Annotated in this window: 44 protein-coding genes and 1 tRNA gene; 21 read left to right on the top strand and 24 right to left on the bottom strand. The window is 68.7% G+C overall.

The annotated features are described in order from the left end of the window. Positions 1-37 precede the first annotated feature (37 nt). From JCR33_RS23315 to JCR33_RS23295, 5 genes are all read right to left on the bottom strand, one after another. A complete protein-coding gene (locus JCR33_RS23315; RefSeq protein WP_198884552.1) occupies positions 38-1,651 on the bottom strand; it encodes an acyl-CoA synthetase in 1,614 nt (537 codons plus the stop codon). A gap of 10 nt (positions 1,652-1,661) precedes the next feature. Beyond that, positions 1,662-2,459 carry an SDR family NAD(P)-dependent oxidoreductase gene (locus JCR33_RS23310; RefSeq protein ID WP_198884551.1) on the bottom strand — a complete coding sequence of 266 codons (798 nt, stop codon included), beginning with the start codon at positions 2,457-2,459 and terminating at the stop codon, positions 1,662-1,664. 83 nt (positions 2,460-2,542) lie between these two features. After that, a complete protein-coding gene (locus tag JCR33_RS23305) occupies positions 2,543-3,346 on the bottom strand; it encodes a phytanoyl-CoA dioxygenase family protein (RefSeq protein WP_198884550.1) in 804 nt (267 codons plus the stop codon). Positions 3,347-3,412: 66 nt separating this feature from the next. Beyond that, complete coding sequence (locus tag JCR33_RS23300; protein ID WP_198884549.1) at positions 3,413-4,090, bottom strand: GntR family transcriptional regulator; 678 nt, start codon at positions 4,088-4,090, stop codon at positions 3,413-3,415. Positions 4,091-4,256: 166 nt separating this feature from the next. Then, positions 4,257-5,069 (bottom strand): ferredoxin--NADP reductase, encoded by an 813-nt coding sequence (locus JCR33_RS23295; RefSeq protein ID WP_198884548.1) that lies wholly within the window; start codon positions 5,067-5,069, stop codon positions 4,257-4,259. 232 nt (positions 5,070-5,301) lie between these two features. Here JCR33_RS23295 and JCR33_RS23290 point away from each other — a divergent pair, with 232 nt between their 5' ends. The 6 genes from JCR33_RS23290 to JCR33_RS23265 all read left to right on the top strand — a co-directional run bounded on the left by JCR33_RS23290 (position 5,302) and on the right by JCR33_RS23265 (position 12,668). Continuing rightward, complete coding sequence (locus JCR33_RS23290; RefSeq protein ID WP_198884547.1) at positions 5,302-6,477, top strand: amidohydrolase family protein; 1,176 nt, start codon at positions 5,302-5,304, stop codon at positions 6,475-6,477. A gap of 778 nt (positions 6,478-7,255) precedes the next feature. Beyond that, positions 7,256-8,077, top strand: coding sequence for a hypothetical protein (locus JCR33_RS23285; protein ID WP_198884546.1), 822 nt, complete (start codon positions 7,256-7,258; stop codon positions 8,075-8,077). After that, positions 8,062-9,066 carry a Do family serine endopeptidase gene (locus tag JCR33_RS23280; RefSeq protein ID WP_198884545.1) on the top strand — a complete coding sequence of 335 codons (1,005 nt, stop codon included), beginning with the start codon at positions 8,062-8,064 and terminating at the stop codon, positions 9,064-9,066. Before JCR33_RS23285 ends, JCR33_RS23280 begins: the two co-directional genes overlap by 16 nt. Before the next feature lie 489 nt (positions 9,067-9,555). Continuing rightward, positions 9,556-9,858 carry a DUF2218 domain-containing protein gene (locus tag JCR33_RS23275; protein WP_198884544.1) on the top strand — a complete coding sequence of 101 codons (303 nt, stop codon included), beginning with the start codon at positions 9,556-9,558 and terminating at the stop codon, positions 9,856-9,858. A 39-nt stretch (positions 9,859-9,897) separates the two neighbouring features. Beyond that, the gene (locus JCR33_RS23270; protein ID WP_198884543.1) at positions 9,898-11,058 is read left to right on the top strand and encodes a PepSY-associated TM helix domain-containing protein; all 1,161 of its coding nucleotides are present in this window, start codon (positions 9,898-9,900) and stop codon (positions 11,056-11,058) included. Positions 11,059-11,303: 245 nt separating this feature from the next. Next, complete coding sequence (locus JCR33_RS23265) at positions 11,304-12,668, top strand: glutamine synthetase family protein (protein ID WP_198884542.1); 1,365 nt, start codon at positions 11,304-11,306, stop codon at positions 12,666-12,668. A 39-nt stretch (positions 12,669-12,707) separates the two neighbouring features. Here JCR33_RS23265 and JCR33_RS23260 read toward each other — a convergent pair whose 3' ends face one another. The 3 genes from JCR33_RS23260 to JCR33_RS23250 are packed head-to-tail and all read right to left on the bottom strand — an operon-like array spanning position 12,708 to position 16,224. Then, positions 12,708-13,460, bottom strand: a complete 753-nt coding sequence (locus JCR33_RS23260) for an SDR family NAD(P)-dependent oxidoreductase (RefSeq protein WP_198884541.1) — start codon at positions 13,458-13,460, stop codon at positions 12,708-12,710. A gap of 18 nt (positions 13,461-13,478) precedes the next feature. Then, a complete protein-coding gene (locus tag JCR33_RS23255; RefSeq protein WP_198884540.1) occupies positions 13,479-14,849 on the bottom strand; it encodes a glutamine synthetase family protein in 1,371 nt (456 codons plus the stop codon). A gap of 10 nt (positions 14,850-14,859) precedes the next feature. Then, entirely contained in the window at positions 14,860-16,224 is a 1,365-nt protein-coding gene (locus tag JCR33_RS23250; RefSeq protein WP_198884539.1) for a glutamine synthetase family protein, read from the bottom strand. Between the two features lie 214 nt (positions 16,225-16,438). Between JCR33_RS23250 and JCR33_RS23245 the strand changes: the two genes are divergently transcribed. The 4 genes from JCR33_RS23245 (at position 16,439) to JCR33_RS23230 (ending at position 20,536) form a co-directional block, all read left to right on the top strand. Beyond that, positions 16,439-17,200, top strand: coding sequence for a FadR/GntR family transcriptional regulator (locus JCR33_RS23245; protein WP_198884538.1), 762 nt, complete (start codon positions 16,439-16,441; stop codon positions 17,198-17,200). A 74-nt stretch (positions 17,201-17,274) separates the two neighbouring features. Continuing rightward, entirely contained in the window at positions 17,275-18,375 is a 1,101-nt protein-coding gene (locus tag JCR33_RS23240) for an LLM class flavin-dependent oxidoreductase (protein WP_198884537.1), read from the top strand. Positions 18,376-18,537: 162 nt separating this feature from the next. Further along, positions 18,538-19,479 (top strand): alpha/beta hydrolase, encoded by a 942-nt coding sequence (locus tag JCR33_RS23235; RefSeq protein WP_198884536.1) that lies wholly within the window; start codon positions 18,538-18,540, stop codon positions 19,477-19,479. A 13-nt stretch (positions 19,480-19,492) separates the two neighbouring features. After that, positions 19,493-20,536: an SDR family oxidoreductase gene (locus JCR33_RS23230; protein WP_198884535.1), complete on the top strand. Its 1,044-nt coding sequence runs from the start codon at positions 19,493-19,495 to the stop codon at positions 20,534-20,536. Positions 20,537-20,596: 60 nt separating this feature from the next. Here JCR33_RS23230 and JCR33_RS23225 read toward each other — a convergent pair whose 3' ends face one another. The 8 genes from JCR33_RS23225 to JCR33_RS23190 all read right to left on the bottom strand — a co-directional run bounded on the left by JCR33_RS23225 (position 20,597) and on the right by JCR33_RS23190 (position 27,466). Continuing rightward, complete coding sequence (locus JCR33_RS23225; RefSeq protein ID WP_198884534.1) at positions 20,597-21,400, bottom strand: tetratricopeptide repeat protein; 804 nt, start codon at positions 21,398-21,400, stop codon at positions 20,597-20,599. Between the two features lie 106 nt (positions 21,401-21,506). Beyond that, positions 21,507-21,755 carry a 30S ribosomal protein S21 gene (gene rpsU, locus JCR33_RS23220; RefSeq protein ID WP_332461257.1) on the bottom strand — a complete coding sequence of 83 codons (249 nt, stop codon included), beginning with the start codon at positions 21,753-21,755 and terminating at the stop codon, positions 21,507-21,509. A 141-nt stretch (positions 21,756-21,896) separates the two neighbouring features. Next, entirely contained in the window at positions 21,897-22,985 is a 1,089-nt protein-coding gene (locus tag JCR33_RS23215; protein WP_198884533.1) for a 5-(carboxyamino)imidazole ribonucleotide synthase, read from the bottom strand. After that, positions 22,982-23,446, bottom strand: a complete 465-nt coding sequence (gene purE / locus JCR33_RS23210; protein WP_198884553.1) for a 5-(carboxyamino)imidazole ribonucleotide mutase — start codon at positions 23,444-23,446, stop codon at positions 22,982-22,984. Before purE ends, JCR33_RS23215 begins: the two co-directional genes overlap by 4 nt. Positions 23,447-23,484: 38 nt before the next feature. Beyond that, a complete protein-coding gene (locus JCR33_RS23205) occupies positions 23,485-23,688 on the bottom strand; it encodes a YdcH family protein (protein WP_198884532.1) in 204 nt (67 codons plus the stop codon). A gap of 70 nt (positions 23,689-23,758) precedes the next feature. Beyond that, the gene (locus tag JCR33_RS23200; RefSeq protein WP_211110538.1) at positions 23,759-25,069 is read right to left on the bottom strand and encodes a M16 family metallopeptidase; all 1,311 of its coding nucleotides are present in this window, start codon (positions 25,067-25,069) and stop codon (positions 23,759-23,761) included. A 19-nt stretch (positions 25,070-25,088) separates the two neighbouring features. Continuing rightward, positions 25,089-26,462 (bottom strand): M16 family metallopeptidase, encoded by a 1,374-nt coding sequence (locus tag JCR33_RS23195; protein WP_198884530.1) that lies wholly within the window; start codon positions 26,460-26,462, stop codon positions 25,089-25,091. A 194-nt stretch (positions 26,463-26,656) separates the two neighbouring features. Beyond that, positions 26,657-27,466, bottom strand: coding sequence for an alpha/beta fold hydrolase (locus tag JCR33_RS23190; protein WP_198884529.1), 810 nt, complete (start codon positions 27,464-27,466; stop codon positions 26,657-26,659). Between the two features lie 113 nt (positions 27,467-27,579). Here JCR33_RS23190 and JCR33_RS23185 point away from each other — a divergent pair. After that, positions 27,580-27,654, top strand: a tRNA-Gln gene (locus tag JCR33_RS23185). A gap of 166 nt (positions 27,655-27,820) precedes the next feature. Here the strand turns inward: JCR33_RS23185 and JCR33_RS23180 are convergent. Further along, positions 27,821-28,237: a RidA family protein gene (locus tag JCR33_RS23180; RefSeq protein WP_198884528.1), complete on the bottom strand. Its 417-nt coding sequence runs from the start codon at positions 28,235-28,237 to the stop codon at positions 27,821-27,823. Between the two features lie 41 nt (positions 28,238-28,278). Continuing rightward, positions 28,279-28,998, bottom strand: coding sequence for a GntR family transcriptional regulator (locus JCR33_RS23175; RefSeq protein WP_198884527.1), 720 nt, complete (start codon positions 28,996-28,998; stop codon positions 28,279-28,281). A 136-nt stretch (positions 28,999-29,134) separates the two neighbouring features. On the opposite strand from JCR33_RS23175, the gene JCR33_RS23170 reads away from it, so the two are divergent. From JCR33_RS23170 to JCR33_RS23145, 6 genes are all read left to right on the top strand, one after another. Next, on the top strand, positions 29,135-30,247 hold the full coding sequence (locus JCR33_RS23170) for an ABC transporter substrate-binding protein (protein WP_198884526.1): 1,113 nt from the start codon (positions 29,135-29,137) through the stop codon (positions 30,245-30,247). Positions 30,248-30,285: 38 nt separating this feature from the next. Further along, the gene (locus tag JCR33_RS23165) at positions 30,286-31,074 is read left to right on the top strand and encodes an ABC transporter ATP-binding protein (RefSeq protein WP_198884525.1); all 789 of its coding nucleotides are present in this window, start codon (positions 30,286-30,288) and stop codon (positions 31,072-31,074) included. Continuing rightward, on the top strand, positions 31,071-31,889 hold the full coding sequence (locus JCR33_RS23160; RefSeq protein WP_198884524.1) for an ABC transporter permease: 819 nt from the start codon (positions 31,071-31,073) through the stop codon (positions 31,887-31,889). The genes JCR33_RS23165 and JCR33_RS23160 overlap by 4 nt, the downstream gene beginning before the upstream one ends. Before the next feature lie 30 nt (positions 31,890-31,919). Then, the gene (locus JCR33_RS23155; protein WP_198884523.1) at positions 31,920-32,948 is read left to right on the top strand and encodes a VOC family protein; all 1,029 of its coding nucleotides are present in this window, start codon (positions 31,920-31,922) and stop codon (positions 32,946-32,948) included. 174 nt (positions 32,949-33,122) lie between these two features. Then, on the top strand, positions 33,123-33,878 hold the full coding sequence (locus JCR33_RS23150; RefSeq protein ID WP_332461258.1) for an alpha/beta fold hydrolase: 756 nt from the start codon (positions 33,123-33,125) through the stop codon (positions 33,876-33,878). 184 nt (positions 33,879-34,062) lie between these two features. Then, entirely contained in the window at positions 34,063-36,360 is a 2,298-nt protein-coding gene (locus JCR33_RS23145) for a molybdopterin-dependent oxidoreductase (protein WP_198884521.1), read from the top strand. 16 nt (positions 36,361-36,376) lie between these two features. On the opposite strand, the gene JCR33_RS23140 is transcribed toward JCR33_RS23145, so the two are convergent. Next, a complete protein-coding gene (locus JCR33_RS23140) occupies positions 36,377-37,585 on the bottom strand; it encodes an MFS transporter (protein ID WP_198884520.1) in 1,209 nt (402 codons plus the stop codon). Positions 37,586-37,959: 374 nt separating this feature from the next. Here JCR33_RS23140 and JCR33_RS23135 point away from each other — a divergent pair, with 374 nt between their 5' ends. From JCR33_RS23135 to JCR33_RS23125, 3 genes are all read left to right on the top strand, one after another. Beyond that, a complete protein-coding gene (locus JCR33_RS23135; RefSeq protein WP_198884519.1) occupies positions 37,960-38,475 on the top strand; it encodes a Dps family protein in 516 nt (171 codons plus the stop codon). Positions 38,476-38,581: 106 nt separating this feature from the next. Next, complete coding sequence (locus tag JCR33_RS23130) at positions 38,582-38,935, top strand: ArsR/SmtB family transcription factor (protein WP_198884518.1); 354 nt, start codon at positions 38,582-38,584, stop codon at positions 38,933-38,935. Next, positions 38,932-40,149, top strand: coding sequence for an MFS transporter (locus tag JCR33_RS23125; RefSeq protein WP_198884517.1), 1,218 nt, complete (start codon positions 38,932-38,934; stop codon positions 40,147-40,149). Before JCR33_RS23130 ends, JCR33_RS23125 begins: the two co-directional genes overlap by 4 nt. Before the next feature lie 5 nt (positions 40,150-40,154). Here JCR33_RS23125 and JCR33_RS23120 read toward each other — a convergent pair whose 3' ends face one another. Both JCR33_RS23120 and JCR33_RS23115 read right to left on the bottom strand, forming a co-directional pair. Beyond that, positions 40,155-40,916, bottom strand: a complete 762-nt coding sequence (locus JCR33_RS23120; protein ID WP_198884516.1) for an SDR family NAD(P)-dependent oxidoreductase — start codon at positions 40,914-40,916, stop codon at positions 40,155-40,157. 17 nt (positions 40,917-40,933) lie between these two features. Further along, positions 40,934-41,746, bottom strand: a complete 813-nt coding sequence (locus JCR33_RS23115; protein WP_198884515.1) for a lytic murein transglycosylase — start codon at positions 41,744-41,746, stop codon at positions 40,934-40,936. A gap of 51 nt (positions 41,747-41,797) precedes the next feature. On the opposite strand from JCR33_RS23115, the gene JCR33_RS23110 reads away from it, so the two are divergent. Beyond that, positions 41,798-42,676, top strand: a complete 879-nt coding sequence (locus JCR33_RS23110; protein ID WP_198884514.1) for a PhzF family phenazine biosynthesis protein — start codon at positions 41,798-41,800, stop codon at positions 42,674-42,676. Positions 42,677-42,718: 42 nt separating this feature from the next. On the opposite strand, the gene JCR33_RS23105 is transcribed toward JCR33_RS23110, so the two are convergent. From JCR33_RS23105 to JCR33_RS23095, 3 genes are all read right to left on the bottom strand, one after another. Then, positions 42,719-43,642 carry a pirin family protein gene (locus JCR33_RS23105; protein WP_198884513.1) on the bottom strand — a complete coding sequence of 308 codons (924 nt, stop codon included), beginning with the start codon at positions 43,640-43,642 and terminating at the stop codon, positions 42,719-42,721. A gap of 104 nt (positions 43,643-43,746) precedes the next feature. After that, the gene (locus JCR33_RS23100; protein ID WP_198884512.1) at positions 43,747-44,637 is read right to left on the bottom strand and encodes a sulfurtransferase; all 891 of its coding nucleotides are present in this window, start codon (positions 44,635-44,637) and stop codon (positions 43,747-43,749) included. A 103-nt stretch (positions 44,638-44,740) separates the two neighbouring features. Beyond that, positions 44,741-44,977 (bottom strand): sterol desaturase family protein (locus tag JCR33_RS23095; protein ID WP_198884511.1); only part of this gene is annotated, 237 nt, incomplete at its 5' end.

The following is a 44,977-nucleotide window of genomic DNA, read 5'->3' as shown; positions in this document are numbered from 1 at the left end:
ATCATCATCCGATGGTGGTGCTGATTGAGGCCGCAGCCTAGATCGCGCCTCGGGCGGCGAGCTCCTCGCGGATCGCCTTCTTGGTGATCTTGCCGTAGCCCGACTTCGGCAGCGCCTCCCAGAACTCGACGCGGCGGGGCAGCTTGTAGGCGGACACCTTGTCCTTCAGGAAGTCGACGAGCGCGTCGGCCTCCAAGCTCGCGCCGGCCTTGAGGACGCAGACGGCGACGCCGACCTCACCCCAGCGCGCGTCCGGCACGCCGACGATGGCGATCTCGTCGATCGCGGGATGGGTGAGGGCCTTCTCCTCGATCTCGCGCGGATAGACGTTCGAGCCGCCGGAGATGTACATGTCGGAGGCGCGGCCGGTGATGTAGAGGAAGCCCTCGGCGTCGAGATGGCCGAGATCGCCGGTGCGGAAGAAGCCGTTGCGGAACGCCTTCCGGTTCGCCTCCTCGTTGTCGTAGTAGCCGGCGAAGACCGCCGGCCCCGTCACGCAGATCTCGCCGGTCTCGCCGGCAGGCAGCGGACGGCCGGCGTCGTCCTGGATCTCCACCTCCATGCCGGTCCGCGGATAGCCGCAGGTGCCGACGCGGGCGTCCGGCCCGTCCTCCAGACGGTGGAGGTCGGGGGGCAGCACGGTGATGTTGCCGGTCACCTCGCCGAGGCCGAAATATTGCACGAGGCAGGGGCCGAGCACGGCGAGGGCGTGCTTCTGGTCCTCGCGGTACATCGGAGCGCCGGCGTAGATCACGTAGCGCAGCGAGGAGTGGTCGTGGCGCGCCACGGCGGGGTGCTCGGTCAGCATCTTCACGATGGTGGGGACGGTGAACATGTTCGTCACCCGCCACCGCTCCACGAGCTGCCAGGCTTCGGCGACGTCGAAGCGGGCGGCGCCGGGGATGACGGTCTTCGCCCCGTGCGCCACCTGGGCGAGCTGATGGATCCCGGCGCCGTGGGAGAGCGGCGCCACCACCAGCGAGGCGTCGCGGTGCGTCGTTCCCGGCATCAGGTCGCAGAGATGGTTGGTGACCACGAACGCCATCTGCCCGTGCGTCAGCACCGCCGCCTTGGGCCGGCCGGTGGTGCCGGAGGTGAAGAAGAACCACGCCGGATCGTCACGGTCGACGGGGGCCGTCGGCGCGGGCGTCGCCCGATGCGCGGCGACGAGATCGTCGTAGCTCTCGCCGAACGTGGAGGGGCCGATGGAGATCGCCGTCGCGATGGGGGCGGCCGCCAGCGCCTCGGCCGCATGGTCCGGAAAGTCGGCATGGCAGACGAGGGCGGTGGCGCCGCTGGCGCTCGCGAGATAGGCGACCTCCGCCGGGGTCTGGCGGAAGTTGGTGGGCACCCACACCGCGCCGAGGCGGAAGCAGGCGAACATCGATTCGAACATCTGATTGCAGTTCTTCGACTGCACCAGCACGCGGTCGCCCTTGCGCACCCCGCGTGCGGCGAGTGCCGCGGCCATCGCCGCGACGCGCGCCTCGATCTCGCCCCACGTCCAGACGTCGTCGCCCCAGACGAGGCCGATCTCGTCCCCGAGCCGCCGGGCCGACTGGGTCAGGAAGGTGGCAAGGTTCATCACCCGCGTCGACACCGGCAGGAGACCGCCCCGCGGGGCGGCGCATGGCTCGCTTTGCGTCAGCATCGGGCCGTCCTCACACGCACTTCTGGGTGATGCCGCCGTCCACCACGAGCTCGTGGCCGGTGATGTAGCGGGCTTCGTCGGAGGCGAGGAACAGCGACGCGTAGGCCGTGTCCCAGGCGTCGCCCATCTTGCCGGTGGGGCATTGGGCATCGCGCCGCGCGATCATCTCGTCCACGTCGCCGCCGTAGGAGGCGGTGAGCGGCGCGCGGATCATCGGCGTGTTCATGAGGCCGGGCAGCACGCAGTTGGCGCGGATCCCCTTCGGCGCATACTCGATCGCCATGTTGCGCGTCATCGCGATCACCGCGGCCTTCGACGCCGAATAGGCGGCGTAGGGAAAGCCCAGCGAGCGGATGGCGGCGATGGAGGCGACGTTGACGATGGCGCCGGCGCGCTGCTCCTCCATCACCGGCAGAGCGTGCTTGCAGGTGAGGAACACGCTCGTCTGGTTGATGCGGATCACCCGGTCCCAGCTGTCGAGGGTCGCCTCCACCGGGCCGCCGGTCTCGGCGATCCCGACATTGTTGTGCAGCACGTCGAGACGGTCGAACACGTCGACGCACCGCTTTACCATGGCGAGGACCTCGAGCGGGTCGGTCACGTCCGCCTCGAAGGCGACGGCGGTGCCGCCTTCCCCCGCGATGATCGCCGCCGTCTCCTCCGCGGCGGCGATGCGGCGGTCCACCGCCAGCACCTTGCCGCCTTCGCGGGCGTAGAGCACGGCGGCGGCCTTGCCGTTGCCCCAGCCCTGACCCGTCGACCCGGCACCCGTCACGATGACGGCCTTGCCGGCCATGCGTTCACCCATCCCCGTGCTCTCGCATTATTGTTGTTGGCGCGAGTGTGCCACGGGGGGCGTGCGCTGTCGCGCGTGCCCCCGTGGCGGCGGGGCTACTCCGCGGCTTCGCGGTGGCGGCTGCGCGCGTAGCGCACGAGCGCGTCGTCGTCGACGGGCTCGATCGGGGCGAAGTCCTGGTGTGCGATCCATTCCTTGCGCGTCGGCGTGCGGATCGCGTTGGAGACGGCGTTGAGCGTGAGGTAGACGATCTTGCGCGGGTAGGGGGTGATGTTGCCCGCCGAGCCGTGCACCAGGTTGCCGTGGTGGATGAGAAGGCCGCCCGGCTTGCCCGTCGGGGCGGCGATGCCGCCTTCGGCGACGAGCTTCGCCACCGTGTCGTTGTCGAGCGTCCACAGCGGGTAGGCGGTGGTGGAGGTGTCGTGGCCGGCCTTGATGGCGCCGTGGGTGTGGCTGCGGCGGATCAGCATCAGCGGCCCGTTGATCGGCATCACCTCGTCGAGGAACACGGAGATGTTCATCGCCCGCGGCTCGGGCATCCCGTCGTCGTTCTGCCAGGTGACGTAGTCCTGGTGCCACTGCCAGACGTCGCCGGCGAACGCGGCCTTCGCGTTCACCTTGAACTGGTGCATGTAGAGCTTCTCGCCGAAGAGCTGCTCCACCGGCTCGATCAGCCGCGGATGCCGGCCGAGGAGGCGGAAGGCCTCGTTGTAGCGCTGGCAGGCGAAGGCGGTCCGCGGAACGCCGGACTTCTCGTACCAGATCTCCTCGCGCTTCTCGGCGAAGATTTCGTCCGAGGCCTCGCGCAGCGCGTCGACCTCTTCCGGCGAGAATGCCTCGGGAATGAAGAGGAAGCCTTCGCGGTTGAACTCGTCGATTTGATCCTGTGTCAGCTTCATGGGTCGTTTCCTCGTGGTTGGCGCGAAGCTCTGACGGCTTCGTCGCGGCGACGGACGGAGCGGGGCTCAGCCCGAAAGGGTCGTGAGGCGGCGGCCGGTCTCCTCTCCGGCGGCCTCGGCATGGATGCGGGCGGCGTCGGCGGCCTCGGCGGGTCGGCCGGCGAGGATCATCTCGGCGATCGCCGCGTGCTCGCGCCAGGCGCGGGTGCGGAAACCGGGATCGTCGAGCACCACCATCATGGAGCGCATCATGTGCGGAAACTGGGGCTCCAGCGTATCGGCGATCCAGGCATTGCCGGAGAGGCCGTTGAGAAGGCGATGGAAGGCGACGTCGGCCGCGACCAGGCGTTCGATGCCGGCGTCCTCGCCGAGCGAGCGGCCCTTGGCGATGCAGTCGGCGAGGCGGGCGCGGTCGGTGCCGGTCAGCGCCCCGTCGCGCATCCGCTCGGCGGCGAGGCGGGCGGCGAGCGCGTCGAGCGCGGCACGCACCTGGTAGAGGGCGGTGAGCGACAGGGGGTCGATGCGGGCGACGGCGAGGCCCTTGCGGCCGACGTCTTCCACGAGCCCCTGGCGCTTCAGAAGCTGCAGGGCATGGCTGACGGGCTGACGCGACACGCCGAGCCGCTCGGCGAGGTCGGCCTGGCGGATGCGCTCGCCGGGCTTCAGCCGACAGGCGGCGATGGCCATGACGAGCTCGTCATAGGTCCGGTCGACGAGGATCGGGGATTGATCGAGAGGCGTCATCGCAGCACCGAATGAATTCGGAATTCCGAATTCATGACGTGGAACGGCTGCAACGTCAAGTCACATCCCGAACGCGCTGCGCGGGAAAGGAAGGGATGGGCACCTCCGCGGCGTGGCGCGGAGGTGCGGGAGGCGGCGTCGGCCGAACGGGCTCGGCCGAAAGGGGTCAGCCGACGAAGGCGCGCTCGACGACAAAGGTGCCGGGGTTGTTGTTGGCGCCCTCCACGAGGCCGAAGCTCTCGAGGATCTCCTTGGTGTCGGCGATCATCTCCATCGAGCCGCAGATCATGCCGCGGTCGGTTTCGGGATCGATCTTCGGCAGCCCGAGCGCCTCGAAGAGCTTGCCGGACTTCAGGAGGTCGGTGATGCGCCCGGTCTGCGCGTGCGGCTCGCGCGTCGCCGAGCCGAAGTAGACCAGGCGGCCGCTGACGACCTCGCCGACGAGCGGGTCGTTCACCGTCTCCGCCACCAACTCCTCGCCGTAGGCGAGCTCGGCCACCTCGCGGCAGGTGTGGGTGAGGATCACCGTGTCGAACTTCTCGTAGGTCTCCGGGTCGCGCACGATCGAGGCGAACGGGGCGATGCCGGTGCCGGTGGAGAAGAGGTAGAGCCGTTTGCCGGGCAGCAGCGCGTCGTTCACCAGCGTGCCGGTGGGCTTCTTGCGCATCAGCACCGTGTCGCCGACCTTGATCTTCTGCAGATGCTCCGTCAGCGGGCCGCCGGGCACCTTGATCGAGAAGAATTCGAGCTCGTCGTCCCACGCCGGGCTCGCGATCGAGTAGGCGCGGAACACGGGCTTCTCGGCGTTGGGCAGGCCGATCATCACGAACTCGCCCGAGCGGAAGCGGAAGCTCGCGGGCCGCGTCAGGCGGAACTTGAACAACCGGTCGGTGTAGTGCTTCACCTCCGTCACCTTCTCGGCAAAGACGTTCGCCGGGATGGGGAAGGTGGCGGGCTCACCCGCTTCGGTGGTCGTCATGAAATCGCTCGCTTCGTTAGGGGAGGCGTCGGCCGCACGTCACCCTTAGGGCGCTCGCGCATCCTTCGCAAATGTCTCCCGATATCGTTAGCACACAAACAATTAACCGGCCTTGCCGATCGAAGTCAACCAATTGCATGCAGCGCTTGTGCCAGGCGAGGCTAGTGTTAGTGTTCTAACGATGCCCCGGCCTGGGGCTATTCCGCGCGCCCCCCGGCAGAAGGCTCTCGTCATGGCAGATCCGAAGAAGCTCGTCGTCCACAATATCGGCCTCCTCCTCTCCGGCCGCATGGAGGAGCCGATCCTCGATGCGGACTGCGTGATCGCCGAAAATGGTCGCATCACGCAGGTCGGCCGTGCCGCCGACCTCGACCGCGATGGCGCCGATCTCGTCATCGATGCGAACGGCGTGACCCTCGCTCCGGGTCTCATCGACAGCCACGTCCACCCCGTGGTGGGCGACTACACCCCCCGCCAGCAGCAGCTCCACTGGATCGATTCCACCCTCCACGGCGGCGTCACCACCATGATCTCCGCCGGCGAGGTGCACATGCCCGGCCGTCCGAAGGACGTCGTGGGCCTCAAGGCGATGGCGATCGCCTCGCAGCGCTGGTACGAGAATCTCCGCCCCTCCGGTATGAAGGTGCACGCCGGTGCCCCCGTCATCGAGCACGGCCTGGAGGAGCACGACTTCAAGGAGCTCGCGGAGGCCGGCGTGAAGCTCCTCGGCGAGGTGGGCCTCGGCTCGGTGAAGGACGGGGCCACCGCCCGCCAAATGGTCGCCTGGGCCCGAAAATACGGCATGCAGTCGACCATCCACACCGGCGGCCCGTCGATCCCAGGCTCCGGCCTCATCGACAAGGACGTCGTGCTCGAAGCCGACACCGACGTGATCGGCCACATCAACGGCGGCCACTCCGCGCTGCCCGACGACCAGATCGTCTGCCTCTGCGAGAGCTGCAAGCGCGGCCTCGAGGTGGTGCACAACGGCAACGAGCGGGCCGCCCTCCTCACCCTCAACACCGCGCGCGAGATCGGCGAGCTCGACCGCCTCATTCTCGGCACCGACGGGCCGGCGGGCTCTGGCGTCCAGCCGCTCGGCATCCTGCGCATGATCGCTCTCTACGCCGCGCTCGGCAACGTGAAGGCGGAAACGGCCATCTGCTTCGCCACCGGCAACACCGCCCGCATGCGCGAGCTCGACGTGGGCATCATCGAGCCGGGCCGGGCGGCGGACTTCGTGTTCCTCGACCAGGCCCAGCACGCGCCGGGCAAGACGATCCTGGAGTCCATCGAGCTCGGCAACCTGCCCGGCGTCGGCATGACGGTGATCGACGGCATCGTCCGCTCCCGCCGCAGCCGCAACACGCCGCCGGCGAACAAGATCCCCCTGATCGAGGGGGAGTGAGGCGCTCCGCCCGCTGTCTGTTGGCGAGGCGGTCGCTTCGGAGTTGTGGAAGGGAGCCCGTCCCCCGAGAGGCCTGGAGCCCGTTGGGGCGCATGGGCCCCTTTCGCCCCGCTCTGAACCCTGAACGGTTGCTTGAGACCGCCGATCCCGCACGACATCGACGGGACCCACGCCACGCCACGCCACGCTCCGTCGTCGCGGCGCTCGCTGAAGCCGGCCTCGCCTTCTCGCGCACCGATCCGCGGCAGGCTCGTCCGCGCCATGGCACAGCTGGCCGAGGAGGGCCGAACGCTCCCCTCCCGAGTCCGGCTCTCGGGCACAGCCCCCGGAATCGGCCCGACCGACACCGCATGATCACCCATCACGTCGAAGACGATCCGGCGAGCCGTCGGATAAAGCCGGATGGGCAACGGTCGTGGAAGAACGGGCCGTCACCGGTTTCGCCGCCACAGACCGCGGCGACGAGGCCTGAGCGCGGATCGATCGGAGCGCGGCCAACGGCCGCAGCGCCCAGCGCCTGACTCACAGAGATCGCCCGCCACGGCGTTCAAATGCCCCGACGGCTTTTGGATGACGTAACTGTGTCGACAGATTTCCCAATAAGAACAGCTGCTTCGAGAGATTTGTCACCAACCGGTCTGTTGCCGGAATCCGGGCCGCCATCGCGTTCGCAGCAACCCGCCGATCACCGAGTGTTTATAGCGTTAGAACCTGGATTCTACTGCCAGAATGTTCTAACAATCACCAATCTTTTAGGACTATTGCACATCGAGGCAAAATGAAACTCAATCGAGCTTACGCTTTTCTTTCTATCTTGTCGGTATTTGTGGCAGGCGTTCCAGTCAATGCGCAATCGCCTTCAAGTCAGGCGGGCGCTAAGGAGCGTTTGTCGATCGACGATGACATGGCACGGGAAATCTATTTGGGACGCGGGTACGGTGTCGACGCCCGCGACCGTCTCGATCCCAACGTGGTCGAGTGGATGAAGTATCAGCTGGCCATGCTGACTTTTGGATTTGAGATCCTGTACACCGAAGACTGTGTCATCGGTCAATCCAACGAACCAATCTTTTCGTTTTCCCATCGCGTGGACCAGTTGACCAAGCGAAACGGTGTGACGATCAACCATTTGGAAGGCAAAACCAGATCCTACTCGGTGCGTGCGAAATACCGCGACTCGGCTGAAGCGGCATTCGCCCGAGCGAACGATCCGGCGCACCTGCGCGACATGATGATCTATCGCGATCGTGCCAGGCAGATCCGTTTGCAGAACCTGATCGAAGGTCTGATCAGCGAGCTGGGTTGCGACACGCCCGAAGAACGCCAGTTCTCCTACAACCTGCATGCGACCATGCTGGGCCGGCCACCGCTTCAGGCGCGAAGCAAGCTCTCGATTTTTCAGAGAAAGTGCGCCGAAACCTTGCCGAGTATCGTTGAGGGTGCGGCAGGGGGTGCTTGCGGCTGTCTCGAAGAGACGTACCGGGCGACGGCAGGTGATCGATTCATCGAGAATCTGGAAGACTATTTTACCCGAGATAGACTCCTGCTTTCCATCGCTCTCGCCCCGAACGAGAAGGTAAAAGCATGCTTGCAAGACTGACTGCTGTACTGCTTCTGCTGGCGGGCTCCGCCGAGGCGCAGATCAAGACTGTGGCCAAGCTTCCACCCAATACAAAAAACGTGTTCACCGTTCCCGAGTTGGGCCTTCAGGTGGAAGTCGTGACGAAGCGCGCCGCCGGCGGCGGCCATTACCACTCCACGACCCGCATCACAGCGGTACAGGCGTACAGCCCTGCCGCCATGGCGGGCAATCTTTATATTGGTGATTACATTACTGGATTTTCAAATATACGCACTGCAGTTGCGAGCACGCTCAAGAGGGCACAAAAGAATTTCGACCAATCCGAGCGGTTTCCTGTTAAAGTGGAGAAGCAAGGCTTTCAGGGAAACGGCCGGTACGACTGGAACGACCAAATCAATATTATACTTTATACAGAATCGCCATCTAAACAAGAAGGGGCGCCTTGGTTTATTGAAAAAGGTAGCGCTAACAATCAATTTAGGATCTATGTCGGGCAACAACAGGGCTTCATTCCCGACGATTTTGAGTTTCGCCCGGAATCGTCACGGCAAGATTTATCACGTTACGAGAATTCATTTCATGAACTGCTTCAGCGTAAGATAAACGAACAACGAGATTTGCTTTTCAGCATGTCTTGTCAGGAAGCCCATGCCGCCATGCCCACGGTCATGCGAGAGCTGGACCCCTACAACAGCGTGTCGTACGGCTTCGGTAACCCCTTGCTGATGAGCCTGGACATCGCCGAAAGAACTCTTTGTCGCAACGAAAAATTCGGCCCGCCTCCCCCGGAAGCGCTCGAGAGGTATGCTGTCATCACGGCTAAAACCTGCGAAGATGTGGCAAATCGAGCCGAAATCGCGGAGCAGAATTACCGATATAGCTTAAGTGGTAAGGATTACGGAAGCTACATCGCGGCAATGATATATAAGTGGTCCGACAAGAGCCCTGATTTGCAGGAATGTGTTCGGGATTATTTCAAGAAAGAGTGGAGCGCATTGCTTGAGTGAATCATGACCTCGGCCGCTCTCCGGTGGGTGACGCGATGGTCACATCGGACGTGCGGAAGGAGACCCGTTCGCGAGAATGGGCCCCTTTCGCATCGCTCTGAACCCTGAACAGTTGCTGGGGACTGCCGATCCCGCACGACATGGAGAGGGCCCCCGCCATGCCATGCTCCGTCGTCGGCTGCGACTTCTTCGCGGATCGCGAGCGACCCGCAAGCGATCGCCGCCCGGGTCGCTTCTCTCGACCCTGCCGCCCACCTCGGGCGGCAGGGTTTTTTGTATCAAGGCGTGTCAGCGGTTGCGCGCTGTGACGCGTCGCGACAAGTCCCTCGAGCGCACTTTGTCTGTTCTGCATAGAAGGCTCGACGAGCGAGGCTGACCGACAGCCTCGCATCGTCGACCGATGTCGGGCCGCGTCTTCGGGGCGTCGCGACGTCGCCGGTTCCGAAGAGGGTTGGCTGCCGTCGACGAAGCCACCCGCGGAGAGACGCTATGAACCCTGCCCAGTCCGACGTCGCAACGCCCCACGCCTCCCGCTATCTCAGTCAGCTGCTGAAGCACTTCGCCCACAAGCTGCCCGTGGAGATGGAGGAGGGGAGCGGCCGCATCGCCTTCCCCGCCGGCGTCTGCTCCCTGGCGGCCGAGCCGGACGTGCTCCATATGCGCGTCGACGCCGTCGACGACGCCGAATGCGGGCGCCTGATGAACGTCGTCGAGCGCCACCTCGTGCGCTTCGCCTTCCGCGAGACCTTGTCCGTCGACTGGCGTACCGCCGCATGGTCGACGGAGCCGTGACGCGCGCCCATCTCCCCACCGATCGCTGAGGAGCCCGCCATGAGTGTCCGCCGTGCCGTTTTCTGGGCGCATCTGTCCGTCGCCCTCGCGGCCGGGCTCGTCATCCTCACGATGTCGGTCACCGGCGTGCTTCTCACCTACGAGCGTCAGATCGTGGCCTTTGCCGAGCGGCAGGCCTTCACCGTGCCTGCGAGCGACGGGGCGCGGCTCGATGCCGATGCGCTCGCCGACGCGGCACGCGCCGCGCTCGGCGACGATGCGTTTCTGGTCCTCACGTCCGACGGTCTCGTGAAGGCGACGGCGGGCCGCCGTGCCACGGCCTTTCTCGATCCGACCACCGGTGCCGTCATGGGGAGCGGCGTCGAAGGCGTCGAGGCGTTCTTCCGGGGCGTCACGGCCTTCCACCGCTGGTTCGCGCTAGAGGGCGAGGGGCGCGCGGTCGCTCGCGCGATCACGGGCGCGGCCAACCTCGCCTTTCTGTTCATCGTGATCTCGGGCCTCGTGCTGTGGTGGCCGAAGCGCTGGCGCTGGCCGCTGGTGAAGACGCATGTGGTCTTCCGCCGGGGCCTGCCCACCGCCAAGGCGCGCGACTACAACTGGCACCACGTGTTCGGCATCTGGGCGAGCCTGCCGCTGGTGCTCGTCGTCGCCTCGGGCGTGGTGTTCTCCTACCCGTGGGCGAACGGCCTCGTCTTCGCGCTCTATGGCGAGACGCCGACCCGCGGCCGGCCCGGGCCGCAGTCGCGCCCCGCTCCCGCGGCGCACCCCGACGCGAGCGGCCCGACGGCGACCACCGGACCGCTCGACCTCGACGGCCTCCTCGACCGGCTTCGCGAGGCCACGCTGGACTGGCGCACCATCACCGTGCCGCTCGGAGCTGTCGGGGCCGAGGCCGTCGAGGCGACCGTCGACACCGGCAACGGGGCGCAGGCGGGCAGGCAGCGCACCCTCACCCTGTCGCGCGCCGACGGTAGCATTCTCGCCGAGCGCGGCATCGAGGCGGCGACGCCGGCCCGACGGGCGCGCGTCTGGCTGCGCTTCATCCACACCGGCGAGGTCTACGGCGTCCTCGGGCAGACGATCGCGGGTCTCGCCTCGCTCGCGGCGGTGTTCCTGGTGTGGACGGGGTTCGCGCTCGCCTTCCGCCGGCTGATCCGGCCGCTGATCCGTCGGCCCGTCGCCGCATCGCGGAGCGGCTGACCTCCGACGCCGCGCCACGCGAACAGCCCCGCCGTCGCGACGGCGGGGTTTTCGCGTCGGCCGGCGGGATCTTGCCCACGGCCGTGCGCGAAGCGAACATGTGCCGCAATGGCGCTCCCGCCGGTCCCGGACCGTGCGGGCGCCCGCGCGGGTGGGCGACCGCCCCGCGTCGGACCGTGGCGCCAGGTGCGCCGCCCATCCCGCGTCCGCCGCCCGGCGGGTGCCGCAACAGGAACGAAGGCCGGATGCCCATCCTCACCCTCGACGAACTGAGACACCTCGTCGCCGCCGGCACCATCGACACCGTCGTCGCCGCCCAGGTCGACATGCAGGGCCGGCTGATGGGCAAGCGTTTCACCGCACCCTTCTTCCTCGCGTCCGCCCACGCGGAGAGCCACTCGTGCAACTATCTCCAGGCGACAGACCTCGAGATGTACACCGTGGAGGGATACCGCTCGGCGAGCTGGGAAAAGGGCTACGGCGACTACATCATGAAGCCGGACCTCTCGACGCTGCGCCTGACGCCGTGGCTCGACGGCACCGCCCTCGTCCTCGCCGACGTCCTCGACCATCACCACCGGCCGGTCGCCCACTCTCCGCGGGCGATGCTGCAAGCCCAGATCGCCCGCCTCGCCGAGCACGGCCTCGCGCCGATCACGGCGACGGAGCTCGAATATTTTCTCTTCAAGGAGAGCTTCGAGGAGGCCGAGGCCAAGGGGCTCGCCGGCCTCACCCCGATCAGCGCCTACAACGAGGACTACAACATCTTCCAGACCACCAAGGAGGAGAGCGTGATGCGGGCGATCCGCAACGGTCTCCTCGCCGCCGACGTTCCGATCGAGAACACCAAGGGTGAGGCGGACGCGGGCCAGGGCGAGATCAACGTGCGCTACGCCGACGCGCTGACGATGGCGGACCGGCACGTGATCATCAAGAACGCGGCCAAGGAGATCGCCTGGGCGAAGGGGCGGGCGATCACCTTCATGGCGAAGTGGCACAACCGCTATGCCGGCAACTCGGCGCACATCCACCACTCGCTGGCGGACAGCGCCGGCGCCCCGGCGTTCTACGATCCCGCGGCGCCGCACGGCATGAGTGGCACCATGCGGCACTATCTCGCCGGCGTCCTCGCCCACATGCGCGAGATCACCTATTTCCTCGCCCCCTACGTCAACTCCTACAAACGCTTCTCGCCGGGCACCTTCGCGCCGACCAAGATCGTCTGGTCGCTCGACAACCGCACGGCCGGCGTCCGCGTGGTGGGGGAGGAGACCAAGGGGGTGCGCCTCGAGTGCCGCGTCGGCGGGGCCGATCTCAACCCCTACCTCGCCTTCGCCGCGCTGATCGCCGCCGGGCTCGACGGGCTCGAGCGCGGGCTCGAGCTCGCCTCGCCCTTCTCCGGCGATGCCTATCAGGCGAGCGGCACCCTCGCGGAGGTGCCGGCGACACTGCGCGAGGCTACCGAGTCGCTGGAAGGCTCGGCCATGCTGCGCGCGGCCTTCGGCGACGCGGTGGTCGACCACTATGTCCACGCCGCCCGCTGGGAGCAGGCCGAGGCGGACCGGACCGTGACCGACTTCGACCTGCGCCGCGGCTTCGAGCGGGTGTAGGAAGCGCGTCGCCTCGAAGCCGCCCCGACGCTGCCGACGTCAGACGGCGCTGACGCCGCCGTCGGCGACGATCACCTGGCCGGTGATGAAGGAGGCGTCGTCGGAGGCGAGGAAGGCGACGGGGCCGGCCATCTCGTCCGGCCGACCGGTGCGGCCCATCGGGCTCTGGGCGACGCACCAGGCGAGGGCGTCCTCGTCGTTGTCGGCGTGGGCGATCGAACGCATCGACGGGCTCATCGGCAGCACCGCGATGAAGCCCGGCGCCAGCGCGTTGACGCGGATGCCGCGCGGGGCGAGCTCCACGGCGAGGTAGCGGGTGAACGCCTCGAGCGCCGCCTTGGAGGCGCCGTACATCGCGCCGCCGCGCATCCGGCCGACGCGGGCGGTGATGCTCGAGATGTTGATGATCGAGGATCCCTCCGACAGGTGCGGGCTCGCCGCCCGGCAGACCCGTGCCGCACCGGCGAGGTTCACGTCCCACACGGTGTCGAGCGCCTCGTCGACGATCTCTTCCACGAGCCCGTGGCGCAGGAGGCCGGCGCAGTTGACCACCACCCTGAGCGGCCCGAGGCCGGCGGCGTAGGCGACCGCGCGGTCGACGCTCGCCCCGTCGCGCACGTCCATCCGCACGAGGTGGACGCCCGCCTGGTCCGGCGAGGGGCCGCCGGAGGCCGCCTCCTCCACCGCCATGTCGGCGGCGACGACGGTGTAGCCGTCGGCCACCAGGCGGCGGTTGATCTCGCGCCCGATGCCGCCGGTGCCACCGGTGACGAAGGCGATAGGTTGGGTCATGGAGGTCTCCAACGGCGGTCAGATCCGCTCGAAATAGCGCAGGCGCTCCCAGTCGCCGACGGACGCCTCGTAGGCGGCGACCTCGCGCTCGAAGAAGTTGACGAGGTGGGTATGGGCGGCTTCGCCGAAGGCGTTCTTCGCGACGCCGCTCGCCCGGAAGAGGCGGGTGGCGGCGGCGAGCGAGGCCGGCACGCGGTCGAAGCTCTCCTCGAGGTAGGCGTTGCCGTCGTAGGGCGCCGGAGCCGGCATCTTCGCCTCGATGCCGACGAGGCCCGCCGCGATCATGCCGGCGAGGGCGAGATAGGGGTTGGCGTCGGCGCCCGGCACGCGGTTCTCCACCCGGTAGGATGGGCCGTGCCCCACGAGGCGATAGGAGGCGGTGCGGTTGTCGAGCCCGACGGCGATGGCGGTCGGTGCGAACGAGTCCGGCTGGAGCCGCTTGTAGGCGTTCACGGTCGGCGCGTAGCACACCATCATGTCCGCCGTCGCCGAGGTGAGGCCGCCGAGGAAGTGGTCGAAGCGGGGCGAGAGATGGGCGGGGTGGCGGTCCGACCAGCCGGCCGGCGTGCCGTCGGCGCTCCACAGGCTCATGTGGATGTGGCAGGACGAGCCGACCTCGGCGAACCAGGGCTTCGCCATGAAGGTGAGCGACTTGCCCGCGAGGCCGGCAAGCTCCTTCATGAACGTCTTATAGAGGGCGTGCTGGTCGGCCATCTCCAGGGTGTCGGCGTAGCGCAGGTTGATTTCCTGCTGGCCGAGGCCCCATTCGGCCTTCGAGAACTCCACCTCCACCCCCGCCTCGAGAAGCTGGCGGCGGGCGGCGCTGATGAAGCCCTCGTCCATAGCAGACTGGAAGACGTGATAGTCGGCCCGGTAGCGCGAGACCGGGCGCAGGCCATCATATTTCTTCTCCCACGCCTCGGCGAAGCTGTCGTCGAAGAGGAAGAATTCGAGCTCGGTGGCGCACTTGAAGCGCAGGCCGATGGCCTCGGCGCGGGCGATCTGGCGCTTCAATAGGGTGCGGGGGGCGATGTCGAGGAGCTCGCCGGTCGTCTCGTTGGCCGCGTCGCAGAGCACGAAGGCGGTGCGCTCCAGCCAGGGCACCAGGCGCAGCGTCGACAGGTCCGGCAGGAAGCGGCAGTCCTGGAAGCCGCGGGCCCAGTCGGTGACGGCGTAGCCGGGCTGCGGGTCCATGTCCATGTCGACGCAGAAGAGGTAGACCGAGCCGTTCAGCGCCTCGCCCCGCACGGTGCGCTCGAAGCTCCGGCGCGTCAGGCGCTTTCCGACGAGGCGGCCCCAGATGTCGGGCAGCGCGCAAACCACGGTCTCGATGGCATGGGCATCGAGGAATTCGGATAGGGCCTCGGGGGCGACACCGGCAGGGGTCAAGGGCGGCTCCTCAGATGGTGACGAAGTAGCGATCGAGCTCCCACCTCGTCACGGCATTCTGGAGGTACTCGGTCCAGAGCCGCCACTCTTCGCGCCGGGAGAGGGCGAAGTGATCCACGAAGGCGTCGCCGAAGGCCGCGCGGGCGACGGGGGAGGCCTCGAAGAGGTCGACCGCCTCGGCGAGGGTGCGGGGGAGGGGGCGAAACCGCGCATCCTTGCTGGCGTTGCCGGTGGCGGGGGCGCCGGGGGAAAGCTCGCAGCGCAGCCCGTGGACGCCGCCCGCGAGCATCGCGGCGACGGCGAGGTAAGGGTTGGCGTCGGCGCCGGGGGCGCGATGCTCCACCCGCGCGGCCTTTGCCGAAGTGGTGATGACGCGCAGCGCGGCGGTGCGGTTGTCGAGGCCCCAGGAGGCGTTTTCCGGCGCCCATGCCCCGGCGTCGAGCCGGCGGTAGGCGTTGACGGTGGGAAAGAAGATCGCCGCGAAGTCGGGCATGGTGGCGGCGAGGCCGGCAACATAGGCCGCGCCGGCGGGCGACAGCGCGCCGCCGTCGAGGAAGGCGGGGGCGCCGTCCTTCCACAGGCTCTGGTGGACGTGGCCGCCGCATCCCGATTCCGACATGCGATATTTCGCCATGAAGGACGCGGTGTAGCCGAGCGACTGGGCGGTCTGCTTGACGACGAGCTTGGCGCGCGCCGCCATGTCGGCCGCCTGAAGCGGCGGGGCGTGGGGGAGTGCCATCTCGAGCATGCCGTGGCCGAGCTCGGTGTGGATCGCGTCGAGCGCGATGCCCACGTCGGCGAGGCGGTCCATCAGCTCGAGCCCCAGATCGCGCAGCTCCTCGGTGCGCAGGAGGCTGTAGGCGTTGCGGACGGTGTCGGGCGGGGTGAGGTTAGACCAGTCGCCCGCCGCGAGCGCCACATCGCGCCTCACCACGCAGATCTCGTACTCGAAGCCGAAGCGGATCTCGTAGCCGAGGTCGGCGGCGTCGGCCGCGACCGTGCGCACCAGGCTGCGCGGAGAGAGGGGGAAGAGGCTGCCGTCGGGTGTGAGAGTGTCGCAGAGGGCGGCGCCGAGGCGGCGGGAGCCGGCGTCGAACACCACCACGGTGTCGGGGTCGGCAACGATCAGATTATCGGGAAAGCCGTTGTCGCTGGACGAATGGACCGACTCGTAGACATCGTCGACCGAGGTGAGGCCGAAGAGGATGGTGCAGAAGGCCGCGCCCTTCGCCGACATCGCCTTGTCGATGCTGACGAGCTTGCCGCGCAGCCCGCCGTCGAGGTCGGGCACCTGCAGCTCGACATGGCGCACGCCCTCGCGGGTGAGCTCGGCCGCCTGCGCCTCGAGCCGAGCCGGATCGATGGCGAAGCTCATCGCGCCGCCCGAGATTGACTTCCCGGCCCGGGCGGAGGCAGGTGTGCCGCCATCCTGCCGAATTCGGAGAGGCTCACGGTCAAGTCCGACCCCGCTGCGGTTGAATCGGCGTGAGCATGCTACAATTTCTCCGGTCGACGCGTCTTAAAGGTATACGTATCAGTCCAATGGGATTCCCCGCAAGCCCTTCCCTCCCGCGCCGCCTCGGCCGGCGATGAGCGGCGACCACCTCGGCGAGCCTGACCCCAAGATCGCCCCCGTCCATCTGACGGCCGCCTACGAGCTGGTGGTGGAGCAGATCCGCCGCGCCATCGACCTCGGCCTGTTCCTGCCCGGCCAGAAGCTGCCGCCCGAGCGGGATCTCGCCGAGCAGATGTCGGTGTCGCGCTCGACCATCCGCGAAGCCGTCCGCGTGCTCGTGGCCGACGGCATCCTGTCGGTGCGGCGGGGAGCGTCGGGCGGGCTGATCGTCAACAACGTCCACACCCGCGATCCGGAGGAGCTGCGCGTCTACGCCAAGCGCAAGCGCGTGGAGCTGAACGACATCTTCGACTTCCGCATCGTCGTGGAGCAGGCGACGGCGAGCTTCGCCGCCCAGCGCCGCGGCGACGACAACCTCGCCGTGATGCGCACCGCCCTCGCGGCGATGGAGGAGGCGATCGCGGCCTCTTCCGCGGAGGACGACGACCCCGACCCGATCGCCGCCTTCAACGCGGCGGACACGAGCTTTCACATGGAGATCGCCCGGGCGTCGAAGAACCCGCACCTTCTGAAGAGCGTCGAGGCGATCCGGCGGGCGATGTTCCTGCCGGTGGGCGGCGTGTTCATCAAGCTGCGCAAGGACGCGAACGCGATGCACGAGCCGCTTTACAACGCCATCGCCGATCGCGATGCCGCCCGCGCCGCGGAGATCATGGCCGAGCACGTGCAGGCGACGCGACGGGCGATGATGGAGTTCCTCGACGGCAAGCGCTGAGCGCCCCTTGGCAGCGCCGCATCAATGGCCTAGAAAACATACCATTGATGTCGCAATCAACGGGAGGCGAAGCGATGACGGGTGGACCCCAGACTGTGAGCTTCGGCGTCGCTGTCACGGCGGTCGGCCCCGCCGGCATGTCCGACAGCGAGATGTATGGCGACATGTTCGGCGACGTCGCCTTCGCGATCGAGCAGGGCTTCGAGAAGCTCTGGATGATCGAGCATCACTTCTCCGACTATTTCCCGACCGCGAACCCGCTGCAGCTCCTCGCCTACATCGCCGGCCGCTACGGCGATGCCATCGATCTCGGCACCTGCGTGATCATTCCGCCCTGGTATCAGCCGCTGCGCCTCGCCGAGGACATCGCCCAGCTCCGCCTGCTGACCAAGCGGCCGATCGGCATCGGCATCGGCCGCGGCACGGCGATCCTCGAATATGAGCGCTTCGGCATCCCGAACATGGACGAATCGCGCGACCGCTTCCGCGAGACCTACGAGATCGTCCACAAAGCGCTGACCGAGGACACGATCACCTACGAGGGTCGCTATCTCTCCGTGCCGAAGCCGACGCGGCTGCGCCCGAAGGTGGACCCCGCCGGTATCACCTTCTACGGCGCCGTCGGCTCCACCCCGACGAGCGCGGAGATCATGGCCGACATGGGCCTGCCGATCATGTGCTCCTCCTTCGGCGATTTCGACAAGCAGGCCGAGATCGTGCGCCTCTGGAAGGCGAGGGCGGCGCAGAACGGCATGGACCCCGCGGCGCACCTCACGCCGATCATGGTGAACTGCATCGTCGCCGACACCGACGCGGAGGCCGTCGCCGAGGCGCAGGAGTTCATCCCGAAATTCATGCAGGCCCAGCTCGACCATTACGAAGGCGAGGGCGAGCATCTGCGCATCCTCGAAACCTACTCGGCCTGGCGCGGCATCTTCGAGGGCATGAAGAAGCGCTGCGATCCGGCGAATATTCCGCCGTGGACCAAGGGGCAGCTCATCGGCAGCCCGGAGACGGTCATCGCCCAGACCAAGCGCTTCGTCGAGGCGGGCTACAACCACATCTTCCTGCAGACGGCGACGCCGGGGGTTCCGCCCGAGCCGCGCCGCCGCTGGCAGAAGCGCTTCATGGAGGAGGTGGTGCCGCATCTGGAGCTCGCGCCGGAGCCGGCCTAGGCGCGCCCGCTGCCGACGGCGTCGCGGGCCACCGGGGCCCTTCTCATTCTCCCGCCGAGCGACGAGCCATAGGTCCGATGATTGCTTCTCTCGGGTGCGGCGGCCGGCGGACGGGCGGTCGCTTCACCGGTCCACCCTTCTCCTTCGCCCGAAAGTGACCCGATGACGAAGACCCTCGATCCCATCCTCGCCGAGATCCTCGCCGCGCCCGGAGACCCGAACGCCACGCCGGTGGAGGCGCAGACGCCGGAAGAGGCGCGGGCGGAGTTCAAGTCCGACATGGCGGCGGTCGACGGGCCGGCGGTGCCGATCGCCGCGGTGGAGGACATCGCCGTGCCGTGCGGCGCGGTGGAGCGGCCCGCCCGCCTCTTCACCCCCGACGGCGCAGCGGATCCCGCCCCGCTCCTCATCTACTTCCACGGCGGCGGCAACATCCGGGGCGATCTCGACACCCACGATTCCACCTGCCGCGTCCTCGCCAACGCCTCCGGCTGCAAGGTGCTCGCGGTCGACTACCGCCTCGCCCCGGAACACCCCTTCCCCGCCGCCGTGGAGGACGCGATGGGCGCCTTCCACCATGCGGCGAGCGCCGCCGGCGCGGCAGGGCTCGGCATCGATCCGGCGCGGATCGCCGTCGGCGGCGATTCGGCGGGTGGCAATCTCGCGGCCGTGGTGTGTCACCTGACGCGCGACGCCGGCGGTCCGATGCCGCGCTTCCAGCTCCTCATCTATCCGGTGGTGGATCATGTGTCCGACACCCCGTCGAAGCGCCTCTACTCGAAGGGCTACATGCTGAACTCGATGCCGTTCTATACGGCGAGCTATCTGCCCGACCCCGCGACCCGCACCGACCCGACGGCGTCGCCGCTGCGGGCGTCGTCGTTCGCGGGTCTCCCGCCCGCCTACGTGCTCGCCGCCGGCTTCGATCCCCTCCTCGACGACGACAAGGCCTATGCCGAGGCGCTCGCGGCGGCGGGCGTGCCGGTCACCTATTCCTGCTACGACGGCATGATCCACGGCTTCATCTCGCTGCGCGGGCTGGTGCCGCATGCCGACAAGGCGCTCACCGAATGCGGCGCGGCGATGCGCGCAGCGCTCGCCTGATACGGGAGTTTCGATGCCTCACGCACTCATCGCCGGCGGTCTCGGGGTGATCGGCCGCAACCTCGCCGATCACTTCTCCGCCCTGCCGGATTGGCGCGTCACAGCCCTCTCGCGCCGCACGCCGGACTTCGAGACGTCCGCGGCCTATCTGTCGGTCGACCTCCTCGACACGGCGGCGACCAAGGCGGCGATCGCGCCCCTCACCGACGTGACCCACCTCTTCTTCGCCGCCTATCAGGAGCACGCCGACCCGAAGGATCTGGTGAGCGTCAACACCGCGATGCTGACGTCACTGGTGGAGGCGACGGAGGCGGCCTCACCCGCCTTCCGCCGGGCGATGCTCTACGAGGGCGCCAAATATTACGGCGTCCACATCGGCGAGTTCCGCACGCCGGCGAAGGAGAGCGATCCGCGCCACATGCCGCCGAACTTCTACTACGACCAGGAGGACTATCTCCTCGGCGCGGCCGCGGGGAAGGCTTGGGACGCGGTGGTGATGCGGCCGGACGTCGTCTGCGGCTTCGCCGTCGGCAATCCCATGAACCTTGCGATGGTGATCGCCGTCTATGCCGCCATCTCCAAGGAACTCGGCCTGCCGCTGAAGTTCCCGGGCACGGCGACCTGCTACGGCAAGCTGGCGCAGGTGACGGACGCGGCGCAGCTCGCCGCCGGCACCGAATGGGCCGCGCTCAACGCCGTCGGCGGCGAGGCCTACAACCTCACCAACGGCGATCTCTTCCGCTGGAACCAGATCTGGCCCGCCTTCGCCGCGGCCTTCGGCATGGAGGTGGGCGACGTGCAGACCATCTCCCTCACCGAGTTCATGGCCGACAAGGGGCCGGTGTGGGACCGCATCGTCGCAAAGCACGGCCTGTTGCCCGTGCCCTACGACAAGGTCGCGAGCTGGGGCTTCGGCGACTTCGTTTTCAACTGCGATTACGACGTGATCTCGTCCACCACCAAGATACGGCAGGCGGGCTTCGCCCCGGTGGTGGACAGCGAAGCGATGTTCCTGCGCCTCTTCCAGGAGTTCCGCGAGCGCAAGGTCATTCCCTGAGGGGTGAGGCGGGGCCGGCGCTCCTTCGCGACGGAGGCTCGGGCGGTCGGCAGCGTGCGCTCAGGTGCGCACCGGCGGCTTGCCGGCGTCGATCCGGCCCATGCCTTCCTTCGCCGCGGGAAAGCCCGGGCTGATCTGCATGGCGCGGTTATAGGCGGCGCGAGCCTTGTTGTAGTCGCCCTTGGTCTCGAGGGCGAGGCCACGATTGACCCAGGCGTCGGCGTAGTCGCGATCGAGGGCGAGGGCCTGATTGAAGTCGTCCAGCGCGGCGTCGACGTCGCCGGTCGCGAGGTAGGAGACGCCGCGGCCGTTGTAGGGCTCGGGCGCCTTCGGATCGAGGCCGATGGCGATGCCGAAGTCTTCCAGCGCGAACGAATGGAGCTTCTGCGACTGGTAGACCAGCGCCCGGTTGTGGAAGGCGCGGGGGTCGCTGGAGTTGAGGCGGATCGCGGCGTTGAAGTCCTCGAGCGCCCGCTCGCGCTGGCCCTTGAGGCGATAGATGTTGCCCCGTCCCACCAGCGCGCTGTCGTACTCCGGGTTCACTTGGAGGGCGCGGTTGTAGTCCGACAGCGCGGCGTCGAGATTGTTCTGACGGCGATAGACCAGCGCCCGGTTGGCGTAGGCCTGGTAGTAGTTCGGGTCGATCTGGATGGCGTGGTTGAAGTCCTCGATCGCCTGATTCGTCTTGCCCGCGCGGCCGTAGGCGGTGCCGCGCATGTTGTAGGCGCTGGCATCCTGCGGATTGGCCTCCACCACCTCGGTCAGAGAGGCGATGTTGGTGGGCGAGCCGGCCTCCGGGCTGAGGAAGCGCCCGGACCCGGTAGCGGCTTGGTCGACCACGCAGCCGCCAAGCGCGGCTGCCACGAGCGCAGCCGGCGCCGCCGTTCGGACGAATGGAACTCGCATCATCACCAACACACGATACAGGGTTGCGGGAGGCGACGCGACGCCAGCCGGATCGACGAGAAGCTTAGCTGCGCTTCTTGCCCGGGAGAAGACCTTCGCGCTGAGCGCGCTTACGGGCCAGCTTGCGAGCGCGGCGGACGGCCTCGGCCTTTTCGCGCGCCTTCCGCTCGGAGGGCTTCTCGTAATGGTTGCGCATCTTCATTTCGCGGAAGATGCCTTCGCGCTGCATCTTCTTCTTCAGCGCCTTCAGCGCCTGGTCGACGTTGTTGTCCCGAACGAGAACCTGCACGTGGTCACATTCCTTTTGTTGCACGGTGCATCACGGCTGCACCGTCGTGCCGGGTGTTGAAGCGGGGGCGCCACCGCAACGACCATGGGCGACCGCCACTCCGTCGCGAGCGCGTTGCGCGCACGCCGAAACAGGCTGGTCAACATAGACGAGCCGAGACCGCTATCAGCCCTTCGCTGAAGAGTCCACCGGGCGGCCCACGAAATTTACGTGACCCATCTTGCGCCCCGGTCGGTGCGCCCCCTTGCCGTATAGATGAAGGCGGGCGGCCGGATTTTCCAGATGTCGGGCCCAATCGTCGGCGTCGGCGCCGATGAGGTTCTGCATCGTGATGTCGACGAGGCGGGTGGTGGCGCCGAGCGGCCAGCCGGCGACGGCGCGGATGTGGTTCTCGAACTGGCTCGTGATCGCCCCGTCCTCGGTCCAGTGGCCGGTGTTGTGGACGCGCGGCGCCATCTCGTTGGCGATCAGCGGGCGCGCCGGATCGGCGGACACGAACCACTCGATGGCGAGGACGCCCACATAGTCGAGCCGGGCGGCGACGGCGGCGACCATCTCGGCCGCGGCGGCCTCGGTGGTGGGGTCGAGCGGGCCGGGCAGCACCGAGCGGCGCAGGATACCGTCGGCGTGATGGTTCGCCGGCGCGTCGTAGGCGACGGTGCGGTCGTCGGCGGCGCGGGCGAGCACGGTCGACGTCTCGGCGGTGAACGGGATCATCTCTTCGAGGATCGCCGGCGCGGCGCCGATCGCGTCGAAGGCGGCGGCGGGGTCGGTGTCCGCGGTGAGGCGGGCCTGGCCCTTGCCGTCGTAGCCCATGCGGCGCGTCTTGAGGATCGCCGGTGCGCCGAGCTCGGCGATCGCGTCGGCAATGTCGGCGGCGCTGTCGACCGCCCGATGACGGGCGACGGGGAGGCCGCAGTCGGCGAGGAACGCCTTCTCCGCCAGCCGGTCCTGGGCGACGGCGAGGGCGGGCGGCGCCGGGCGCACCAGCGTCGACAGCCCCTCGACCGAGGCGACGGGGACGTTCTCGAACTCGTAGGTGATCACCTTGACCGAAGCGGCGAAGGCGGCGAGGGCGGCCGCGTCGTCGTAGGCGCCGACGGTGTGATGGCGCGCCACGGAGAAGGCCGGCGAGGCGGCGTCGGGGGCGTAGATGTGGCAGTCGAGGCCGAGGCGGGCGGCGGCCATCGCCATCATCCGACCGAGCTGCCCGCCGCCCAGGATGCCGATGGTGTCGCCGGGGGAGAGGATCATGCGTCGTCGACCGGCGCGTCGGCCACGGCCTCGGTCCGTGCGGCGCGCCAGGCGGCGAGGCGCTCGGCGAGAGCGTCGTCGGAGAGGGCGAGGATCGAGGCGGCCATCAGGCCGGCGTTGGTCGCGCCCGCCTTGCCGATGGCGAGGGTGCCCACCGGCACGCCGCCCGGCATCTGGACGATCGACAGGAGACTGTCCCACCCCGAGAGGGCCCGGCTTTCCACCGGCACGCCGAGGACCGGGAGCGTGGTCAGGGCGGCGATCATGCCGGGCAGGTGGGCAGCACCGCCGGCGCCGGCGATCACCACCTTGACGCCGCGGGCGACGGCGGTCGTCGAAAAATCGTAGAGGCGCTGCGGCGTGCGGTGGGCGGACACGATGGCGACGTCGTGCGGCGCGCCGAGCTCACCGAGGACGTCGGCGGCGTGACGCATCGTCGCCCAGTCGGACTGGCTTCCCATGACGATGGCGACGGGCGCCGCCGGATCCTTGAGAGCGCTCACGCGATGATGTCCGGCAGGACGCGGGCGGAGAGGATGCGGATCTCGTCCTTGAGCTGCAATTTGCGCTTCTTCAGTCGTTTGATCTGCAGCATGTCGGACGAGCCCGTTTCCTCGAGCGCCGCGACGGCGGCGTCGAGATCCCGGTGCTCTTGCTGCAATGCGCTGAGGCGCTCGATCAGAAAGTTGTTGTCGTCTTCCATCGCGCCAGACCGCGGTTCGATTTTGAATATATTGAACCGCGGTTGACTGTCGAGAGGCAGATGGGTGGTGTCAGCCGGCCGGCGCACCCACGACGGCGACGGTCGGCCGCCCTTCGCCGAAGATGCGGCGGGCGGCGCGGCGCACGTCCTCCAGCGTCACGGCCTCCACGAGGTCGTTGCGCTTGTCGATATAGTCCATGCCGAGATCCTCGATCTGGATGAACAGGAGCTGGCGGGCGATGGAGCTCGACGAGCCGAAGCGCAGCGCGTAGGAGCCGGTGAGATAGGCCTTGGCGTCGGCGAGCTCCTCCTCGGTGGGGCCCTCGGTCGCCATCCGCTCGAACTGGTCGAGGATGACCTTGACGGCCTCCTGCGCCTGATCGTTGCGCGTGGCGGTGCCGCCGCCGAACACGGCGGTGTGCGCGTAGGGGGCGAGGTAGGAGTAGACCGTGTAGGCGAGACCCCGCTTCTCGCGCACCTCCTGGAAGAGCCAGGACGAGAAGGCGCCGCCGCCGATGATGTGGTTCATCACGTAGGCGGGGATGAAGTCCGGATCGCTGCGCGGCAGGCCCGGGCCGCCGAAGCGGATCGCGGTTTGCGGCGTGTCGACCGTATCGCTCACCGTGAGGCCCATGGCGGGCTCCACCTCGGCCACGTCGGCGAGGTCGGCGTGCTCGGGGAGGTCGCCGAAGGTGCTGTCGAGCAGCGCGGCGAGGGTGTCGGCGTCGATGTCGCCGACCACGGCGATGACGAGATTGTCGCGGGCGATGCCGTGCTTGAAGGCGTCGACCATATCGTCGTGACCGAGATTGGCGACGCTCTCCACCGTGCCGTTGGCGGGGACGCCGTAGGGATGGTCCGGGAAGGCGGTGCGCGACCACAGGCGCGCGACCACGTTGTCGGGATCGTTCTGCTCGCGGCGAAGCCCGACGGTGATCTGGGCGCGGATGCGCGTCAGGGCCTCGTCGTCGAAGCGCGGCTCGGTGAGAGCGAGGCGCAGGAGGTTGAAGCCCTGCTCCACCGAGGAGGAGAGGGTGGTCAGGTCGCCGTAGAGATGGTCGCGGCTCGAATCGAAGCTGAGCCGCACGGCGTTGTCCTGCAGCGCCGTCTGGAAGGCGACCGAGTCCATGTCGCCGGCGCCCTCGTCGATCGTCGACGCGAGGAGGTTGGCGCGGCCGGCCTTACCCTCGGGGTCCTGCGACGAGCCGGCACCCTTGAAGGCAATGTCCACCGCGACGACGGGCACGGTGTCGTCGGAGACGAGCCAGGCGGTGATGCCGCCGGGACTGGTGACTTCCTGGATGTCGATGGCTGAGGCACTCCCCACGCTGGCCGAGATGAACAGGGTCGCGACGATAGCGCGTTTCACAAGATGGTACATGGTCATGTTCCCGTCGCGCTTAGCGGATCGCCGTCGAGGGGGCGGGGGCGGGCGCGGTGATGGCAGCGGTCGCCGGCGCATCGGCTTCGAGCAGGCGGCCGGTGACGGTGGCCTGATCGTCGAGCCACGTCTTGGCCGCGGCCCGCACGTCGTCGGCGGTGATCGCGGAGATGGCCGTCGGCCAGGTCTGCACCTCTTCCACCGTGGAGCCGGTGGCGAGGGCGGCGCCGAAGATCCGGGCGAGCGAGGCCTGGTTGTCCTGGGCGAAGATCGCCGAGGCGAGGAGGCTCGTCTTGGCGCGCTGCAGCTCCTCGTCGGAGACGCCGTTGTCGGCGATGTCGGCGATGATCTCGCGCGCCCTGTCCTCGAGCGCCTCGAGCGAGGTGTCGCCGCGGGGGATGGCGTAGAACACGAAGCGCGTGTCGTCGATGGCGCTCGACTGGTACCAGGCGCCGGCCGAGGTGGCGATCTTCTCGTCGCGCACGAGGGCCGTGTAGAGGCGGCTCGTATTGTTGCCGCCGAGGATCTCGGCGAGCACGTCGAGCGCTTCGGCGGTGCCGGGCTCGGCGGTGGTGTAGCTCGGCACCAGCCAGGCGAGCTGGGTGGAGGACTGGGTGACCCGCGGATCGGCGAGCTCCACCAGGCGGTCGGCGCGCAGCTTCTGCGCTTGCGGGCGGACGCGGGTGACGCGGCCCTTGTCGTCCGCGATCTTGCCGTAGGTCTCCTCCGCGAGGGTGCGGATCTCGTCGACGTCCACGTCGCCGGCGATCACGAGCACGGCGTTGCCGGGGCGGTAGTGCGACCGGTAGAAGTTGAGCGCGTCCTCGAAGGTGAGGCTCGCCACCTCGTTGGGCCAGCCGATGATCGGGTCCGAATAGGGGTGGTTGATGAAGAGGGCGGCGTCGACCGCTTCGCCGAGCTCTGCCGACGGCCGGGTCTCGATGCGGGCGCGACGCTCTTCGAGCACCACCTTGAGCTCCGGCGCCGACACCTCGTGGGTGAGGCGGAGATTACGCATCCGGTCGGCCTCGAGGGCCATCATCTGCGGCAGATTCTGCTTGGAGACCTGCTGGTAGTAGCCGGTGTAGTCGTTGGAGGTGAAGGCGTTCTCGCGACCGCCGACGCGGGCGACGGTGTCGGAAAAGGTGCTGCCGGGGTTCTCCGACGTTCCCTTGAACATCAGGTGTTCCAGGTAGTGGGCGATGCCCGACTTGCCGGGCGGCTCGTCCGCCGCGCCGATGCGATACCACACCATGTGGGTGACGATGGGGGCCCGGCGGTCCGGGATCACCACGACCTGCAAGCCGTTGTCGAGGGAGAAGGTGGTGGCGTCGGGGGCGATGGTGAGATCGCTGAGGTCGACCGGCTTGGCGGTGGCCGGGAGGGTCATCATGAGGGTGGCCACTCCTATCGCGGCGAGGGAGTTCGTGATCGGCGTCATGGGCGGCACAATCCTGTCAAACGTACGGGGCGGAGGCTAGGGGAGCCCCACGCCGCCACCTACTGAAGATTTCGTAACGTCCTACGCGTGAAACTATAGGATGCATTTGGTCGCATGCCAATCGCAAGGTTGCGGAGAGGAGCCGCCTACCGTCCGGCGCGCACTCCGGTGAGGAAGTCGACGAGCGCGGCGTTGAACGCGGCGGGTGCCTCGATATTGGACAGATGGCCCGCCCCGGGCAGGATCACAAGCGTGGCCCCGCCGATACGGGCGGCGATCTCCTCGGCGAGGGCGGGCGGCGTCACCCGATCGCGTGCGCCGACGACGACGAGGGTCGGCAGCGAGATCCGATCGACCAGCGGGTCGAGGTCCTCGGCGACGGAGCACTCGATGGCGGCGACGTAGCCCGCCGTGCGCAGCCGCGACATCGACGCGACGAGGGCGGCGATGGTCGCCGTATCGTCGCGGTCGCCGACGAGGGTGCGGGCGAGACCCGGCGCGATGTCGGCCGGCGTCTTGCCGGCGAGGAGCGGGTCGCGGCGCTTGGCGACGAACAGTGCGCGGTCGCGTGCGGAAAGGTGGCGGAAGCCGAGATGGGTGTCGGCGAGCACCAGCGAGGCGACCCGCTCCGGCCATGCGGCGGCCGTGTCGAGCGCGATGCGCGCGCCCATGGACAGGCCGACGAGGTGGGCGCGCGGGGCGTCGAAGTGGTCGATGACCTTGCGCAGATCGTGCCGGAAGTCGGCCCAGGCGAGGGGGGCGTCGTCGCTGTCGCCGTAGCCGCGCCCGTCCCACGCGGCGGCGTGGAAGCCGGCGGCGGCGGTCGCTTCCAGCGCTGCGCTCCAGTTGTCGCGCCCGCCCCCGACGCCGTGGAGGAACACGACGAGCTCGCCGTCGGACGGGCCGCGGTGGGCGACGGCGATGTGGGGGGAGGGACCGATGCGGACGAGGGTCATGGCGAGGCCTTGCGAGCGTCGAACCCTCATAGCCGCGCGGATCCGGCTGCGAAAGGGCGGCATGCGCGGCGTGGTTGCGGCCTCCGTGCGGAGCGGCTAGATCAGGGGCCGATTGGGGCGTAGCCAAGCGGTAAGGCAGCGGTTTTTGGTACCGCCATGCGCTGGTTCGAATCCAGCCGCCCCAGCCAACCCCCGTTCCGGGCGCGGGCCCCTCCGACGCTTCAGCCGCAACGCACGGCCGCCCTTCGTGAGGGGCGGAGAGGTCGCGCGCGGCTCTCGCCGTGCCGGCCCCTCCGAGATGCACCTGTGGCGGGCGTCGCCGAGCCCCTGCGGCGGGGCCCGGCCCGTGGGAGGCTAGGCCGGGGCGCGGGTCACCACGGCTTCCACCTCCAGAAGGAACTCCGGCTTCACCAGGCGCTTGACGATCAGCAGGGTGTTGGGCGGGAAGTCGGCGGTCGGGAACATCTTGGGGAAGGCTTCGGCGCGAAGCTTCATGAAGGCGTCGAGATCGTTCTCGTCAGTGAGGAAGGTGGTGAACTTGACCACGGACGAGAAGTCGAGGCCGAGGCTTTTGAGCAGGGCGCCGAGATTGGCGAAGATCTGCTCGAACTGCGCCGCGAAGTCGCCCACCCCGACGACGTCGCCGTTGGTGCCGACCGACAGCTGGCCTGCCACGAAGACCAATGTGTTCGGGTTGCCCGTCCCGGCCTGCGAATAGTCCCCCTGAGCGGGAGCGAGGCCGGGCGGATTGAGATATTCAGCGGCAGACATGCAGTGAAGGCCTTTCTGGTTGCCGATGGGTCGGGTCGTTGTCAGGAGAGGTGGGTCGGGCTGGTCGCGGCGGAGCGCTGCCTGATCTGGCGCAGCAGGCGTTGCGCCGTGTGCTCCACGTGCTGCCGGCACAGCGCCGCCAGGCTGGTCGCGTCTCCCGCCTTGAAGGCTTGCGCGATCTCCCGGTGCTCGCGCTCGGCGTGCTTCATGTCGCCGGTCAGCCGGCTCTCGATCCGGATGTAGGGTTCCACGGTGTCTCGGAGCGCGGCGGCGGTGCGGGCGAGCCGCTCGCGCCGGGTCGAGCCGACGAGGCAGACGTGGAAATCGTAGTTGAGGCTCGACCAGTCGTCGACGTAGCGGGCGGACGCCGGATCGAGCGCCTCCATCGCGACGATCAGCGCGTCGAGACGTCGGACATCGTCCTTGGTGCGCGCCCTCGCGGCGACGTAGCCGGCGTGCTCCTCGATGACCGCGCGGAGCTCGAACACCTCCACGATCTGATCGGGCTCGAGCGAGATCACGGCGTAGCCGCGGCGGGGGCGCAGGATGAGCATCCCCTCCGCGGTGAGCCGGGTCATCGCCTCGCGAAGGGGAACGCGGCTCACCTGGTAGCGCTCGGCGAGCTCCTGCTGCCGGAGGATCGTGCCGGGCTCGAACGTCGCGTTGAGGATGTCGAGCCGCAGGCGCTGGTAGACCATCTCAGGATAGAAGCCGCGTGCCGCAGTGTCGCCCAGCGTGCCAGAGGGATCGGTCGCGCTCATCGAGAAGTTCCTAGCTTGCCGCGAAAATTGAATACAAGGCTGCCTCCGAACTTGCAAGCCAGATGCCACGCTGTCCTGAATCTAGGCAATATAAGCCTATAATTTGCGCTCGTTTGCGGAACGATTCGAACGAATCGTGATTGACCCGGTCTCCAGTGGCTGCAATTTTGTATTCAAAATCGGCGTCGACAATCGATCGTCCCTCGGACGGACCTCGATGCCGCGCCCGCGCCTGGCCTGGAAGGATACAGCCACGATGAACTCGAAATACCTGGTTGCGTTTGGCGTCTGCGCTCTGGCCTCGGTTTTCGGCTGGTCGGCACATGCGGACTCTTCCCTCGAAGACCTCACCCTCACGACGGAGTTCGCGCCGCACGGGTTCCACGCGCCGTTCTATCTGGCGCTCAAGAATGGCTGGTACGAAGACGCCGGCGTCAACCTGACCATCCGGGACGGCAAGGGCACCGCGAACACCATCAACCTGGTGGGCGCCGAACAGACCGATGTCGGCTTCACTTCGCTCGGCGCGATGGCGATCGCGGTGGCGAAGGGCGTTCCGGTGAAGGCGATCGCCAGCATCCTGCACCGTAACATCTACGGGCTGATCCTCAGCGAGGGCAGCACGTTGAAGGAGCCCGCCGACTTCCGCGGCAAAGAGATACTCTACAACACCAGCTCGATCGAAGCGCAGGTCTTCCAGGGCTTCCTCACGGCGGGCGGCATGTCGCTCTCCGACGTCAAGATGGTCGGCGTCGACTCCTCCGCCAAGGTCTCGAGCGTCCTCAGCGGCAAGGGCGACGCCGCCGTCGGCCCGGTGCCCTACTATCTCGGGCTGCTCGCCGGCAAGAACGAGATCGAGACGGTTAGCTTCTACGATTTCGGCCAGAAGATCCTCGACTTCGGGCTGATCGCCAACGACGCCACGATCGAGGACAAGGCGGACGCGCTCAAAGCCTTCGTCGAGGTGACCTCGCGCGCCTATCAGTATGCGATCGACGGTCACGCCGACGAAGCGGTGAAGGCGATCATCGAGCTGCGGCCCGACGCACGGCTCGACTACGACACGACCCTCGCGATGTTCGAGAGCCACGCGAAGTTCCTCGACTCCGAGGACAGCAAGGGCAAGCCGGTCGGCTACATGAGCGCCGCCGACTGGGACGAGACGGTCGCGACGCTGAAGCGCCTGGAGCTGATCCCCGCGTCGGCCACGGCCAGCGAGATGTACACGACGGAATTCTCGCCGAAATGAGCCGCCCCGCCGTTCAACACAAGAGTCTCGCGAATCAGATGACGGCGGCGCCCTACATCCACCTCGCGGGGCTCGACAAGGTCTACCGGTCGGGCCGGGGCGACGTGACGGCCCTTCAGGGCATCGATCTCGATGTCCACAAGGGCGAGTTCGTCAGCATTCTCGGCCCCTCCGGCTGCGGCAAGAGCACCCTGCTCAAGTGCGTTGCGGGCCTCGAGCCCATCACCGGCGGCACCGTCGAGATCGCCGGCGAGGCCGTCCGCCAGCCGCCGGCCAACACCGGCTTCGTGTTTCAGCGGGACGTCCTGTTGGACTGGCGGACCGTTCTCGACAACGTCCTGCTGCCGGCGGAATTCCGCCGGCTCAACCGTGCCGACTGGCGGCCACGCGCCCTGCAACTCCTCGCCGATCTCGGGCTCGACGGCTACGGCTCGCGCTACCCCTGGGAGCTCTCCGGCGGCATGCGCCAGCGCGTCGCCATCTGCCGGGGCCTGCTCCTCGATCCGGAACTTCTCCTGATGGACGAGCCGTTCGGCGCCCTCGACGCGATCACGCGCGACGAGCTCAACATGGAGCTCGAGCGGATCTGGGAGAAGTCGTCGAAGACGGTGCTCTTCATCACCCACAGCATCGCCGAGGCGGTGTTCCTGTCGAGCCGCGTCATCGTGATGGCGCGGCAACCGGGGCGCATCGCCGACGTCGTCGACATCGACCTGCCGCGCCCGCGCACGCTGGCGCTGCGCGAGACGCCGGAATTCACCGGCTACACCCGTCGCCTCCGCTCCACCTTCGAGCTTCTGGGCATCATGAAGAAGAGCGGCACATGACGTCGACTTTCTGGTCCTCCCGCGCCGGCCGCGTCGCGAACGTCGTCCTGGTGATCCTGGCGATGCTCGCGGTGTGGGAGGGCGTCGTCCGCCTGTTCGGGATCAAGGCGTTCCTGCTGCCGCCGGTGTCCGACGTGCTCGTCGAGCTCTGGCGCAATCCGGGCTGGTATGTCGGCCACACGCTGCACACGCTGCTCGAGACCGCGCTCGGCTTCGCCGGTGCCGTCGTGCTGGGCATCGTCATGGCGATCGGCATCGTCTCGTCGCGCTTCGTCGAGCAGACGCTCTATACCGTCCTCGTCACCTTGAACGCGATCCCGAAGGTCGCGCTCGCCCCGCTGTTCGTCCTGTGGCTCGGGACGGGCATCGAGCCGAAGATCGCCGTCGCGCTGATGATCGCGCTGTTCCCGATCGTCATCGACACGGTGCTCGGCCTCAAGTCGACCGATCCCGACATGCTCGACCTCGCGCGGTCCTTCCGCGCCAGCCGCCGGCAGATGCTGTGGAAGATCCGCTTCCCGCACGCGCTGCCGAGCGTGTTCGCCGGCCTCAAGGTCGGGATCTCCTTCGCCTTCATCGGGGCGATCGTCGGCGAGTTCGTCGCCTCCCAGAGCGGGCTCGGCTACGTGATCATTTCCTCGCAGGCAAGCTTCGATACGAGCCGCGTGTTCGCCGCGATCATCCTGCTCGCGGTGGCCGGCACACTGCTCTTCTACCTGGTCGAAATGGCGGAGCACGCCTGCGTTCCCTGGCACGTCTCGCGGCGACGGTCGACCGCGGCCGTCCCGACGGGCCGCCCCGCCGCAGCCCACTGAGAGTTCACCCCGTTTCGTTGGAGACAATCCATGTCCACGACATCGAATTCCATCTTGCTCGCCCCCTATCGACTCGCCCACCTCAACATCTTCGTCAGCGACCTCGAGCGATCGGGGAAGTTCTATGCCGACGTGTGCGGGTTCAAGGAGGTGTTCAGAGAGCCCGGCATCTCGATGATCTTCATGAGCAACGGCAACACCCATCACGATCTGGGTCTCATGGAGACGATGGAGAAGGCCCGCATCGGACGGGGCGGCCACGTGCAGGCCTCGTCGGGGCGCGGCCGCTATCCGGGGCTCAACCACCTGGGCTTCGAGATGGAGACCGAGAAGCAGCTCGTCGACTCCTACCACCGTGCCCAGGAACGCGGCCTGAAGATCAATCGCACCACCGATCATCTGATCGCCCATAGCCTCTATTTGAGCGAGCTGAACGGGTTCACGCTGGAGTTCTACGCCGACGTCACCGACGATTGGCAGGCGGTCTACGCCAACAATGTCGGTGAGCTGATCAGCGGCGATTGGGACCCCGACGCGAGCGAGCCGTTCGCCGAGCGCAAGGGCGGCCCCGCCGCCGAGCTCTTCGAGAGCGGCAGCGCGCCGATCCGCGCCCGCAACGTCGCCTACGCGGGGCTGCCGGTGAAGGATCTCGCCGCGTCGGTCGCCTACTACACCGAAAAGCTCGGCATGAGCGTCACCTCCATCAACGAGGCCGACAAGATCGCCGTCCTCAGCGGAGCGGAGCCCGGCCGCTGCGACGTCTGCCTCGTCGAGACCGACGAGGTGCCAGACGTGCGGCTCCTCTTCGGCGGGGTCCAGGTGCACGAGGGTCAGCCGATCGCGACGTCGCTCGCGGCGCTCCGGGCGCAGGGCATCAACGCGACGGTCATCGGCGACGGCGACCGCGGTGCGCTCGTCGTCCTCGACCCCGACGGCATCCCGCTCGTCTATTCCACGGAGCCCGCGAGCCGCCTCCTGGAAGAGCATGGCGCGTCGATCGTCGAGGAGGTCGCCCGGCTGAAGAAGATGACCGCCGCCGCCAAGTCGAACGTGGCGTAGCGCCGTCGGCGCGGCCGCGCCGATCGACGACGGGGAGGGGCCGCGACGACGGCCGCCTCCTCGCGGCGCGCATCAGTGGCTCGAAGGAAGAAAGACAGGGCGATGAGGGCTAGGTTCGTGTGGTCCGGGGGATATCGCACGCGACTTCTCGAGGCCGGGGCGGGGCCGTTGGTCGTGCTCATCCACGGCATCGGGCATTCGGCCGATATCTTCTACCGCAACATCGACGTACTGGCGCAGACCCATCGGGTGATTGCCGTCGATCTGCCCGGGCACGGCTTTTCCGACCACATTCCGCTGGCCGGGCGGACGCCGCAGACCCTGTTCGCCGAGCATCTGACGGCGTTGATCGACGGCGAGACCGACGCGCGCTACACCGTCGTCGGCTCGTCCTATGGTGGGCTAATCGCGAGCCTCATGACCCTGTCGTCGCCGGAGCGCGTCGGCAAGCTGGTGATCGTGGGCAGCGGCGGCACCTTCCAGGAGCCCGACAAGCAGCGGACCGCGCTCCTCAAGATTCTGGAGAATGCGAGCGGCGCGATGGCCGCCCCGACGCTCGAGAGCTGTCGCACGCGCATCGCCAACATCTGCGCCGATCCGGCCTCGGTCGCCGAAGAGATCCTCCTCACCCAGCTGATCTCCTATGCGCTGCCGGATCGTTTCGCGGCGTTCAAGGAGATCCTCGCCGCCTATATCGACTCGCTCGCCTCGGGCGAGGGGCAGGCGCGGCCGCGGCTGGAGATGATCTCGGTTCCGACGCTCATCATCACCGGGCGGAACGACATCCGCGCCACGGTCGAATCGCACGAGGCGGGAAACCGGCGCATTCCGGACAGTCGCCTCGTCGTCCTCGAGGCGTGCGGCCACGTCCCCTACATGGAGCATCCGCAGGAGTTCCACAGCGAGATGGCGGCGTTCCTCGCGTCGTAGACGCGGCTGGACGCCCACGCGACGCGCGGCGTCGTCGAGCCGTCGGTTCGGCGCATTTCAGGATTATCCTGCACGCTCTGACGGTTGCCGGCCGCTTCGCGCTTGAGGCGGCCGGCCGATCGGGGCATGGATCATATCTGAATGCCCCCGGGCATCGCGCCCGTTCGAACCTGCGGAGAGGCCCATGACGCTGTCCAACTCCCACTGGGGCGCCTTCCGCGCCGAGGCGCAGGACGGGCGCGTCAGCCTGACCCCGTTCGAGCGCGACCGCGACCCGAGCCCGGTGCTGCGCGGCCTCGCCGAGCTCTACGACAGTCCGCTGCGCGTGCGTCGGCCGGCCATTCGCCGCTCCTGGCTCGAGCATGGGCCGGGGGCGAATCCGCAAGGGCGCGGCCGCGAGCCCTTCGTCGAGGTCGAGTGGGACGAGGCGCTCGACCTCCTCGCCGCGGAGCTCACGCGGGTGCGGGCCGAGCACGGCAACACGGCGATCTTCGCCGGGTCCTACGGCTGGGCGAGCGCCGGACGCTTCCACCATGCGAAGACCCAGCTGAAGCGCTTCATCAACCTCTTCGGCGGCGCCACCGACCAGGTCAACAACTACAGCTACGGCGCGGCGATGGTGCTGCTGCCGCACATCCTCGGCAGCAACGAGGTGCTCACGGGCCAGGCGACGAGCTGGCGCTCGATCGCCGAGGACACCGAGCTGATGCTCGCCTTCGGCGGGACGCCCTGGAAGAACGCGCAGATCGAGTCGGGCGGCTGCGGCGACCACACGTTGCGCCACTGGACGGCGGCGGCGGCCGAGCGCGGCATGCGCCTCGTCAATGTCAGCCCGATCCGCGACGATGTCGGGGACTGGCAGAAGGGGGAGTGGTGGCCGATCCGCCCCGGGACCGACACCGCGCTCATTCTCGCCCTCGCCCACACGCTCGTCGTGGAGGACCTCCACGATCGGCACTTTCTCGCCACCCACTGCGTCGGCTTCGAGACCTTCGCGCAGCACCTCATCGAAGGGCGTCCGGGCGGTTTCGGCGCGGACTGGGCGGCCTCGATCACCGGGATCGACGCCGAGGAGATCCGCAGCCTCGCCCGCGCGATGGTCCGGCAGCGCACGATGATCGCCCTCAGCTGGTCGATCCAGCGCGCCGACTTCGGCGAGCAGTCCTACTGGGCGGCGATCGCGCTCGCGGCGATGCTTGGCCAGATCGGTCTTCCGGGCGGTGGCATCGGCTTCGGCTACGGCGCCACCAACGGCATCGGCTCGACCGGGCGGCGGGTGTCGGCGGTCAACCTCAAGGCGCCGCCGAACCCGGCGAAGAGCACGATCCCGGTGGCCCGCATCGCCGATCTCCTCCTCAATCCCGGTGCCGAGCTGCGCTACAACGGCCGCGAGATCACCTTGCCCGAGACGCGGCTGATCTACTGGGCGGGGGGCAACCCCTTCCACCATCATCAGGACCTCAACCGCCTGGTGCGCGCGTTCCAGCGGCCGGACACCATCGTGGTGCACGAGATCAGCTGGACGTCGACGGCGCGCTTCTCCGACATCGTCCTGCCCGCCACCACGACGCTCGAGCGCAACGACATCGCGTCCAACTCGCGCGACCGCTTCATGACGGTGATGCGCCAGGTGGTCCCGCCCTTCGCGGGGGCACGGGACGATTTCGCGATCTTCACCGATCTCGCGCGGCGGCTCGGCTTCGCCGAGGCCTTCACCGAGGGGCGGGACGAGATGGCCTGGCTGGCGCATCTTTACGAGGAAGCGCGCGCGGCGAACGTGCCTCGCGGCGTGACGCTGCCGCCGTTCGACGCGTTCTGGTCGAGCGGTTTGGTGGAGCTTCCCGAGGAGGAGACGCCGCACGTCGCGATGGCGGAGTTCCGTGCCGATCCCGAGCGCCATCCTCTGGCGACGCCGTCGGGGCGCATCGAGATCGCCAGTGCGACCATCGCGGGCTTCGGCCTCGAGGACTGCCCCGGCCACCCGACGTGGATCGCGCCGCGCGAGTGGCTCGGCGCTCCCCTCGCCGAGCGGCTGCCGCTGCACCTCATCTCGAATCAGCCTCGCACCCGCCTCCACAGCCAGCTCGACATGCTGGGCGAGGCGCGCGACAGCAAGATCGACGGGCGCGAGCCGCTGCGCATGAACCCCGCCGACGCGGCCGAGCGCGGCCTCGCCGACGGCGACGTGGTGCGCGTCTACAACGACCGCGGCGCCTGCCTCGCCGGTCTTCTGACGAGCGCTGCGATCAGGCCGGGCGTCGTGCAGATGGCGACCGGCGCCTGGTACGATCCGGTGGACGGCGGCGGCAGCCTCGACGTCCACGGCAACGTCAACGTCCTCACCCACGATCTCGGCACGTCGGCGTTGTCGTGCGCGCCGGCGGCGCAGAGCGTGCTCGTGGAGGTGGAGCGCTACACGGGAGAGCTGCCCGAGGTCCGCGTGTCCCGTCCGCCGGAGTTCGTCCCGCGCGGCCTCGGCTGACGGGCGGGCGGGCGCCTCAGGCGAGGCGGCCGGCGGGGACGATCTCGCCGTGCCGCAGATTGGCGAGCCCCAGTCCGGCGACGGCGAGCTGGAGGCAGCAGATCACCGTGAAGGAGACGGCGATCGCCGGAGCGAGGCCGGCCGCATCGGCGTAGGCCGCGATCGCGAGCGGCGTGAAGTTGCCCCCGTAGGCGAGGAGATAGAAGAACGACGTCGCGCTGACGAGGCGGTGCGGCGGGGCGAATTGGTTGACCGTCGCCGCCGCCCCGACGAAGGCGAGGCCGTAGCCCGCGCTCATCAGAAGAAGCCCGGCGCCGGCGAGGAGGGGGCTGACGAGGACGACAGAAAGCACCAGCGTCGCGAGCCCCGAGGCCTGGACGATCATGCCGCACACGAACGAGATGCGCGGCGTGCCGGTGGTGCCGAGGATCTGGAACACGCCGGCCGTCACCTGCGCCGCGGCGATGGCGTAGGCGGCGACTGTCGCGGTGTCGAAGCCGAAGACGTCGAGCGCGACGTTGGGGCTGAGGGTGAGGACGCTGCCGAGGCAGGCCCAGCTGAGCCCGACGCCGGTGCCGTAGGTGCCGATCAGCCGGCCGAGGCTCATGCTGGTGCCGGTGACCGCCGAGGGCGCCAGCTTCGCGGGTCGAGGCTGCGCCGGCGGGCGCGGCGAGAAGACGAGCCCGAGAAGCACGACGAGGGCGGCCGCGGCACTGACGAGGAAGGGCGCCCGCGTCGGGGCGAGATCGGCGGCCAGGAAGAAGCCGGTGACGGCCGGTCCCACGGCCGAGCCGGCGGTGATCGCGATCGTCACCAACAGTGCGGCGCGGCGGTAGGAGGCCGGTCCCCAGATCGCCATCAGGGCGGCCGTCGCCGAGCCGCTGATGAGGCCACCGCCGATGCCGATCGTCATCCGCCCGCCGAGAGCCATCGGGAAGCCCGTCGCTGCGGCGAACACCAGCGCGCCGACGAGGCACAGCACCGTGCCGGCGATCAGCGCGTGGTAGCGGTCGGTGAGGCGCTCGACGAGGCGACGAAAGCCGAACAGCGAGACGAGGACGCCCGTCGTGTGGCTGACGAAAAGGACCGACTGGTCGAAGACCGAGATGCCGTACCGCTCGCGCAGGAGGGCATAGATCGGGGTCGGGGCCGAGCTGGCGAGCAGCACGAGAGCGATGGCCGCAAGCGTGAAGCCAGCAAGCGGCCGGGATCGGCGATCGGACATCCGGCTCCCATGACGGTTGATGCGGGTGCCCCGGAGCTCGGTTTGCGAGCGGCGGGCCAAAGGTGGGGTGCCCCGGCTCGCGCCGGAGCATCGCGACGCACACTAGTCGCGTGCGGCCGTTTCCGGAATGTGGTCGCCGGCAAGAGACCTGTGCGCCGCAGAAACGAATGGACCGGCGCCGCCGGCGAGCGGGGGCGGCGAGCGAGGACGCGGTGAGCTGCGGTGGGAGCAGAGCTGATATGTACGCTCATAGCCGCAAGGACATGAGGCTCTAGATTCTCCTATGCTGGTCGGGCGAGCCGCGATATGACCGAGGCACTCTGGCGACGGATCCGCCTCGGGCAAGCGCCCGGCTGGCAGAACGGAGACTTCAGATGACCGAATCCACGCCCCGCGAGCGTCGTCAGGCGCCCCTCCACACTCCCAATGCCCTCGGATCCAATGCCGCGCAGGATATCGCCGCGGCGCTGACGGGCGTTCTCGCCGACATGTTCGCCCTCTATCTGAAGACGAAGAACTTCCACTGGCACATGTCGGGCCCGCACTTTCGCGACTACCATCTGCTGCTCGACGAGCATTCCGACGAGATCTTCGCCACCACCGACGCCCTCGCCGAGCGGGCGCGCAAGGTGGGTGGCACCACGTTGCGCTCGATCGGCCACATCCACCGCATCCAGCGCATCCCCGACAACGACGCCGACTTCGTGACGCCGGAGGACATGCTCGCTGAGCTCGCCGAAGACAATCGCCAGCTCACCGGCATCCTTCGCTCCGCTCACGGGGTGTGCGAGGCGCACAACGACGTCGCCTCCACCAGCGCCCTCGAGGAGTGGATCGATCAGGCCGAGCGGCGCGCGTGGTTCCTCTTCGAGATCACCCGCAAGGCCTGAGCAGACCGGCGGGGAGGTCGCGTGCCGGCCCCGCCGATATCTTGTTTCGAGTTCTATCGAAATATCGTTTGACAGCGGGTGTGCGATCGTGTCGAAGGTTATTTCGATGGATATCGAATTAGCCGCGCGACAGCTGGAGGCGTTGGGGAGTCCGACCCGGCTCGAGGTCTATCGCACGTTGGTGCGGGCCGGCGACGGCGGGCTCCCGGTGGGCCGCCTGCAGCAGCGTCTCGGGCTTGCGGGCTCTACTCTCTCCCATCACCTGCGGCGCCTGGTGGAGCGCGGCCTCGTGACCCAGGAGCGGCAGGCGACGACGCTGATCTGCCGTGCCCACTATCGCGCGATGGATGCGCTGATCGGCTTTCTCGCCGACGAGTGCTGCGCCGATGCCGGCTGCCGCGCCGCCGAGGGCGACGGCGATGCCGAGTGCGGCGTCGCTGAGGGCGACGGCGGGGCATGAGCGCAGTCGGCACGGCGGCACCGTCCGAAGCGACCCTCTGGGCCGGGCGGCACAGGGTCGTTTCCGCGCTCGGCGTCACCCAGATCCTCGCGTGGGGCTCGTCCTACTACCTCCTCGCCGTGCTCGCGCGGCCCATCGCGGAGGCGACGGGCTGGCGCTACGGGCTGATCGTCGGCGGGCTCTCGCTGGGGCTCCTGGTGTCGGGCCTGGTGTCGGTGCGCGTGGGCCGGCTGATCGACCGCTATGGCGGACGGCCGGTCCTCGTGGCGAGCACGCTCGCCCTCGTCGTCGGGTTGCTGACGCTCGCGGCGGCGCCGAACCTTGCCGTCTATTTCGCGGCCTGGCTGGTGCTCGGCTTCGGCATGGGAGCCGGGCTCTACGACGCCGCCTTCTCCACCCTCGGCCGGCTCTACGGAATGCGCGGACGCGGCGTGATCACCACGCTCACCCTCTGGGGCGGCTTCGCGAGCACGATCGCCTGGCCGCTGTCGGCTTTCCTCGTCGAAGGGGTGGGGTGGCGCGGCGCGTGCGTCGCCTACGCCGTCCTCCACCTGCTGGTGACGCTTCCCCTGCAGCTCTTCGTCCTGCCCAAGGAGGTGCGGCGGCCGCAGCCGGCACCGGAGCGGCGCGAGCGGCGGACGGCGGGCGGCGCGCCGATCGGCGTCTTCCTGCTCCTCGCCGCCATCGTGACGACGGCGGGGGCGGTCTCCGCGACGTGGTCGGTGCACCTCATCACGATCCTCGAGGAGAGCGGGTTGCCGCTCGCCACCGCCGTCGGCCTCGCCGCGCTCGTCGGCCCGGCACAGGTGGGGGCGCGGGTGGTCGAGATGCTCGGCGGCGGCCGCTACCATCCGATTTGGACGATGACCGCCGGGGTGTTCCTCGTAGCGATGGGGATCGGCCTGCTCTTCGCCCAGGCGATGCTGCCGGCGCTGGCGCTGATGGCCTATGGGGCGGGCAACGGCGTGTTCTCGATTGCACGCGGGACGCTGCCGCTCGCCCTCTTCGGCGCGGAGGGCTATGCCCGCCTCATGGGTCGGCTCGCGATGCCGAGCCTCATCGCCCAGGCGCTTGCCCCGGCGGTCGCCGCCTTGGCGATGACGCTCGGTGGCGCCCACGCCACGCTGGCTCTGCTCCTCGCTCTTGCCGCGGTCAATGCCGGCGCGGTGCTGGTTCTGGTGGTGACCACCGGGCGGATGCGCAAGGCGGGTTGAGGCGGCTACCCTGCCGGCCAGTTCGCCTGCGTGAACACGCCGCCGTCGACGAACAGCGTCTGGCCGGTGACGAAGCGAGCCGCGTCGCTCGCAAAGAACAGCACGGGCCCCACGACGTCCTGCGCCGTGCCGACGCGCCGGAGCGGGGTGATCTTCGCCCAGGCGCCGGCATAGTCGGGCTGTTCGGCCATGGTGCGCTCGTTGAGGATCGCGCCGGGGGCGACGCAGTTCACCCGGATGCCGTGCGGGCCGAGGTCGACCGCCGCCGACTTGGTGAACTGCTCGATGCCGCCCTTCGAGGCGCCGTAGTCGACGAGACGCGGGAAGGCGTGGCGGTTGCAGCCGGAGCCGATGTTCACCACCGCCCCGCCCTTGCCGGCGGCGACCATCCGCGCCGCGGCTTCCTTGGTGTTGAGAAAGGCGCCGGTGAGGTTGGTGCGAATGACCGCCTCCCAGTCGGCGACGTCGAGGTCGAGAAGCGAGGACCAGGTCTGGATGCCGGCATTGTTGACGAGAACGTCGGCGGCGGCGCCGAACGTCGCCTCGACGCGGTCGAAGAAGGCGGCGACCTCCGCCGCGTCGCCGGCGTCGGCGGCGATGGCGAGGGCGCGCCCGCCCGCCGCCTCGATCTCGCCGACGAGGCTTTCGGCGAGCTCCGGCCGGGCCTTGTAGGAGACGGCGACGTCGAAGCCAGCACCGGCGAAGCCATGGGCGAGGTGGCGCCCGATCCCCGTGTTGCCGCCGGTGACGACGGCGAGCCTGGCCATTGCTTTCGGCGCAGGCGTCAGCGGGCGAGCTCGGTGGTGAGGGCCGCGATGGTGCGCTGATAGACCGTCGCGCGGTTCCATTTGCCGATCACCGCATAGTTGGCGGTGCCCTCGTCCCACGGGGCGCCGGGGCGCCAGCCGTTGCGGCGGAACCAGTTGGCCGTGGAGGCGAGCGCGTCGGGCACCGAGCGCACCAGATCGCGGCGCCCGTCGCCGTCGAAATCCACGGCGTAGGCGACGTAGCGGGTGGCGAGAAACTGCGTCTGGCCGATCTCGCCCGCCCAGGCCCCCTTCATCTCCGAGACGCGCATGTCGCCGTCGTCGATGATTTCGAGGGCGGCGAGCAGCTCGGCGGTGAAGAAGTCGCTCCGCCGGCAGTCGTAGGCGAGGGTGGCGAGGGAGCGGATGATCGACAGGTTGCCGATGTCGCGCCCGAAGCCCGTCTCAAGCGCCCAGATCGCGACGACCAGCGCGCCGGGCACCCCGTAGCGCTGCTCGATCCGGCCGATCATGGCGGCGTTCTTGGCGAGATAGGCCCGCCCGCGACGGATCATGTTCTGATCGACACGGCGGCGATAGAAGTCCTCGTAGCTGAGGCGGAAGGACTTCTGGTTGCGGTCGTAGCCGACGATGCGCTTGGAGTAGGTGACGCCAGAGAGCGCCGTCTCCACCGTGCGCGGCGAGATGCCGGCGGCCACCGCCTCCCGCTTGAACGCCGCGAGCCAGTTGGCGAACCCGGCCGACGTGTTGCCGCACGGCGCGGCGGCGGCGCCGACGCTCGTCAGGGCCGCCAGGGTCGCCGCGATCACCCGCAGCCGCCAATTCGCCATGTGCGCCGCTCCATGAGAGTGCTATGGGCGGACGACCGGAGGCCCGCCCAGATGCCCTATCCCTATCAGATTCTCGACGTCTTCACCGCCACCCCGCTCGCGGGCAATCCGCTGGCCGTGGTGTTCGACGCCGACGGCATCGCTCCGGTGCGCATGCAGAAGATCGCGCAGGAATTCAACCTCTCGGAGACGATCTTCATGCTGACCCCGTCCGACCCCGCGCACACGGCGGCGGCGCGCATCTTCACGCCGGCGCACGAGCTGCCCTTTGCCGGTCATCCGACGGTGGGGGGCGCGGTCGCCCTGTCCCGCCGTGCGGCGGAGGCGCTGGCGATGGTCACGCTGGAGCTGCCCGGCGGCCTCGTGCGCTGCGCCGTGACGCACGACGCGGCGGCCGGCGCGGCAGCGTTCGATGCCCCCATCCTGCCCTCCGTGGTCGAAGGGGCGCCCGGGATGGCGACGCTCGCGTGCGCCCTCGGCCTCGCCGAGGCGGACATCGGCTTCGGCTCCTATCGGCCGTGTCGGGCGACGTCGGGCCCCGGCTTCACCATGGTGCCGGTGGCGGACGTCTCGGCGCTCTCGCGCATCGCCCTCGACCGCGCCGCTCTCGCCGAGTTCGGCGCGGGGTGGCAGTCCGTCTACGTCTTCGCGCCGAAGGACGCGGGCGGGTTCCAGGTGCGGATGTTCGCTCCCCTCGGCGGCATCGAGGAGGATCCGGCGACGGGGTCGGCCGCGGTGGCCCTCGCCGCGGTGGTGATGGCGGCGGAGGCGCTGCCCGACGGTCTGCAGTCGATCGCCATCGCGCAAGGGATCGAGATGGGTCGACCCTCGGCCGTCACCCTCTGCCTCGAGGTCGAGGCCGGAGCGCTCGCCCGGGTGGAGCTGTCCGGCGAGGCGGTGCTCGTCGCCGAGGGCGTGTTCCACGCCTAGCGTGCCGCCCGGGCGTGGCGGGCGGCTCGCCCTGCACGGGCGCTACTCCGGCAGCGGGATGAACTCCTCGGCGTCGCCGGGCACACTGTCGAAACGGCCGGCCTTCCACTCCGCCTTCGCCTGCTCGATGCGCTCCTTGCGGGAGGAGACGAAGTTCCACCAGATGTAGCGCGGCCCGTCCATCGTGGCGCCGCCCACGAGCACGGAGCGGGCAGGCCCCACGCCAACGTTGGTGATGGTGATGGGGTCGCCCGGCCGCAGCACCAGGAGCGCGCCCGGCTCGTGGCGCACGCCGCCGATCATGATCTCGCCGCTGACGGTGTAGATCGCCCGCTCCTCCTGCTCGGCATCGATGGGGATCGAGGCGCCGGGGTCGAGCGAGATGTCGGCGTAGATCATCGGCCACTTCGTCTCGAGCGGCGAGGTGGCGCCCCAGGCGCTGCCGGCGATCAGCCGGGCGGCCGTTCCGCCGTCGTGCACCATGGGCAGATCGTCGGCGCCGATGTGGGCGAAGGCGGGGTCCATCTCCTCGAACGCCTGGGGCAACGCCACCCAGGTCTGAAGGCCGAAGAGGTGCGGCCCCTTGGCCTTCTCGCTCGGCGCGGTGCGCTCGGAGTGGACGATGCCGCGACCGGCGGTCATGAGGTTCACCGCGCCTGGCCGGATCGGCACCTCGGTGCCGAGGCTGTCGCGGTGCATGATCTCGCCGTCGAAGAGATAGGTCACCGTGGCGAGGTTGATGTGCGGATGGGGGCGCACGTCGATACCCTCGCCGACGACGAACTCGGCGGGGCCCATCTGGTCGAAGAAGATGAACGGGCCGACCATGCGCCGGCGTGGCGAGGGCAGGGCGCGGCGCACCTCGAAGCCGCCGAGATCGCGGGAGCGGGAAACGATGATGGTCTCGATCGCGTCGGCCGCCGCCGCGTCGCCGGGGGCGGGGTCGGGGCAGGGAACATAGCTCATGCTGGCCTCCTCGCGTCGTCGGATGCGACGCGAGGAGTGTGCCCGGGTCCCGCCGAAACCGGAAGCCGTACGCTTCGACCCGGCCGAAAGGGAGCGTCCGCCGGCTACTTGCCGGTGACGGTCTCGCCGCCGCCCTTCACCCAGCCGACCATGCTTTCGGGGTAGAGCTTCACGTTGTCCTTGCCGGCGAGCTCCGACATCGCGAACCAGTTGGTCGCCGCCCAGTGGCCGGTGTTGCAGAAGCTCACCGTCTCGGAACCCACCGGCGCGTTGGCGAGGATGGCGCGAGCCTCCGTCTCGTCCACCACTTCGGTGTCCGATCCGTTGAAGAAGGAGGCGTAGGGAAAGTCCTTGGCGCCCTTCAGCGTGCCGGCCTTCACAGCCACCTTGTGCTTCTTCTCGCCCTTGAAGAAGGCCTCGGGCCGGGCGTCGACGAGGGCGGCGTCCTGCTTGCCGGAGACGATGTCGGCGATCTCGTCGCGGTCGGCGAGCCACTCGTCGGAGAGCGAGTAGGTGCCGGTGGACGGGGTGGGGGTGGTGGGATCGACCGACAGCGGCTTGTCGGCGGCGACCCAGCCGCGCACGCCGCCGTTCAGGATGGCGAGCTCGGGGAAGCCGGCCGACTTCAGCGTCCAGTAGACGCGCGCGGCGGCGCCGAAATCCGTCTGGTCGGTGCCGGCGTGGGTGATGACCACGCGATCCTCCGGATCGAGCCCGGCGCCCTGGATCACCGCGGTGAGGGCGGCGTCGTCGAGCAGTTCGCCGGGGTTGTCGGCGGGTCCGCGCCAGGAGGGGTAGGGGGCGTTGACGGCACCCGGCAAGTGGACGGTGGCATAGGCTTTGGGGTCGCGGATATCCACGATGGTCACGTCACCGTCCGCCATGGCGGCGCTGAGCTCGTCGGGGCTCATCAGCTTCTTCCAGGGGGCGGCGGCGTGGGCGCTGGTGATGGCAAACGCCGCGGCGGCCGCGGCGATGGTCAGTCGCTTCAACATGGGATCTCCTCGCTGGCGGGCTTCGGCTCGGGGCCTGCCCGCTCCTCTCGTCACTCGGGCGCTATATGTGGCATAGCACGCAGAGTGCCACCCCCCTCGGCGCTCAGGCGGGGTTGGAGCCCTGCATCTCTTCGCCCTTGACCGCGGCGACGGCCTTGCGGTGATGGCCGGCGATCTTCTCCTCCATGCGCACCACGGAGGCGTCGTATTCCGGATGGAGCGTGCCCATCACCCGGTCCCAGAACGAGAAGTGGTTGGCGTAATTGTAGTTGTAGGTGGAGTGATGCATGTCGTGGAAGGTCACGCACACCACCGGCGAGGGGTAGCGGGACGACTTGCC

The sequence above is a fragment of the Acuticoccus mangrovi genome, assembly GCF_016411865.1.
Taxonomy (GTDB): Bacteria; Pseudomonadota; Alphaproteobacteria; order Rhizobiales; family Amorphaceae; genus Acuticoccus; species Acuticoccus mangrovi.
This window is presented reverse-complemented; position numbering and strand designations above follow the sequence as displayed.

Bases quoted from the DNA above. Each gene is read 5' to 3' on its own strand.
- JCR33_RS23145 (WP_198884521.1), top strand. From the start codon at position 34,063: ATGACGCTGTCCAACTCCCACTGGGGCGCCTTCCGCGCCGAGGCGCAG.
- JCR33_RS23120 (WP_198884516.1), bottom strand. From the start codon at position 40,916: ATGGCCAGGCTCGCCGTCGTCACCGGCGGCAACACGGGGATCGGGCGC.
- JCR33_RS23130 (WP_198884518.1), top strand. From the start codon at position 38,582: ATGGATATCGAATTAGCCGCGCGACAGCTGGAGGCGTTGGGGAGTCCG.
- JCR33_RS23115 (WP_198884515.1), bottom strand. From the start codon at position 41,746: ATGGCGAATTGGCGGCTGCGGGTGATCGCGGCGACCCTGGCGGCCCTG.
- JCR33_RS23155 (WP_198884523.1), top strand. From the start codon at position 31,920: ATGTCCACGACATCGAATTCCATCTTGCTCGCCCCCTATCGACTCGCC.
- JCR33_RS23195 (WP_198884530.1), bottom strand. From the start codon at position 26,462: ATGATGACCCTCCCGGCCACCGCCAAGCCGGTCGACCTCAGCGATCTC.
- JCR33_RS23180 (WP_198884528.1), bottom strand. From the start codon at position 28,237: ATGTCTGCCGCTGAATATCTCAATCCGCCCGGCCTCGCTCCCGCTCAG.
- JCR33_RS23140 (WP_198884520.1), bottom strand. From the start codon at position 37,585: ATGTCCGATCGCCGATCCCGGCCGCTTGCTGGCTTCACGCTTGCGGCC.
- JCR33_RS23240 (WP_198884537.1), top strand. From the start codon at position 17,275: ATGACGGGTGGACCCCAGACTGTGAGCTTCGGCGTCGCTGTCACGGCG.
- JCR33_RS23300 (WP_198884549.1), bottom strand. From the start codon at position 4,090: ATGACGCCTCTCGATCAATCCCCGATCCTCGTCGACCGGACCTATGAC.
- JCR33_RS23270 (WP_198884543.1), top strand. From the start codon at position 9,898: ATGAGTGTCCGCCGTGCCGTTTTCTGGGCGCATCTGTCCGTCGCCCTC.
- JCR33_RS23200 (WP_211110538.1), bottom strand. From the start codon at position 25,069: ATGTACCATCTTGTGAAACGCGCTATCGTCGCGACCCTGTTCATCTCG.
- JCR33_RS23235 (WP_198884536.1), top strand. From the start codon at position 18,538: ATGACGAAGACCCTCGATCCCATCCTCGCCGAGATCCTCGCCGCGCCC.
- JCR33_RS23230 (WP_198884535.1), top strand. From the start codon at position 19,493: ATGCCTCACGCACTCATCGCCGGCGGTCTCGGGGTGATCGGCCGCAAC.
- JCR33_RS23205 (WP_198884532.1), bottom strand. From the start codon at position 23,688: ATGGAAGACGACAACAACTTTCTGATCGAGCGCCTCAGCGCATTGCAG.
- JCR33_RS23215 (WP_198884533.1), bottom strand. From the start codon at position 22,985: ATGATCCTCTCCCCCGGCGACACCATCGGCATCCTGGGCGGCGGGCAG.
- JCR33_RS23100 (WP_198884512.1), bottom strand. From the start codon at position 44,637: ATGTTGAAGCGACTGACCATCGCCGCGGCCGCCGCGGCGTTTGCCATC.
- JCR33_RS23305 (WP_198884550.1), bottom strand. From the start codon at position 3,346: ATGAAGCTGACACAGGATCAAATCGACGAGTTCAACCGCGAAGGCTTC.
- JCR33_RS23280 (WP_198884545.1), top strand. From the start codon at position 8,062: ATGCTTGCAAGACTGACTGCTGTACTGCTTCTGCTGGCGGGCTCCGCC.
- JCR33_RS23135 (WP_198884519.1), top strand. From the start codon at position 37,960: ATGACCGAATCCACGCCCCGCGAGCGTCGTCAGGCGCCCCTCCACACT.
- JCR33_RS23315 (WP_198884552.1), bottom strand. From the start codon at position 1,651: ATGCTGACGCAAAGCGAGCCATGCGCCGCCCCGCGGGGCGGTCTCCTG.
- JCR33_RS23160 (WP_198884524.1), top strand. From the start codon at position 31,071: ATGACGTCGACTTTCTGGTCCTCCCGCGCCGGCCGCGTCGCGAACGTC.
- purE (WP_198884553.1), bottom strand. From the start codon at position 23,446: ATGGGAAGCCAGTCCGACTGGGCGACGATGCGTCACGCCGCCGACGTC.
- JCR33_RS23275 (WP_198884544.1), top strand. From the start codon at position 9,556: ATGAACCCTGCCCAGTCCGACGTCGCAACGCCCCACGCCTCCCGCTAT.
- JCR33_RS23105 (WP_198884513.1), bottom strand. From the start codon at position 43,642: ATGAGCTATGTTCCCTGCCCCGACCCCGCCCCCGGCGACGCGGCGGCG.
- JCR33_RS23125 (WP_198884517.1), top strand. From the start codon at position 38,932: ATGAGCGCAGTCGGCACGGCGGCACCGTCCGAAGCGACCCTCTGGGCC.
- JCR33_RS23190 (WP_198884529.1), bottom strand. From the start codon at position 27,466: ATGACCCTCGTCCGCATCGGTCCCTCCCCCCACATCGCCGTCGCCCAC.
- JCR33_RS23250 (WP_198884539.1), bottom strand. From the start codon at position 16,224: ATGAGCTTCGCCATCGATCCGGCTCGGCTCGAGGCGCAGGCGGCCGAG.
- JCR33_RS23175 (WP_198884527.1), bottom strand. From the start codon at position 28,998: ATGAGCGCGACCGATCCCTCTGGCACGCTGGGCGACACTGCGGCACGC.
- JCR33_RS23110 (WP_198884514.1), top strand. From the start codon at position 41,798: ATGCCCTATCCCTATCAGATTCTCGACGTCTTCACCGCCACCCCGCTC.
- JCR33_RS23245 (WP_198884538.1), top strand. From the start codon at position 16,439: ATGAGCGGCGACCACCTCGGCGAGCCTGACCCCAAGATCGCCCCCGTC.
- JCR33_RS23290 (WP_198884547.1), top strand. From the start codon at position 5,302: ATGGCAGATCCGAAGAAGCTCGTCGTCCACAATATCGGCCTCCTCCTC.
- JCR33_RS23310 (WP_198884551.1), bottom strand. From the start codon at position 2,459: ATGGGTGAACGCATGGCCGGCAAGGCCGTCATCGTGACGGGTGCCGGG.
- JCR33_RS23295 (WP_198884548.1), bottom strand. From the start codon at position 5,069: ATGACGACCACCGAAGCGGGTGAGCCCGCCACCTTCCCCATCCCGGCG.
- JCR33_RS23285 (WP_198884546.1), top strand. From the start codon at position 7,256: ATGAAACTCAATCGAGCTTACGCTTTTCTTTCTATCTTGTCGGTATTT.
- JCR33_RS23265 (WP_198884542.1), top strand. From the start codon at position 11,304: ATGCCCATCCTCACCCTCGACGAACTGAGACACCTCGTCGCCGCCGGC.
- JCR33_RS23165 (WP_198884525.1), top strand. From the start codon at position 30,286: ATGACGGCGGCGCCCTACATCCACCTCGCGGGGCTCGACAAGGTCTAC.
- JCR33_RS23260 (WP_198884541.1), bottom strand. From the start codon at position 13,460: ATGACCCAACCTATCGCCTTCGTCACCGGTGGCACCGGCGGCATCGGG.